This window comes from Nocardia sp. NPDC003183, assembly GCF_053590715.1.
In genome coordinates, this window is sequence record NZ_JBSFTG010000010.1 from 169,596 (window position 1) to 220,337 (window position 50,742).

The following is a 50,742-nucleotide window of genomic DNA, read 5'->3' on the forward strand; positions in this document are numbered from 1 at the left end:
ACCCTGCCGCAGCTGATCGCCCAGGCCGCCCGCGACACCGAGGCGACCGCCGTGGTGTTCGAGGGGACCGCTGTCTCCTACGGCGAACTCGATCGTCGCTCGAACCAGTTGGCGCGCTTGCTGATCCAGCAGGGTCTGGGCGCCGAGGACTTCGTCGCCGTCGCCGTGCCGCGTTCGCTGGAATCGGTGCTCGCCGTGTGGGCGGTCACCAAGACCGGTGCCGCGTTCGTGCCCGTCGACCCGAACTACCCGGCCGACCGCATCGCCCACATGATCACCGATGCCGGTGTGTCCGTCGGTATCACGGTCACCGGTGAAGCCGATGAACTCCCTGATTCGGTGGGCTGGGTGGTGGTCGACGACATCGACCTCACCGGTATCTCCGATGCCGCCCTCGCGCCGCGGGAACTGGTGCGTCAGACCGATCCCGCGCAGCCCGCGTACCTGATCTACACCTCCGGTTCCACCGGTGTGCCCAAGGGCGTCGTGGTCACCCACGCCTCCGTCGCCAACTTCTGCGCCGAGCAGATCGACCTCTACTCGCTCGACTCCACCACGCGCGCACTGCATTTCGCCTCGCCGTCGTTCGACGCCTCGGTGCTGGAAATGCTGCTCGCCATCGGTCGCGGCGGCACGCTCGTCGTCGTCCCGCCGGGTGTGTACGGCGGTGAGGAACTGCGCGACATCCTCATCACCGAACAGGTCACCCACGCGTTCGTGACCCCGGCCGCGCTGGCTACCTTCGACGCCCGCGGCCTCGATCACCTGCGGGTGCTCGCCGCGGGTGGTGAAGCGGTCCCGCCGGAACTGGTCGCCAAGTGGGCCGTGCGCCTGCCCGACGGTTCGCGCCGCATGCTGGGCAATGTCTACGGACCCACCGAGACCACCATCGCGTCCAACCTCAGCGAAGGGCTGATCCCGGGGGAGCGGGTCGTCATCGGCGGCCCCATCCGCGGCGTCCACACCCTGATCCTCGACGACCGCCTCCGCCCCGTGCCGGTCGGTGTCGCGGGTGAGCTCTACATCGGCGGCGTCGGCATGGCGCGTGGGTACCACGCGCGCGCCTCGCTCACCGCCGACCGTTTCGTCGCCAACCCCTACGCCCCCGGTGCGCGGATGTACCGCACCGGTGACGTGGTGCGCTGGACCGCCGACCGCAACGTGGAGTACGTCGGCCGCTCCGACTTCCAGGTGAAGGTCCGCGGTTTCCGTATCGAACTGGGCGAGATCGACTCCGCGCTCGCCTCGCACGAGACAGTCGACTTCGCGGTCAGCATCGGTCACAAGAACAAGGGCGGCAGCACCTCGCTGGTGTCCTATGTCGTGGCGGTGCCGGGCAGTTCGATCGATATCGCCGAACTGACCGACCATGTCGCACAGCGTCTGCCCGCGTACATGGTGCCCTCGTCGATCATGGTGCTCGCCGCGGTCCCGCTGACCGTCAACGGCAAGCTCGATCGTCGCGCGTTGCCCGCGCCGGTGTTCGAGGTGCGCGAGTTCCGCGCGCCCACCACCCCGATCGAGCAGATCGTCGCGCAGATCTTCGCCGACGTGCTCGAACTGGGCCGGGTCGGTGTCGAGGACGACTTCTTCGAACTGGGCGGCAACTCGCTGATCGCCACCCAGGTCGCGTCCCGCATCGGCATCGCCCTGGACACCCGGGTCCCGGTCCGCATGCTGTTCGAGGCCCCCACGGTGGCGGCGCTGGCCGCCCGCGTGGAGTCGCAGGCCGGCGACGGCGCGCGCAAGGCGCTGGTCGCCCGCGAACGCCCCGACCGGGTGCCGCTGTCGCTGGCGCAGCAGCGCATGTGGTTCCTCAACCGCTTCGACACCGCGTCGGCGGTCAACAACATCCCGGTCGCGATCCGGCTGTCCGGTGACCTGGACGTGGCCGCCCTGCAGGTCGCGGTCATCGACGTGATCGACCGCCACGAGTCGCTGCGCACCGTGTTCCCCGACTCCGGCACCGGCCCCGTGCAGGTGATCCTGGACGCCGCGCAGATCGTTCCCGACCTCACCCCGTACCGGGTGACCGAGGACAACCTCATCGATCACCTGATCGATCTGGCGTCGATGGCGTTCGACGTGACCAGCGAAGTGCCGCTGCACGCACGGCTTTTCGAGGTGTCGGAGTCCGAGTACGTGCTCGGCATGGTGGTGCACCACATCTCCGCCGACGGCTGGTCGATGGCGCCGCTCTCGCGCGATGTGATCATGGCGTACGCGGCCCGCACCTCGTGGGAGGCGCCGACCTGGGCCGAACTGCCGGTCCAGTACGCCGACTACTCGCTCTGGCAGCGTGAGGTCCTCGGCTCCGAGGACGATCCGCAGTCGTTGATCTCCTCCGAGATCGCTTACTGGGCAAAGGAACTCGCGGACCTACCCGACGAGCTGGTCCTCCCGGCCGATCACCCGCGCCCGCCTGCCGCGTCCTACCGTGGCGGCACGTACAGCTTCGTCATCGCGAGCGAAACCCAGCGTGCCCTGGTCGAATTGGGTCGCCGCTACAACGCCTCGCTGTTCATGGTCATGCACAGCGCCCTCGCGGTGCTGCTGGCCCGTGCCAGCGGCTCCAGCGATATCGCGATCGGTACCCCGGTGGCGGGCCGTGGCGATCAGGCGCTCGACGACCTGGTCGGCATGTTCGTCAACACCCTGGTGCTGCGCTCGCAGGTCGACGGCGCCACCCCGTTCGCCACGTTGCTCGCCCAGGCCCGCGAGACCGATCTGCAGGCCTTCGCCCACGCCGACGTGCCGTTCGAGCGCCTGGTCGAGGTGCTCAACCCGGCCCGTTCGCAGTCGCGCCACCCGCTGTTCCAGGTGATGCTGTCGTTCCAGAACAACAAGCAGGCCTCGCTGCAGCTGCCCGGTCTCGCGGTGAGCGGGATCGATTACGACCCGCAGCTGGCCAAGTTCGACCTGCAGCTCACGCTCACCGAGGTCCAGGACACCGACGGTGGCGTCGGCGGTATGGCGGCCGAATTCTCGTACGCGCTCGATCTTTTCGACGAATCGACGGTCGCCGCGTTCGCCCGCAGGCTCGACAACATCTTCGCCGCGGTGGTCGCCGATCCCGAGGTGTTCGTCGGCGACATCGATCTGCTCGCGCCCGAGGAGCACGCGCAGGTCCTCGTCGACTGGAACGACACCGCGCACGCCGTCCCGCACGCGACGCTGATGTCGCTGTTCGACGCGCAGGTGGAGCGGACCCCGGACGCCGTCGCCCTGGTCTTCGAGCAGCAAGAGCTGTCCTACCGCGAGCTGCAGGAGCGGGCCAACCGCATCGCGCGCCGCTTGATCGCCGACGGCGTGGGCCCCGGTGACAATGTGGCACTGGCGATCCGGCGTTCCACGGAGTTGGTCGTCGCCATGTACGCGGTGCTGCAGACCGGCGCCGCCTACGTGCCGCTCGACCCGGATCAGCCCGCCGACCGCATCGGCCACATCATCGAGACCGCGCAGCCGCGACTGGTGCTCACCAGCCGCCGCGACGCGTTCGAGTCCGACGGCGTCACCGTGCACGCGGTCGAGAACATCTTCTCGCCCGCCGACTTCAGCGGTGCGCCGATCACCGATGCCGAACGCGTGCAACCGATTCGGGCCACCAATACCGCCTACGTGATCTTCACGTCCGGCTCGACCGGCCGCCCCAAGGGCGTCGCGGTGGATCACGCGGCGATCGTCAACCGCCTGCTGTGGATGCAGCACGAGTACCCGATCGACGCCGCCGACGCCGTTCTGCAGAAGACCCCGGCCACCTTCGACGTGTCGGTGTGGGAGTTCTTCTGGCCCTTGCAGACCGGTGCCCGCCTGGTCGTCGCCAAGCCCGACGGCCACCGCGATCCGGTGTACCTGGCCCAGATCATCGCCGAACGCGGCATCACCACCGCGCACTTCGTGCCCTCGATGCTGTCGGTGTTCGTCTCGACCCTCGGCAGCAACGGCAACGGTGACGCGGTGCGCCTGCGACAGGTGTTCGCCTCCGGCGAGGCGCTGCCCGCGCCCACCGCGCAGCGCCTGCGCGAGCTCACCGGCGCCCGTCTGCACAACCTGTACGGTCCCACCGAGGCCGCGGTCGACGTCACCTATCACGAGGTCGTCGACGCCGATGTGGAGTCGGTGCCGATCGGGCGCCCGGTGTGGAACACCCGGGTGTTCGTGCTGGATTCGCGCCTGCACCCCGTGGCCCCCGGCGTTGCGGGAGAGCTCTATCTGGCGGGCGATCAGCTGGCCGTCGGCTATCTCAACCGGGCCGACCTGACCGCCGACCGCTTCGTCGCCAATCCGTACGGCGCGGCGGGCTCGCGCATGTACCGCACCGGTGACCTCGTCACCTGGACCGCGGTGTCGGGCGAGAACGGTCTCACCTACGGCGAACTGAACTACCTGGGCCGCACCGACTTCCAGGTGAAGCTGCGCGGTCTGCGCATCGAACTCGGTGAGATCGAGGCGACCCTGCTGGCGCAGCCGGGTGTCGCGCAGTCGGTCGTCGTCGTGCGCTCCGACGCGCACGCCGGTGACCAGCTCGTCGGTTACCTGGTGCCAGAGGTGGACTCGGCCCTCGACGTGGCCGCGGTGAAGGCGGGCATCACCACCGAACTGCCCGCCTACATGGTGCCGTCGGCCCTGGTCGTGCTGGATGCCTTCCCGCTCAACGCGTCCGGCAAGCTCGACCGTAAAGCGTTGCCGGCGCCCGTGTTCGAGGCGAAGGTGTTCCGTGCGCCGTCGACCCCGATCGAGGAGATCGTCGCCGAGATCTTCGCCGACCTGCTCGGCGCCGAACGCGTGGGCGTGGACGACGACTTCTTCGCCCTCGGCGGCAACTCGCTCGTGGCCACCCAGGTCGCGGCGCGCCTGAGTACGGCGCTCGACACCGAGGTCGGCGTGCGCACCCTGTTCGAGGCGCCCACCGTCGGCGCGTTGGCCGCCCGCGTGGAATCGCACGCGGGCACCGGTCTGCGCGCCGAGCTCACGGCCCGTCAGCGTCCCGAGTATCCGCCGCTGTCGCTCGCGCAGCAGCGCATGTGGTTCCTGAACCGCTTCGACGTCGCCGACACCGGCACCTACAACATCCCGGTCGCGGTCCGCCTGCAGGGCCTGCTCGACCTGCCCGCGCTGCGCGGCGCGGTCGCCGACGTGGTCGCCCGCCACGAAACCCTGCGCACGGTCTACCCGGTGTACGTCGCCCCCGAGTCGGGGCGCGCCGCCATGGCCGACGGCACCGCCTACCAGAAGGTGCTCGCCGCCGCGGGCTCGATTCCGGACGTCGAGCTGATCGAGGCCGACGAGACCGACATGGCGATCTCGCTCTACGAGTTCGCCCGTCGCGGTTTCGACGTCACCGCGAACGCGCCGGTGCGCCTTCGGGTCTACGAGCTCAGCGAGCGCGAACACGTGCTGGTGATGGTGGTCCACCACATCGCCGCCGACGGTTTCTCGCTGCGTCCGCTGGTGCGCGACCTGATGACCGCCTACGTGGCCCGCACCGCGAACACCGAACCCGGCTGGCCGCCCCTGAACATCCAGTACGTCGACTACGCGCTGTGGCAGCGCGAGATCCTCGGCGACGAAACCGATCCCACCTCGCTGATCTCCGAGCAGCTCGAGCACTGGCGCGGCGCGCTCGCCGATCTGCCCGACGAACTGCGTCTGGGCCACAAGTCGCGGCCCGCGCAGGCCAGCTACCAGGCGGGCACGCACCGCTTCGAAGTGCCGGGCGAGCTCGTCGAGGCATTGAACCGGGTCGCCCACGAGCACAGCACCACCCTGTTCATGGTGGTGCACAGCGCTTTCGCCGTCCTGCTGTCGCGGCTGTCGGGCACCCCCGACATCGCCATCGGCACCCCGGTCGCGGGCCGTGGTCAGCAGGCACTCGACGATCTGGTCGGCATGTTCGTCAACACCCTGGTGTTGCGCGCGCAGGTCGATCCGGGCGCCACCTTCGCCGAGTTGCTCGGTCAGGTCCGCGAGCACGATCTGGCGGCCTTCGCGCACGCCGACGTGCCGTTCGAGCGCCTGGTCGAGGTGCTCAACCCGGCGCGCTCGCAGTCGCGCCACCCGCTGTTCCAGGTGATGCTCTCGTTCCAGAACCTGGGTCGCACCACCCTGGAACTGCCCGGCCTCACGGTCTCCGAGCTGGGCATCGACCAGCACATGGCGAAGTTCGATCTGCAGCTCGCGCTCAGCGAGGTCCCCGCGGACGACGACAGCCACATGGATGCCGAACTCGTCTACGCGACAGACCTTTTCGACGCGGGCTTCGCCGCGACCTTCGGCGCCCGCCTGCTGCGCGTGCTCACCGCCGTCGTGGTCGACCCCTCGGCTCCCGTCGGTGACATCGAGCTTCTCGACTCCGCCGAGCGCACCCTGGTGCTCGATCGCTGGAACGACACCGAATTCGCCGTCGACGCCGCGCTGAGCACGCCGAGTGACGACGAACCGGCCACGCTGCACGCGCTGTTCGAGGCGCAGGTCGCCCGGACCCCCGACGCGGTCGCGCTCACGTTCGAGGGGACGAGTCTGTCCTATGCCGAGTTCGCGGGCCGCGTGCGTCAGCTGGCGCGCTGGCTCAAGGACGCCGGCGTCGGCCCGGAATCGTATGTGGCACTCGGTATGCGGCGCTCGATCGATCTGCTGGTCGGCATGTACGCCGTGTCCGCCGCCGGTGGCGCGTACGTACCGCTGGACCCCGATCACCCGGCCGAGCGCATCGAGCACATCCTCGAGACCGCGCAACCGGTCTGCGTGCTCACCTCCGGTGAGAGCCTGCCCGCGGCCGCCGGTCGCGAGGTCCGCATCGACCAGCTCGACCTGTCCGGCCACTCCACCGAGCCGGTCACCGACGCCGACCGGCACCGCCCGCTGCGCTCGGGCAACACCGCCTACGTCATCTTCACCTCCGGCTCGACCGGTCGCCCCAAGGGCGTCGCGGTCAGCCACGCGGCGATCGTCAACCGCCTGGTGTGGATGCACGCCGCCTACGGCCTCGCCGCCGCCGACGTGGTGCTGCAGAAGACCCCCGCCACCTTCGACGTGTCGGTGTGGGAGTTCTTCTGGCCCTTGCAGGTCGGCGCGCGCCTGGTGGTCGCCAAGCCGGACGGGCATCGCGACCCGGCCTACCTGGCCCGGCTGATCGTGGCCGAACAGGTCACCACGGTGCACTTCGTGCCGTCGATGATGGCCGTGTTCGTCACCGAACCGCTGGCCGCCGAGTGTGTTTCGCTGCGCAATGTGTTCGCCTCCGGCGAGGGGCTCCCCGCGCCGACCGCGCAGCGTCTGCGCGAATTGACCGGCGCCGCGCTGCACAACCTCTACGGCCCCACCGAGGCCGCGGTCGACGTGACCTATCACGAGGTCACCGATGCCGACATCGAAACGGTGCCGATCGGCGCCCCGGTGTTCAACACCCGTCTGTACGTGCTGGATTCGCGGCTGCGGCCGGTTCCGGTGGGTGTCGCGGGTGAGCTCTACCTCGCGGGCGTGCAGCTGGCCCACGGGTATGTGGGTCGTGCCGACCTGACGATGGATCGTTTCGTCGCCGACCCGTTCGCGCCCGGCGAGCGCATGTACCGCACCGGTGACCTCGTCACCTGGACGCCGGCCGGCGAGCTGGAGTACCTGGGCCGCACCGACTTCCAGGTGAAGCTGCGTGGTCTGCGCATCGAACTCGGCGAGATCGAGGCGGCGCTCACGGCGCTGCCGGAGATCGCCCAGTCGGTGGTCGTGGTCCGTGCCGACGAGCACACCGGCGATCAGCTGGTCGCCTACGTCGTCCCGCAGACCGGCGCCACCGTGGACACCGACGCGGTGAAGGACGCACTCGGCGCGGAGCTGCCCGTCTACATGGTGCCCGCCGCGTACGTGGTGCTGAACGCGTTCCCGCTCAATGCTTCCGGCAAGCTCGATCGCAAGGCGCTGCCGTCGCCGGTGTTCGCCGCGCGCACCTTCCAGGCGCCGGTCACCCCGGTGCAGCAGATCGTCGCCGCCACCTTCGCCGAGGTGCTCGGCGCCGGTCAGGTCGGCCTCGACGACGACTTCTTCGAACTCGGCGGCAACTCGTTGGTCGCCACCAGGGTCGCGGCTCGGCTGTCGGAGGCGCTCGATACCCAGGTGCCGCTGCGCGCGCTGTTCGAGGCGTCGACGGTGGCCGCGCTGGCTGCTCGGGTCGAAACACACACCGGTCGTGGTGGCCGCATCCCGTTGGCTCCCCGCCCGCGGCCCGAGCTGGTGCCGCTGTCGCAGGCGCAGCAGCGGATGTGGTTCCTCAACCGCTTCGACAACCGCACCGCCGTCAACAACATCCCCGTCGCGATCCGCCTCACCGGTGACCTCGATGTCGCCGCGCTCGAGGCGGCCATCGCCGACGTGGTCGCCCGGCACGAGTCCCTGCGCACCTTCTACCCCGCAGCCGATGTGGCCTCGGGTGCGGTCGAGGAAGGCGCGGGCTACCAGCAGATCCGGCCCGCCGACGAGGTCCGTTTCGCGCTGGCCGCCCAGCCGGTCGCCGCGAGCGACGTGGTGGCCAGGGTGATCGAACTGGCGAGCGTGCACTTCGACGTGACCCGCGAAGTCCCGTTCCGCGCGAGCCTGCTGCGCGTCGACGACCGGAACCACGTGGCCGTGCTGGTCATGCACCACATCAGCGGTGACGGTTTCTCGCTGCGTCCGCTGCTGCGCGATGTCGTGATCGCCTACACCGAGCGCACCCGCGGTGAGAACCCCGCCTGGACGCCGCTGGAAGTCCAGTACGCCGACTACACCCTGTGGCAGCGTGAGATCCTGGGTGCGGAGTCCGATCCCGAATCGGTCGCCGCGAGCCAGCTCGCCTACTGGACCGAGCAGCTGCGCGATCTGCCCGATCAGCTCGAGCTGCCCGCCGATCGGCCGCGCCCCGAGGTCGCCACCAACGCCGGTGACCTGCACCGCTTCTCGGTCGACGCGCACCTGCACCACGCGCTGACCGAGATCGCCCGCGCCCGCGGCGTCACCCTGTTCATGGTGATGCACGCGGCACTGGCCACCTGGGCCGCGCGCCTGTCCAACAGCACCGACATCGCCATCGGCACCCCCATCGCCGGTCGCGGCGAGCGCACGCTCGACGACCTGGTCGGCATGTTCGTCAACACCCTGGTGCTGCGCAGCGAGGTCGACTCGAGCGCGAGCTTCGGCGACCTCCTGGATCAGATCCGCAAGGTCGACCTGTCCGCCTTCGCCAACGCCGATGTGCCGTTCGAGCGCCTCGTCGATGTGCTCAGCCCCACCCGTTCACAGGCGCATCACCCGCTGTTCCAGGTGGCGCTCACCTTCGAGGCGGCCACCGCCGCCGACGCGGGCACCATCGCGCTGCCCGGCCTCGATCTCGAGGTCGTCGACTTCGATCCGGGCACGGCGAAGTTCGACGTGCAGCTCACCGTGGGCGAAGCCGCCGACGGCTCGCTCGCGCTGTCGTGGAACTACGCCACCGATCTGTTCGACGCCGAAACCGTCGCCGCCTTCGGCGACCGCCTGGTCCGCATCCTGCGCAGCGTCGCCGAGAACCCCGACGTGATCGTCGGCGACATCGACCTGCTCGGCGAGGCCGAACAGCGTGATGTCGCGCAGCGCTGGGTGTCCTCCGGTCCCGACGCCATCGGTCTGCCGGTCATCCACGACGCCAGCACCCCCGCCGGCTACCGGCGTGGCCTGTTCGGCAACAAGCACACGACCCTGGTCGATCTGTTCGACGCCGCGGCCGCCGCCTACCCCGACCGGATCGCCGCCAAGTTCGGCGTCGAGTCGCTGACCTACGCCGAGCTCGATCGCCGTGCGAATGTGCTGGCGCGCAGGTTGATCGACGACGGCGCAGGCCCGGAATCGCTGGTCGCGGTGATCCTGCCGCGTTCGCTCGATCTCGTGGTCGCGCTGCTCGCCGTCGTGAAGACCGGTGCGGGCTACGTGCCGGTCGATCCGACCTACCCGGCCGAGCGCATCGCCTACGTGCTCGAGGACTCGCGCCCCACCAGCGTCGTCCTCGATTCCACCGTCCAGGTGCGGGTGCCCGAGCACCTGCCCTCGGTGGTGCTCGACGGATTCGCCGTGGAAACCGGCAATATCGAAGACGCCGACGACGCCCCGATCACCGACGCCGACCGGCTCGCCCCGCTCTCGCCGGACAATGTCGCCTACGTCATCTACACCTCCGGCTCGACCGGCCGCCCCAAGGGCGTCGCGGTCGCGCACCGCAATGTGGTGCGCCTGTTCGCCAACACCGATCGCGACTTCGGCTTCGGCCCGCGCGATGTGTGGACGCTGTTCCACTCCTACGCCTTCGACTTCTCGGTGTGGGAGCTGTGGGGCCCGCTGCTGTTCGGCGGCTCGCTGATCGTCGTCGACTACTACACCTCGCGTTCGCCCGAACAGTTCCTGGAACTGCTGCGCGTGGAGCAGGTGACGGTCCTCAACCAGACGCCGTCGGCGTTCTACCAGCTGGCCGAGGCCGACCGCAACGCCGGACCGGGCCTGGAGCCGCTGGCCCTGCGCTATGTGGTGTTCGGTGGCGAGGCCCTCGAGCTGCGCCGCCTGTCGGATTGGGTCGCGCGCCACGGTGACAGCTCGCCGACGCTGGTCAACATGTACGGCATCACCGAGACCACGGTGCACGTGTCGTTCCGGGCGCTGGACGCGAAAACCATTGCCGCCGCCGCCGGTTCGGTGGTCGGCCGGGCGATCGCGGGTCTGGGTGTGTACGTCCTCGACAACCGGTTGCGGCCGGTGCCGGTGGGTGTCGCGGGCGAAATGTATGTCGCCGGACCGCAGTTGGCGCGCGGCTACCTCGGTCGCCCCGACCTGACCGCCACCCGCTTCGTCGCCAATCCCCTCGCGGGCCCGAACCAGGGTGGCTCGCGCCTGTACCGCTCGGGCGACCTCGCGCGCTGGAACCGCTTCGGCGAACTCGAATATCTCGGCCGCGCCGACGACCAGGTGAAGGTTCGCGGCTTCCGCATCGAGCTCGGTGAGATCGAAGCCGCCGTGCTCGCGCAGCCGGGCATCGCCCAGGCCGCGGTCATCGTGCGTGAGGATCAGCCGGGTGACCAGCGGATCGTCGCCTACGTGGTCGCCGAGGGCGACCTCGAACCCGACCTCGAGACCATCCGCAGCGGTGCGGCCGAACAGCTGCCCGCCTACATGGTTCCGGCGGCGCTCGTGCGCCTCGAGTGGATCCCGCTGACGGTCAACGGCAAGCTGGACCGTCGCGCGCTGCCCGCTCCCGCGGTGCAGGCGCGGGCCTTCCGCGCGCCGGTCACACCGGTGCAGGAAGCCGTGGCCGCGGTCTTCGCCGATGTGCTCGGCTTGGATCGCGTCGGTGTCGACGACGACTTCTTCGACCTCGGCGGCAACTCGCTCATCGCCACCCGCGTGGTCGCCCGCATCGGTGCGGCGCTCGGCGCGACGGTCCCGGTGCGCGCGCTGTTCGAAGCGTCCACCGTGGAAGCCCTCGCGGCACGGGTGGAATCGCACACCGGCGGCACCGCCCGCGCGGCGCTGGTCGCCCGTGAGCGGGCCGAAGGGGAACTGGTTCCGCTGTCGTTCGCGCAGCAGCGCATGTGGTTCCTCAACAAGTACGACACCACCTCGGCCGCCTACAACCTGCCCGTCGCGATCCGCCTCACCGGCGAACTCGACACCGAGGCACTGTCTTTGGCGCTGGCCGACCTGGTCCGCAGGCACGAGTCGCTGCGCACCCGCTACCCCGAACACGGCGGCACCCCGGTACAGCAGATCGTCGCCGCGGAGCGCATTTCGCTGGACCTGCGCCCGATCGCGATCGCTCAGGACGAGCTGTTCGAGACCGTCACCGAGTTCGTCTCCACCGGTTTCGATGTGGCCGAACAGGTTCCGATGCGCGCCCGCCTCTTCCGGGTCGCCGCCGCAGGCCACACGGGTCGCACCGCTGACACGGAGCAGGCCGCGGGTGCCGAGCACGTCGATGGTGGGGTCACCGAACACGTCTTGGTCGTGGTCGTGCACCACATCGCCGCCGACGGTTTCTCGATCGCGCCGCTGACCCGCGATGTGATGCGCGCGTACACCGCCCGGGCCCAGGGCGCTGCCCCCGGTTGGGCGCCGTTGCCCGTCCAGTACGCCGATTTCGCGATCTGGCAGCGCGCCGTACTCGGCACCGAGGACGACGCCGACTCGCTCATGTCGCGCCAGGTCGGTTACTGGCAGTCCCAGCTCGCCGGTGTCCCCGACGAACTGACCCTGCCGTTCGACCGCCCGCGTCCGGCCATCGCCTCGCTGCGCGGCGCCACCGTGCACCGCGAGCTCTCGCCCGAACTCGTCGCCGCGCTCGACGAGATCGCCCGCCGCCAGGGCGCGTCGCTGTTCATGGTCATGCACACCGCCCTCGCGGTGTTGCTGGCTCGCCTGTCCGGCTCCGACGACGTCGCCATCGGCACCCCCATCGCGGGTCGCGGTGAGCAGGCCCTCGACGACCTGGTCGGCATGTTCGTCAACACCCTGGTGCTGCGCACCGGCGTGCGCCCGGCCGAGACGTTCACCGACCTGCTCGAGCAGGCCCGCAAGACCGACCTCGACGCCTACGGCAACGCCGACGTGCCCTTCGAGCGCCTGGTCGAACTGCTCGCGCCCGAGCGCTCGCAGTCGCGCAACCCGCTGTTCCAGGTGATGCTGGCCTTCCAGAACCTGGACCGCACCACCCTCGAACTGCCCGGCCTGGCCGTCTCCGCGCTCGACCTCGACGAGAGCGTCGCCCGCTTCGACCTGCAGTTCACCCTCTCCGAGCTGGGCGAACCCGGCCACGGCGGGATGGCACTGGCACTGAACTACGCGACCGAACTGTTCGACGAGGACACCGTCGCCGGCATCGCCGTGCGCTGGCAGCGAGTCCTCGAGGCCGTCGCCGCCGATGCCGACATCACGGTCGGCGCGATCGACGTGCTCGACGCGGCCGAACGGTCCGACCTGGTGTTCCGGGTCGGCGAACCGCCGGTGCCCGCACGTACCCTGCGCAACCTCCTGGCCGACGCCGTCGCACAGAACCCGACCGGCACCGCCGTCGTGTTCCAGGGGACCAGTGTTTCCTACGCCGAGCTCGACGAACGCTCGAACCGTTTGGCGCGCTTGCTGATCGCCGAGGGCATCGGCGCCGAGGATCTCGTCGCGATCGGCGTTCCGCGATCGGCCGACTCGGTGCTGGCAGCGTGGGCCGTCGCCAAGACCGGCGCCGCTTTCGTCCCGGTCGACCCGACTTACCCCGCCGACCGCATCGCCCACATGGTCACCGACTCCGGTTCGCCGCTGGGTATCACTGTCGCCTCTGTGCTGGGCGGACTTCCGGACATCGCGCCGCGCGATGCCGCCGGTATCGAATCCACGCCGCACGCGACGGCGACACTCGACAGCTCGGCCGCGGATGCTGCTGCCGCTGGCTGGCTGGTACTCGACGAGCTCGACCTCGCTCGTTTCGACGGCGGGCCGATCGCCGACGACGAGCTCGTGCGGGCGACCACCCCCGAGCAGCCCGCCTACGTCATCTACACCTCCGGCTCGACCGGCGTGCCCAAGGGCGTCGTCGTCACCCACGCCGGTCTCGCGAACTTCGGTGAGGAGCAGGCCGAGCGCTACGCCCTCGATACCGGCACGCGCGCACTGCATTTCGCCTCGCCCTCGTTCGACGCCTCGATCCTCGAACTGCTGCTGGCCCTGGCCCGCGGTGGCGCGCTGGTCGTCGTCCCGCCGGGCGTCTACGGCGGCGACGAGCTGTCCGAGCTGATCCGCACCGAGCGGGTCACCCACGCCTTCATCACCCCCGCCGCCCTGGCGACCTTCGACCCCAGCGGCCTCGACTCGCTGCGCGTCCTGGTCGCCGGTGGCGAAGCGGTCCCCGCCGATCTGGTGTCGAAGTGGGCAGTTCCCTTGGCGGATGGCACAACTCGCGCTTTCCACAACGGTTACGGCCCCACCGAGACCACGATCATGACCAACATCAGCGCCGCGCTGACGCCGGGCGAGCTGGTCACCATCGGTGGGCCGACTCGTGGCATGCGGTCGCTGATCCTGGACGCCCAGCTCCAGCCCGTTCCGGTCGGTGTCGCGGGTGAGCTCTACCTGTCGGGCATCCAGCTGGCCCGTGGGTATCACGCCCGTGCCGGGCTCACCGCCGACCGGTTCGTCGCCGATCCGTTCATCCCGGGCGAGCGGATGTACCGCACCGGCGACGTGGTCCGCTGGACCGCCGAGCGCACCGTCGAGTACGTCGGTCGGTCCGACTTCCAGGTCAAGATCCGCGGCTTCCGGATCGAACTGGGCGAGATCGACTCCGCCCTCGCCTCGCACGAGACCGTCGACTTCGCCACCACAGTCGGCCACAAGAGCACCGCGGGCGCCGTCTCGCTGGTCGCGTATGTGGTTGCCGCGCCGGGTCATTCGATCGATGTGGCCGCGCTGACCGCGCACGTCGAGGATCGTCTGCCCGCGTACATGGTGCCGTCGTCGATCATGGTGATCGACCACGTGCCGCTCACCCCGGTCGGCAAGCTCGACCGAAAGGCCTTGCCGGAGCCGGTGTTCGCCACCGAGGTCACCTTCCGGGCCGCGCGTAACCCGATCGAGCAGACCATCGCCGAGGTCTTCGCCGAGGTGCTCGGGGTGGAACGCGTGGGCGTGGACGATTCGTTCTTCGCGCTCGGCGGCGATTCGATCGTCTCCATCCAGCTCGTCTCCCGGGCCAAGGCTCGCGGCGTGCTGTTCTCCCCGCGCAACGTCTTCGAGCAGCGCACCGTCGCCGGCCTGGCCTCGGTCGCCGAAACCGCCGATGTCGCGGCGGCTTCCGCGATCACGCTGGCAGAGCTGCCTGGCGGTGGCGTCGGCGAGATGCCGCTGACCCCGGTCGTGCGGTTCATGGCCGAGCGTCCCGGTTCGTTCGACCGGTTCAACCAGACCATGGCGCTGGAACTGCCGGTCGGCATCGACCGCGCGGGCATCGCCGCCACAGTCGGCGCGGTCATCGACCGCCACGACATGCTGCGCTCGCGCCTGCACCAGGTCGACGGCCGCTGGGTCGTCGACACCGCTCCCACCGGCACTGTCGACGCCACCGCGCTCATCGACCACACCTCGTTCGACCCCGCCGTCTCCGATGCCGAACTGGTCGAAATCGCCGCCGCCGCGCTGGATGCCGGCCTCGACCGCCTCGACCCGGCCAACGGCGTCGTCGTGCGCTTCGTCTGGCTGGAACCTGAGCTGAACGCAGGATCAGCCACCGCGGATGGGCTCACCGACGCCACCGCGGAGGGGTTGGCGGTCACGCAGACCAGCGATGCCGCCGCGACCGGTGGTGCCGACGGTTCCGCCAACGCCCGTCGGGCCGGTCGCCTGATCGTCGTCGCCCACCACCTCGTGGTCGACGGTGTCTCGTGGCGCATCCTCGTGCCCGACTTCGTGTCCGCGTGGGGCCAGCTCTCCGCCGGACAGCAGCCGGAACTCGTCGCACCCGCCACCTCCATGCGGGCATGGGCGCACGCCCTCGCGGACGAGGCGCGCACCACCGACCGTGCCGCAGAACTCGACTTCTGGCGTGAGGTCGTCGCGACCCCCGACCCGCTGCTCACCGAGCGGCCGATGGACCCGGCGGTCGACGTCTCCGGTGTCGTGGAGAAGCTGCCGGTCGAGGTGTCCGCCGAGGTCACCAAGGCCCTGCTCACCACCGTCCCCGCGCTGTTCCACGGTGGCGTCAACGACGGTCTGCTCACCGCGCTGGCGCTGGCCGCCGCCAAGTGGCGCTCCACCCGGACCGGTCCCGGCGCGCTCGGCAACGGCCACCGCGCCGACCCGAGCGGCGACGCGCTGCTGGTTCGTCTCGAAGGCCACGGTCGCGAGGAAGAGGTCGCGCCCGGCGCCGACCTGTCGCGCACCGTCGGCTGGTTCACCGCCATCTTCCCGGTCCGCCTCGACCTGGCCGGCATCGACATCGATGCCGCGCTCGCCGGTGGTCCGGCGCTGGGACAGGCCGTCAAGGCGGTCAAGGAACAGCTGCTCGCGGTGCCCGACAAGGGCATCGGTTACGGCCTGCTGCGGTACATGAACGCCGAGACCGCCGTCGAACTGCCCACGCAGCTCCCCGGCCAGATCAGCTTCAACTACCTCGGCCGCGTCGCCGACAGCGACGTCCCCGACGCGCTGCGCGGCTTCGGCTGGATCCCCGCGCCCGAGCTGGCCGCCCTCGGCGGCGCCTACGACGCCGACATGCCCGCGATGGCGCCCCTCGACGTCAACGCGATCGTCGTCGGCGACAAGCTCAGCGCCAATATCGGCTACCCGAGCACCCTGCTCGCCGAGGCCGAGGTCCGCGAATTCGCCGACCTGTGGATCACCGCGCTGGAAGCCGTTGCCCGGCACGCCAATTCGGCCGACGCGGGCGGCCACACGCCGTCCGACTTCGCCCTCGTGCGCTCCACCCAGCGCGATATCGACACCTGGGAGAAGCGCTACCCCGAGCTGACCCAGGTGTGGCCGCTGGCCGCACTGCAGGCAGGTCTGTTCTTCCACGCCCGGCTGGCCGCCACCTCGGTCGACGTCTACACCGCCCAGGCCGTCCTCACACTCACCGGTCGCGTCGACGCCACCCGTCTGCGTGCCGCCGCCCAGGCGCTGCTCGACCGCCACGAAACCCTGCGCACCGCGTTCGTCACCGACCACGACGGCAACGCCGTGCAGGTCGTCCTCGACACCACCCGCGTGGCCTGGACCGAACACGACCGCATCGAGACCGGCGAATTCGCCGACCTCGTCGAGGCCGACCGCACCGCCCGCTTCGACCTGGCCAACCCGCCGCTGATCCGCTTCACCCTGATCCAGATCGCCGAGCACGAATGGCGCTTCGTGGTGTCCAACCACCACATCCTGCTGGACGGCTGGTCGACGCCGCTGGTCATGCGCGACCTGCTCGCTCTCTACGCCCTGCACGGCGACGCGAGCGCGCTGCCCGCCGTCCGCTCCTACCGACACTTCCTGGAATGGGTCGGCCGTCAGGATCATTCGGTCTCGGTCGAAGCCTGGTCGCACGCGCTGCGCGGCGTCACCGAGCCGACCATGCTGGCCCGTCCCGACGCGAGCCGCGAGATCGCCGCCCTGTCCGACGAGTACCTGTTCGACCTCGACGAGCCCACCACGGCGCGGCTCGTGGCGCTGGCCGCCGACCTCGGCGTCACCCCGAACACCGTCCTGCAGGTGGCCTGGTCGATCGTGCTCGGCCGGATGACCGGCCGCGACGACGTGCTCTTCGGCACCACCGTCTCGGGTCGTCCCGCGCAGCTGTCCGGCGTGGAATCCATGGTCGGCCTGTTCATCAACACCGTCCCGGTGCGCGTGCGTTTCGACGCCGCCGAATCGGTGCGCGACGTGCTCACCCGCACCCAGGGCGAGCAGGCCGACCTGCTCGACCACCACTACATCGGCCTCGCCGAGATCCAGTCGGCGGCCGGCGTCGGTGGCCTGTTCGACTCGCTCGTCGTCTTCGAGTCCTACCCGGTCGACGCCGAGGGCATCAAAGCCCAGGCCGCCGATATCGACGGCATGGCCGTCACCGGTCTCGACGCCGCCGACGCCACCCACTACCCGCTGTCGCTGATCGCGCAGCTCGACACCCAGCTGCGCATCCGCGCCGGCTACCTCAGCGATCTGTTCGACACGGCCACCGTGCACCGCATCGCCGAGCGCCTGATCCGAGTGCTCACCGCGATCACCACGGAACCGGCTGTCGCCGTGGGCGATATCGAACTGCTCGATGCCGCCGAACGCGAACTCGTCGTGCGCGAGTGGAACGCCACCGCGCACGAGGTAGACCAGCGGGCCACCCTCGTCTCGATGTTCGAGGCCCAGGTTGCCCGCACGCCGCAGGCCACCGCCCTGTCCTTCGAGGGCACGAGTCTGTCCTACGCCGAGTTCGCCCAGCGGGTCTACCGTCTGTCGCGCTGGCTGATCGACCGCGGCGTCGGCCCGGAAACCTATGTGGCGCTGGGTATGCGCCGCTCGCTCGATCTGGTGATCGGCATGTACGCGGTGAGCGTGGCCGGTGGCGCCTACGTGCCGCTGGATCCCGACCACCCGGCCGAACGCACGGAATACATTCTGGCGACGGCGGATCCGGTGTGTGTGCTCACCTCGGGCACCGATCTGGAGATCGACACCGCACAGGTCCGCATCGATCTGCTCGACCTGGACGGCTACACCGATACCCGCGTCACCGATGCCCAGCGCACAGCCCCGCTGCGTCCGGCGAACACGGCGTACGTGATCTTCACGTCGGGTTCGACGGGTCGTCCGAAGGGTGTGGCGGTCAGCCACGGTGCGATCGTCAACCGTTTGGTGTGGATGCAGGAGGCGTACGGTCTGACCGAGGCCGATGTGGTCTTGCAGAAGACTCCGGCGACGTTCGACGTGTCGGTGTGGGAGTTCTTCTGGCCCTTGCAGATCGGCGCGCGGCTCGTTGTCGCGAAGCCCGATGGTCACCGCGATCCGGCCTACCTCGCCGAGATCATTCACACCGAGAGCGTCACCGTCACCCACTTCGTGCCGTCGATGCTCGCCGTGTTCGTCGCCGACGCCGCGGCCGCGCGCTGCGCGTCGCTGCGGATGGTGTTCGCCTCCGGTGAAGCGTTGCCGCCCAAGCCCGCTCACCGTTTGCGCGAGCTGACCGGCGCCGCTCTGCACAACCTGTACGGCCCCACCGAGGCCGCGGTCGACGTCACCTTCCACGAGGTCGTCGACACCGACGTGGACACGGTGCCGATCGGTGCCCCGGTCTTCAACACCCAGGTCTACGTCCTCGACGCGCGTCTGCGCCCCGTCCCGGTCGGTGTCGCGGGTGAGCTCTACCTCGCCGGTGTGCAGCTGGCGCGCGGCTACGTCGCCCGCCCGGACCTGACCGCCGATCGCTTCGTCGCCGACCCGTTCGGCGACGACGGCGAGCGCATGTACCGCACCGGCGACCTCGTCGCCTGGACCGAACAGGGCGAGCTGGAGTACCTGGGCCGCACCGACTTCCAGGTGAAGCTGCGTGGCCTGCGCATCGAGCTCGGCGAGATCGAGTCCGCGCTGACCGGCCTCGACGAGGTCGCTCAGTCGGTGGTCGTCGTCCGCGGTGATCAGCACACCGGCGACCAGTTGGTCGCCTATGTCATCCCCGCGACCGGCCGCACCGTCGACATCGAGGACGCACGTGAGGAACTGGGCGGCAACCTGCCCGCCTACATGGTGCCCTCGGTCATCGTCGTGCTCGACGAGTTCCCGCTCAACGCCTCCGGCAAGCTCGACCGCAAGGCGCTGCCCGCGCCGGTGTTCGAGGCCGCGGTGTTCCGCGCCCCGACCACCCCGGTCGAGGAAATCGTCGCCGCCACCTTCGCCGGTGTGCTCGGCGTGGATCGGGTCGGCCTGGACGACGACTTCTTCGCGCTCGGCGGTAACTCGCTGACCGCGACCCAGGTCGCCGCCCGCCTGTCGGCCGCGCTGGACACCGATATCGGCGTGCGCGAACTGTTCGAGTCCTCCACCGTCGCCGGGCTGGCCGCGCGGGCCGAGACGCACTCCGGTGCCGAACGCCGCGCGCCGCTGGTGCCGCAGCAGCGCCCCGAGCGGGTGCCGCTGTCGCTGGCCCAGCAGCGCATGTGGTTCCTCAACCGCTTCGACCCCGAGTCCGCGGTGGACAACATCCCCGCCGCCGTCCGGCTGTCGGGCCTGCTCGACCGCCAGGCGCTGCAGGTGGCCGTGGCCGACGTGCTCGCCCGCCACGAATCGCTGCGCAGCTACTACCCGGAGGTGTCCGGCGCCGGCTACCAGGTGATCGTGCCGACCGGCAAGGTCATCCCCGACCTCGCGCCGATCGAGACCACCGCCGCCGAACTGCCGCAACGGCTTTCGGAGCTGGTACGCACCGCGTTCGACGTCACCTCCGAGGTGCCGTTCCGCGCGGCCCTGTTCGAGGTGAGCCCCACCGAACACGTGCTCGCCCTTGTCGTGCACCACATCTCGGCCGACGGCTTCTCCATGGGCCCGCTGACCCGCGACGTGATGACCGCCTACAGCGCCCGCGTCGAAGGCGCCGAACCGGCCTGGCGTCCGCTGGAAGTCCAGTACGCCGACTTCGCGCTGTGGCAGCGCGCCGTGCTCGGTGACGAGGACGACGCGAAATCGGTGATCGCCCAGCAGATCTCGTACTGGCGTTCGACCCTGGACGGCCTGCCCGAGCAGCTCGACCTGCCCGCCGACCGGCCGCGCCCCGCGGTCGCCAGCGGCCGCGGCGCCACCCGCACCTTCGAGATCGACGCGAAAACCCATGCGGCCCTGACCGAGCTGGCCCGCACCCGCGGCGCGACGCTGTTCATGGTCTCGCACGCGGCGCTGGCGCTGCTGCTCTCGCGCCTGTCCGGCGAGCACGACATCGCCATCGGCACCCCCATCGCGGGCCGTGGTGAGCGCGCGCTCGACGACCTGATCGGCATGTTCGTCAACACCCTGGTGTTGCGCACCGAGATCGACAGCGACGCGAGCTTCGCCGACCTGCTCGGTGCGGTCCGCGCGAGCGACATCGCCGCCTTCGGCCACGCCGATCTGCCGTTCGAACGCCTCGTCGAGATCATCAACCCGGCCCGCTCGCAGGCCCGCCACCCGCTGTTCCAGGTCATGCTGGCCTTCCAGAACACCGGCCAGACCAGCCTGGAACTGCCCGGCCTCACCGTGAGCGGCGTCGATCTGCCGATCGACGTGGCCAAGTTCGACCTGCAGGTCGTGCTCACCGAGAAGCCGGGTGAGGCATCGGGCATCGTCGCCGAGCTGATCTACGCCACCGACCTGTTCGACGCGGCGACGATGGACCGCTTCGGTGCCCGCTTCGCCCGCCTGCTGGCCGGCATCGCGGCGGCGCCGAACCGCGCCGTCGGCGATCTCGCGCTGCTCGACTCGGCGGAAACCGCGCTGGCCGTGCACGGTTGGAACGACACCGCCCGCGAGCTGTCCGAGGCGGGCACGCTGGTGGACGAGTTCGCCCGCCAGGCCGCGGCCACGCCCGGCGCGGTCGCGATGGTCGACCCCGCCACCGGCGAAACCTTGACCTACGCCGAATTCGCTTCCCGGGTGCACCGTCTGGCGCATCGCCTGATCGAGGCCGGCGTCGGCCCGGAGTCCCTGGTCGCCCTCGGCCTGCGCCGCAGCATCGACCTGGTCGTCGCCGCCTACGCGGTGCAGGAAGCGGGCGGTGGCTACGTGCCGCTGGACCTGGACCAGCCCGCCGACCGCATCGCGTACGTGCTCGAGACCGCCGCACCGGTGGTGGTTCTCACGACGACTCGCGACGGCTTCGAGGATGCCGCACCGACACTGGTCATCGACGCGCTCGATCTCTCGGCGTACCCGGAGACTCCGGTCACCGATGCGGATCGGATCGCGCCGCTGCTCCCGCAGCACCCGGCCTACGTCATCTTCACCTCCGGCTCGACCGGCCGCCCCAAGGGTGTGGCCGTGCCGCACTCGGCGGTGGTGAACCAGATCCGCTGGATCACCGGCGAATACGGCATCGGCGCCGGCGATGTGGTGCTGTTCAAGACGCCCGCCACCTTCGACGTGTCGGTGTGGGAGCTGTTCGGCCCGCTGAGCACCGGCGGCCGGATCGTCGTGGCGAGCCCCGATGGTCACCGCGACCCGCAGTACCTCGCAGATGTCATTGCCGCGCAACGGGTCACGATGACCTCGTTCGTGCCGTCGATGCTCACCGTGTTCGCGGGCAGCATCGATCAGGCCGCGGTCGAGGGCGGAGCTCTGTCCTCGCTGCGCGCCCTGCTGATCGCCGGTGAGGCATTCACCGCCGACACGGTCGTCGCATTCCGCAAGGTGAGCGACGCGGCGCTGTTCAACCTGTACGGCCCCACCGAGTTCACCGTCCACGCGACGCACGGCCCGGTCGCCGACCAGGTCGACGGCGCTGTCCCGATCGGTGCGCCGGTCTGGAACTCGCAGGCCTACGTCCTGGATTCGCGCCTGCACCCCGTGGCCGCCGGTGTCGCCGGTGAGCTGTACCTGGCCGGTGCCCAGCTGGCCCGCGGCTACTTCGGCCGACCGGACCTCACCGCCGATCGCTTTGTCGCCGACCCGTTCGGAACCGGCGGCGAACGGATGTACCGCACCGGTGACCTCGTCCGCCGCGACGAGAACGGCGTCATCACCTATCTCGGCCGCACCGACTTCCAGGTGAAGCTGCGTGGTCTGCGGATCGAGCTCGGCGAGATCGAAGCCGCGCTCACCGCGCACAACACCGTGACGCAGGCCGTGGTGGTCGTGCGTTCGGACGCTCGCATCGGTGACCAGCTCGTCGGCTATGTCGTCCCCGCCGTGGGCGAGACCGCCGATATCGACGTTCTGCGCGCGCAGCTCGCGGCACAACTGCCGTCCTACATGGTGCCGGCCGCGTTCGTCGTGATCGACGAGATGCCGCTGAGCGCCAACGGCAAGCTCGACCGTCGTGCCCTGCCCGAGCCGGTGTTCGAGGCGCGCGAGTTCCGTGCGCCGCGCACGCCGATCGAGGAGATCGTCGCCGCCACCTTCGCCGAGGTGCTCGGCCTGTCCGGTGACCGCGCGGTCGGCCTCGACGACGACTTCTTCGACCTGGGCGGCAACTCGCTCATCGCCACCCAGGTGGTCGCCCGCCTCGGTGCCGCCCTCGACACGCGCGTCCCCGTGCGCGCCCTTTTCGAGGCGCCCTCGGTGGCCGCGCTGGCCACCAAGGTCGAGGTCCACGCGGGCAGCGGCAGTCGCCGCGAGCTCGTCGCCGGTGCGCGCCCGGACCAGATCCCGCTCTCGCTCGCCCAGCAGCGCATGTGGTTCCTCAACCGCTTCGACAGCGCGACCGGCGTCAACAACATCCCCCTCGCGGTCCGTCTGACCGGCGACCTCGACATCGACGCCCTGCGCCAGGCCGTCGCCGACGTGGTCGACCGGCACGAGGTGCTGCGCACCGTCTACCCGGAGACCGCCGACGGCCAGGGCGTGCAGGTCGTGCTGCCCGCCGGGCAGATGCCGATCTCGCTGCACCCGATCACCGTCGGCGAGGACGAGATCCGCGATCGCATCAGCGAACTCGTGCTCGCCGGATTCGATGTGACCGCCGAGGTCCCGGTGCGCGCCGAACTGCTGCGCATCGCGGGCTCGATGGACGGCTCGCACCCCGACACCCACGTGCTGGTCTTCGTCGTGCACCACATCTCCGGCGACGGCTGGTCCGTGCGCCCGCTGGCCCGCGACGTGATGATCGCCTACGCCGCCCGCTCGCGCGGTGAGGCGCCCGGCTGGACCCCGCTGCCCGTGCAGTACGCCGACTTCGCCCTGTGGCAGCGCGAAACCCTCGGCTCCGAAGCCGATTCGGCGTCGATGATCGCGCAGCAGGTGGCCTACTGGTCGCAGAACCTGGCCGGGCTGCCCGACCAGCTCGACCTGCCCGCCGACCGGGCCCGTCCCGCCGTCGCGTCCAACCGCGGTGGGGTGCACGAGTTCTCGATCGACCCCGCCCTGTCCGCCGGACTCAACGCGCTGGCCCGCGAACACGGCGCCAGCCTGTTCATGGTCGTGCACGCCGCGTTCGCCGCACTGCTGGCTCGCCTGTCCGGCAGCGACGACATCGCCATCGGTACCGCCGTCGCCGGTCGTGGTGAAGCGGTGCTCGACGATGCCATCGGCATGTTCGTCAACACCCTGGTCCTGCGCAGCGCGGTCGACCCGGCCCAGCCGTTCACCGAGCTGCTCGCGCAGACCAGGGAGAACGACCTCGCAGCCTTCGGCCACGCCGACCTGCCGTTCGAGCGGCTCGTGGAGATCCTCAACCCGGCCCGTTCGCAGGCACGTCACCCGCTGTTCCAGGTGATGCTGTCGTTCCAGAACACCGGTGAGGCGTCCTTCGAACTGCCCGGCCTCGAGGTCGCGGGCGTGCCCCTCGACGTGGTGACCGCCAAGTTCGATCTGCACCTGAACCTGGCCGATCGTCACCGTGCCGACGGTTCCGCCGACGGCATGACCGCCGAATTCGCCTACGCCACCGACATGTTCGACGCCGACACCATCGCGGTCCTCGCGCAGCGCCTGGTGCGGATGCTGACCGCGGTCGTGGCCAAGCCCGCCCGCGCGATCGGCGAGGTCGAGCTGCTGGCCCCGGCCGAATACCGTCAGGTGGTCACCGACTGGAACGCCACCGAGCATCCGGTCGACCAGGCCGCCACGCTGGTGTCGATGTTCGAGGCACAGGCCGCGGCCAGCCCGCGCGCGACCGCCGTGACGTTCGAGGGGACGAGTCTGTCCTACCGCGAGTTCACCGCGCAGGTGAACCGCCTGGCCCGCCACCTCATCGCCCAGGGCGTCGGCCCGGACACCATGGTCGCGCTCGGCATGCGCCGCTCGCTCGACCTGGTGATCGGCATGTACGCGGTGAGCGTGGCCGGTGGCGCCTACGTGCCGCTGGACCCGGATCACCCAGCCGAGCGCACCCACTACGTGCTCGAGACCGCGGCGCCGGTGTGCGTACTGACCACTGTCCGGGACGAATTCGACGCCGGCTCGACCACCGCGCTGAACATCGAAGGCCTGGATCTCTCGGGTTACTCGGATGCGCCGGTCACCGATGCCGAGCGGATCGCGCCGCTGCGTCCGGCGAACACGGCGTACGTGATCTTCACGTCGGGTTCGACGGGTCGTCCGAAGGGTGTGGCGGTCAGCCACGGTGCGATCGTCAACCGTTTGGTGTGGATGCAGGAGGCCTACGGTCTGACCGAGGCCGATGTGGTCTTGCAGAAGACTCCGGCGACGTTCGACGTGTCGGTGTGGGAGTTCTTCTGGCCCTTGCAGATCGGCGCGCGACTCGTTGTCGCGAAGCCCGATGGTCACCGCGATCCGGCCTACCTCGCCGAGATCATCGCCACCGAAGGCGTCACCACCGCGCACTTCGTGCCGTCGATGATGTCGGTCTTCGTCGCCGAACTGGCCGAATCCGCCGCCGTGGCGCTCGCCGACGGTGCCGAGGTCTCGAGCAGCCTGCGACTGGTGTTCGCCTCGGGTGAGGCGCTGCCCGCGCCGACCGCCCAGCGGATGCGCGCCCTCACCGGCGCGGCCCTGCACAACCTGTACGGCCCCACCGAAGCCGCCGTCGACGTGACCTTCCACCAGGTCACCGATGCCGACACCACCTCGGTGCCGATCGGTGCGCCGGTCTTCAACACCCAGGTGTACGTGCTGGATTCGCGTCTGCACCCCGCGCCCGTCGGCGTCCCCGGCGAGCTCTACCTGGCCGGTGTCCAGCTGGCGCGCGGTTACGTCAACCGTCCCGACCTCACCGCCGACCGCTTCGTCGCTGATCCGTTCGGCGAGGACGGCGCCCGCATGTACCGCACCGGCGACCTCGTCGCCTGGACCGCGGACGGCGAGCTGGAATACCTGGGCCGCACCGACTTCCAGGTGAAGCTGCGTGGTCTGCGCATCGAACTCGGCGAGATCGAGTCCGCGCTCACCGCGCTGCCCTCGATCGCCCAGTCCGTGGTCGTGGTCCGCTCCGACGAGCGCCTCGGCGACCAGCTGGTCGGCTACCTGATCCCGGCGGCCGGTGCCGGCATCGACCTCGACGCCGTGCGCACCGAACTCGGTGGCGCGCTGCCGGCGTACATGGTCCCCACCGCCTTCGTGATCCTGGATGCCTTCCCGCTCAACGCCTCCGGCAAGCTCGACCGCAAAGCACTGCCCGCGCCGGTGTTCGAGGCCAAGGTGTTCCGCGCGGCGTCCACCCCGATCGAAGAGATCGTGGCGGGCACCTTCGGCGACGTGCTCGGCGTGACCCGCGTCGGCGCCGACGACGACTTCTTCGAACTCGGCGGCAACTCGCTGTTGGCCACCCAGGTCACCGCCCGCATCGGCGCCGCCCTGGACACCCAGCTCTCGGTGCGCGACCTGTTCGAGGCTTCGACGGTCTCCGCGCTGGCCGCCCGCGCCGAGCACAACGCGGGCTCCGGCCGCACCCGTCCGCGCCTGACCGCGGGGGAGCGGCCCGCCGTCATCCCGCTCTCGCCCGCCCAGCAGCGCTACTGGTTCCTCAACCAGTTCGACACGTCCACCTCCGCGGTGGACAACATCCCCCTGGCCGTCCGCCTCACCGGTGAACTCGACGTGCCCGCGCTCGAGCAGGCCATCGGCGACGTGTTCGCCCGCCACGAAATGCTGCGCACCACCTACCCGGGCTCGCCGGACGGCCCGCACCAGGTGATCCTGCCCGTCTCGCAGAGCCGCGCCGTGGTGCACCACATCGCGGTCACCGAGGCCGAATTGCTCGGTAGCGTCATCGAATTCGCGATGACCACCTTCGACGTCACCCAGGAGGTGCCGCTCAAGGTCGCGCTGTTCGAACTGAACGCCACCGACCACGTGCTCGCGTTCACCGTGCACCACGTCTCCGCCGACGGTTCCTCGATGGGCCCGCTGGCGCGCGACATCATGGCCGCTTACGTGGCCCGCGTGCAGGGTGAGGCGCCGCAGTGGGCGCCGCTGCCCGTGCAGTACGCCGACTACGCGCTGTGGCAGCGCGAAGTCCTCGGCGACGAGACCGATCCCGAATCCCTCGCGGCCAAGCAGGTCGCCTACTGGAGCGAAGCGCTCGCCGGGCTGCCCGACCAGCTCGAACTGCCCGCCGACCGGCCGCGCCCGCCCGCGCAGTCGTTCCAGGGCCAGGCCATCCGCTTCGAGATCGACCCGGAGCGGCACGCGGCCCTGCACGAACTGGCACGGGCGAACAACGCCTCGCTGTTCATGGTCGTGCACGCCGCCCTCGCGGTGCTGCTGGCCCGCCTGTCCGGCACCGACGACATCGCCGTCGGCACCCCGATCGCGGGCCGTGGCGAGCGTGAGCTCGACGACCTGATCGGCATGTTCGTCAACACCCTGGTGTTCCGCACCGCCGTCGACCCCGGCGCCTCCTTCGCCGAACTGCTCGCCGACGTGCGCAACCGCGACCTGGAAGCCTTCGCCAACGCCGACGTGCCGTTCGAGCGTCTCGTCGAGGTGCTCAACCCGGTCCGCTCCACCGCCCGCAACCCGCTGTTCCAGGTGGGCCTGTCGTTCCAGAACCTGGCCGACACCACCTTCGAACTGCCCGGCCTGACCGTCAGCGCCGTCGACTACGACTCGCAGCTGGCCAAGACCGACCTGCACGTCACCCTCTACGACCGCTACACCGACGACGGCGCACCGGCCCAGCTGGTCACCGAATTCGGTTACGCCATCGACCTGTTCGACGAGTCGACGGTCCAGAGCTTCGCCGACCGCTTCCTGCTGGTGCTCGACGCGGTCGCCGCCGACGCCACCATCCCGGTCGGCGACATCGACCTGCTCACCACGCCGGAATCCGAGCGGATCGTCACCGCGTGGAACGACACCGCGCACGCTGTCGACACCGACGCCACCCTGGTATCGCTGCTCGATGCGACAGTGGCGGCCACTCCCGAGGCCATCGCGCTGGTCGTGGACGAGCCGGAATCCGAAGCGGTGGCCGCCGGCGCCGAATCCGGTAGTGGCACCGCCGCAGTCGGTCGGATCGTCGCAGGACGCCGCGAGCTGACCTACGCCGAGCTGGGCGCCGAGGTCAACCGTCTCGCGCGGCACCTGATCTCGCGCGGCATCGGCACCGAAGACCGGGTGGCTCTTGCCATCCGCCGTTCCGCCGAGCTGATCATCGCGATGTACGCGGTGGCCCGCACGGGCGCGGCGTATGTGCCGATCGACCCGGATCAGCCTGCCGAGCGCACCGACTACATCCTGGAGACGGCCGCACCGGCTGTCGTGCTGACGACGGCGAACGCCGAATTCAGCACGGCGGCAGCCGAAGTCGTGGTCCTCGATGACCTCGACCTGAGCGATGTCAGCGATGCCGCGATCACCGGGCGCACCCTGGTCCCCGCGAACACCGCGTACGTCATCTTCACCTCCGGCTCGACCGGCAAGCCCAAGGGTGTGGCGGTCTCGCACGGCGCGATCGTCAACCAGTTGCTGTGGGAGACGGCCGAATTCGGCATCGGCGCCGACGACGCGGTGCTGCTCAAGACGGCCGCCACCTTCGACCTCTCGGTCTGGGAGTTCTGGACCGCCGCTGTCGCGGGTGCCCGTCTGGTGGTCGCCACCGCTGACGGCCACCGCGACCCGGCCTACCTCAACGACCTGATGCGGGGCACCGGCGTCACCACGCTGCATGTGGTGCCGTCGATGCTCGACGCGCTGCTCACCGAATCCGGTGCCGCACTGCCGCGAACGTTGCGCCGCGTCCTCGCCATCGGTGAGGCGCTGCCCGCCGCGACCGCCCAGCGTTTCCGCACGGCCAACACCGCCGCGCTGTTCAACCTGTACGGCCCGACCGAGGCCGCGGTCTCGATCACCAGCCACGCGGTGACCGACGCGGACACGGTCTCGGTGTCGATCGGCGCGCCGGAGTGGAACAGCCGTGTGTACGTGCTGGATTCGCGCCTGCGTCCCGTTCCGGTCGGTGTCTCCGGTGAGTTGTACCTGGCCGGCGCCCAGCTGGCCCGCGGCTACTACGGTCGCGCCGATCTGACCGCCGACCGATTCGTCGCGGACCCGTTCGCGGTGACCGGCGAGCGCATGTACCGCACCGGTGACCTGGTGGCCTGGAATGCCAACGGCGAGTTGGACTACCGGGGCCGCACCGACTTCCAGGTGAAGATCCGCGGCTTCCGCATCGAACTCGGCGAGATCGAGGCCGCGCTGCTGCGTCAGCCCGGCATCACCTCCGCGGCGGTTCTCGCGCACACGGATCCCGTCGTAGGCGATCGCCTGGTCGCCTACGTCGTCGCCGGAACCGCCGCCGACAAGGCCGCGGCAACCAGCGCTGTGAACTCGGCGACCGCTGACGCCGCGACCGAGAGCGTCCCGGCTCGCTCGGCTGACCGCGCTGAGCTCGACAAGCTGGCCCTCCGTGCCGCGCTGGCCGCCGAACTGCCGTCGTACATGGTTCCGACCGTGTTCCTGCAGCTCGACGCGCTGCCGCTGAACGCCAACGGCAAGCTCGACCGCAAGGCTCTGCCGGAGCCCGAGGTCGAGAAGGCCGTATTCCGCGCGCCGGTGAGCCCGAGTGAACAGCTCGTCGCGGCTACCTTCGCCGAGGTCCTTCGTCTCGACGCCGACAAGCGGTTCGGTCTCGATGACGACTTCTTCGCCTGGGGCGGTAACTCGCTGCTGGCGACGCAGGTCGCCGCCCGCCTCGGCGCGGCACTCGATACCCGCATTCCCGTGCGCCTGCTGTTCGAGGCGTCGACGGTGGCCGCGCTGGCCCAGCGGGTCGAGCAGCACGCCGAGACCGGCGATCGCAAGGCGCTGACCGCGGGTCCGCGCCCCGAGCACATCCCGCTCTCGCTCGCGCAGCAGCGGATGTGGTTCCTCAACCGGTTCGACACCCAGTCGGCCGCGTACAACGTGCCCGTCGCGGTCCGCCTCACCGGCGACCTCGACGTGAACGCGCTGCGTGCGGCGGTCACCGACCTGGTGACCCGCCACGAGATCCTGCGCACGATCTACCCACAGACCGAAGCCGGTGCGGCACAGGTGATCCTGTCGCCCGCGCAGGCCGCGCCGGAACTGATCGAACGCACCGTGGCCGCCGACCAGGTGGAATCGGCTGTGGCGGAACTGATGTCGACGATGTTCGACGTCACCGTCGAGGTCCCGCTCAAGGTGGCGCTGTTCCGCGTCGAGAACACCGACGACTTCGTGCTCGCCCTGGTCGTGCACCACATCTCCGGCGACGGGTCCTCGGTCGCCCCACTGACCCGCGACCTGATGACCGCCTACGCGGCCCGCTCCATGGGTTCCGAGCCCGGCTGGGCACCGCTGGCAGTGCAGTACGCGGACTACAGCATCTGGCAGCGTGATCTCCTCGGCAGCGAGGACGACGCCGACTCGATGGCGTCCAAGCAGGTCGCGCACTGGAAGCAGGCCCTCGCGGACCTCCCCGATCAGCTCGACCTGCCCGCCGACCGTCCGCGCCCCGCGGTGCAGACCTTCGCCGGCAGCAAGGTCGACGTCCAGATCGACGCCGACACCCACCGCGCGCTGGTCGAGCTGGCTCGTGCCGAGGGCGCGACGCTGTTCATGGTCGTGCACACCGCCCTCGCGGTGCTGCTCGCCCGCCTGTCCGGCACCGACGACATCGCCATCGGTACCCCGATGGCCGGCCGTGGCGAAGCCGCGCTCGACGACATGATCGGCATGTTCGTCAACACCCTGGTGTTCCGCACCAAGGTCGACGGCGGCGAGGCGTTCACCGAACTGCTCGCCCGCCAGCGTGAAGACGACATCGCGGCGTTCGCCAACGCCGACGTGCCGTTCGAGCGCCTGGTCGAGGTGCTCAACCCGGTGCGCTCCACCGCGCGTCATCCGCTGTTCCAGGTGGGTCTGTCGTTCCAGAACCTCAGCCGCGCCATCCTGGAACTGCCGGGCCTGACGGTCTCGGGCCTCGACATCGCCACCGAGCTGTCGCAGTTCGATCTGCACCTGATCGCCACCGACCGCTACGGCGATGCCGGTGAGCCCGAGGGCATCTCGGGTCTGTTCACCTACGCCACCGACCTGTTCGACCACGCCACGGTCGAAGGTTTCGTGGAGCGTTTCGTCCGGCTGCTCGGCGCGATCGTCGCCACCCCGCGTACCGCGGTCGGCGATATCGAGCTGCTGGCCCCGGCCGAACGCACCCAGATCCTCGATGCCCGCAACGCCACCGCCTACTCGGTCGACACCGAGGCCACCCTGGTCTCGCTGCTCGACGCTTCCGTGGCCGCCGACCCGAAGTCGACCGCCCTGGTCACCGACGACGGTGCCCAGCTCACCTACGCCGAACTCGACGCGAAGGTGAACCGCCTCGCGCGGCACCTGATCTCGCTCGGCGTGGGCCCGGAGTCCCGTGTCGCGCTGGCGATGCGCCGCTCGGTGGACCTGGTTGTCGCGATGTACGCGGTGGCCAAGTCCGGTGGCGCGTACGTGCCGGTCGACCCCGATCAGGCGGCCGAGCGCACCGGCTACATCCTCGAGACGGCGGCACCGGTCTGCGTGCTGACCAACGCCGAGTTCGCCACTGATGTCGCACCGGTCGTGCGGATCGACGAGCTCGACCTGGAATCGATCGGCGCCGCACCGATTTCCGATGCCGAGCGCACCGAGCCGTTGCGTCCGGAGAACACCGCGTACGTGATCTTCACGTCCGGTTCCACCGGCCGCCCGAAGGGTGTCGCCGTTCCTCACCGATCCATCGCCAACCAGCTGCAGTGGAAGCTGATCGAGTTCGGCATGGACGCCGCCGACGCGGTGCTGCTCAAGACCGCCGCCACCTTCGACCTCTCGGTCTGGGAGTTCTGGTCGGCCGCGGTCTGCGGTGGCCGCCTGGTGATCGCCTCGGCCGACGGCCATCGCGACCCGGCTTACCTCAACGAGCTGATGTCGCGCGAATGGGTCACCACCCTGCACGTGGTGCCGTCGATGCTCGACGCGCTCATCACCGCGGGAATGCCCGATTCGCTGTGGCGGGTCCTGGCCATCGGTGAGGCGCTGCCGGGTTCGCTGGCCCAGCGCTTCCGCGCCGAGTTCAGCCGTACCGAGCTGTTCAACCTGTACGGCCCGACCGAGGCCGCCGTCTCGATCACCTCGCACCGGGTGAACGCCGCCGACCAGGTGTCGGTCTCCATCGGTTCGCCCGAGTGGAACAGTCAGGTCTACGTGCTCGACGAGCGTCTGCGCCCGGTGCCCGACGGGGTCGCCGGTGAGCTGTACCTGGCGGGCGCGCAGTTGGCTCGCGGCTACTACGGTCGCGCCGATCTGACCGCCGATCGCTTCGTGGCCAACCCGTTCACCCCGGGCACTCGCATGTACCGCACCGGTGACCTGGTGGCCTGGCACAACCGCGAACTCGACTACCGCGGCCGCACCGACTTCCAGGTGAAGATCCGCGGCTTCCGGATCGAGCTCGGCGAGATCGAGGCCGCGCTGCTCGCGCTGCCCGAGATCGCCCAGACCGCGGTGATCGCCAAGTCCGATCCGCGCACCGGTGACCGTCTGGTCGCCTACCTGGTCGGCTCGGATATCGAGGTGGCACAGGTCAAGTCGACGCTGGCCGCCGGGCTGCCGTCGTACATGGTGCCCGCCGCGTTCGTGGTGCTGGACGCGCTGCCGCTGAATGTCAACGGCAAGCTCGACCGCAAGGCGCTGCCGGAGCCGGAGTTCGAGGCGCAGACCTTCCGCGCGCCGTCGACCCCGATCGAGGAGATCGTGGCCGGCGTGTTCGCCGATGTTCTCGGCGCCGAACGCGTCGGTGCCGACGACGACTTCTTCGCCCTCGGCGGCAACTCGCTGCTGGCCACCCAGGTCGCGGCCCGCCTCGGCGCCGCCCTGGACAGCCGGGTGCCCGTGCGCCTGCTGTTCGAGGCGTCGACGGTGGCCGGGCTCGCGGTGAAGGTCGAGCAGGGTGCGGGTGCCGGTGGGCGTCGCGCGCTGGTCGCCGGTCCGCGCCCGGATCAGGTGCCGCTGTCGCTCGCGCAGCAGCGCATGTGGTTCCTGAACCAGTTCGACACTGCCTCTTCGGTGAACAACATCCCCGTCGCCGTTCGCCTGTCGGGCGCGCTGGACGTGGCGGCGCTGCAATTGGCCGTCGCCGATGTGCTCGCACGGCACGAGACCCTGCGCACGGTGTACCCGTCGACCGACGGCACGCCGCACCAGGTGATCCTGCCGGTAGAAGGCAACGTCCCGGATCTGACGCCGGAAACCGTTGCTCCCGAACAGGTTCGCGACAAGATCGCCGAGCTGATCACCACCGGTTTCGACGTGATCGACGAAGTTCCGTTGCGTGCGAAGCTCATGCAGGTCGCCGACGAGGAATTCGTCCTCGTCTTCGTGGCCCACCACATCAGCGCCGACGGTTGGTCCATGGGCCCGCTGACCCGCGACGTGATGATCGCCTACGCCGCCCGTGCCACGGGTGAAGCACCGGGCTGGGCGCCGATGCCGGTGCAGTACGCCGACTTCAGCGTCTGGCAGCGCGAGGTGCTCGGCGCCGAGACCGACGAGACCAGCCTCATCGCCCAGCAGGCCGGCTACTGGAAGCGCGCGCTCGCCGGTGTTCCCGACGAGCTGAACCTGCCCCTGGATCGCCCGCGTCCGAGCACGCAGTCCTTCGCCGGTGGCCGGGTGCTGTTCCCGATCGGCGGCGACATCCACGCCGGACTGTCCGCCATCGCTCGCGAGCAGAACGCGACGCTGTTCATGGTCGTGCACACCGCGCTGGCGGTATTCCTGGCACGCATGTCGGGCACCGAGGACATCGTCATCGGCACCCCGATCGCCGGCCGCGGCGAAGCCGAACTCGACGACGTGATCGGCATGTTCGTCAACACCCTCGCCCTGCGCACGCAGGTCGGCGGACAGCTCACCTTCGCGGAGCTGCTGACCCAGGCCAAGGAAGCCGACCTGGCCGCCTTCGCCCACGCCGACATCCCGTTCGAACGCCTGGTGGAACTGCTCAACCCCGAGCGCTCCACCGCGCGGCACCCGCTGTTCCAGGTGGCGCTGTCGTTCGAGAACCTGCCCGACGCCGGCTTCGAGCTGCCCGGCCTGTCGGTCTCGGCCGTCGACTTCGACGTCGACACCGCCAAGTTCGACCTGCTGCTCACCGTGCGGGAAGCCGCAGCTGGTGATGACGCGGGCGCCTACGCCGAGTTCTCCTACGCCAGTGCGCTGTTCGACCAGTCGACCGTGGAGAAGTTCGCGCAGCGGTTCCAGCGACTGCTCGCCGAGGTCGTCGCCGACACCACCACCCCGGTCGGTGACCTCGAACTCCTCGACAGCGCGGAGCGCACCGAACTGCTCACCCGCACAGGCGGTCCCGCCGCCGCGGTGAGCACCCTGCCGGAGCTGCTGGCCCAGGCCGTGGCGACCAACCCGACCGGTCAGGCCATCGTGGCGCCGGGCGAGTCGGCCTCGCTGACCTACGCCGAGCTCGACGCGGCGTCTTCGCGCCTGGCGCGGGTGCTCATCGAGCGCGGTGCGGCACCGGAGACCGTCGTCGCCATCGCCATGCAGCGTTCGCTCGACACGACCCTGGCCATCTGGGCCGTCAGCAAGACCGGCGCGGCGTTCCTCCCGGTCGACCCGAAGTACCCGGCCGAGCGCATCGCGCACATGATGTCGGACTCCGGTGCGGCACTGGGCATCACGGTGTCCGCCGAGGCCGACCACCTGCCGACGCCCGTGCTGGGCGACTGGCTGACCCTCGACGACGCGGCCACCGAGGCCGAGGTCGCCGCACAGTCCGACGCCCCGATCACCGAGGCCGATCGCCGTGGTGAAGTCCGCCCCGGCAACACGGCTTACATGATCTACACCTCGGGTTCGACGGGTCTGCCCAAGGGCGTCGTCGTCACCCATGCCGGTGTGCCCAACTTCGCCGCCGCCCAGGTCGCGCAGTTCGGTCTCGACAAGAACGCGCGGACCCTGGCGTTCGCGTCACCGTCGTTCGACGCGTCGATCCTCGAGTTCCTCCTGGCCGTCGGCTCGGCGGGCACCCTCGTGATCACACCGGTCGGTGTGGTCGGCGGCGAGGAGCTGGCCGACATCATCGCCGGCGAGCAGCTGACCCATGTGTTCCTCACCCCGCTGGTCGCGGCGTCGATGGAACCCGCGGCACTGGCCGGGCTCGAAGCGCTGATCGTCGGTGGCGACAAGGCTCCCGTCGACCTGGTCGCGAACTGGCACAGCGCGGGTACCGACCCGGCGCTGCACCGGTTCTACAACGCCTACGGTCCCACCGAGGCGACCATCGCCACCAACCTGTCCGATCCGCTGCTGCCGGCCGACACCATGAACATCGGTGGCCCGATCGCGGGCGCGACCGTGTACGTGCTCGACAGCCGCCTGCGCCCGGTCCCCGAGGGCGTGGCCGGTGAGCTGTACCTCGGCGGTGTCCCGCTGGCGCGCGGCTACCACGCGCGCCACGGCCTCACCGCCGAACGTTTCGTGGCCAGCCCGTACGTGGCAGGCGAGCGCCTCTACCGCACCGGTGACGTCGTCGCCTGGCGCACGGTGCACGGCAAGCCGGTCGTGGAATACGTGGGCCGCAACGACTTCCAGGTGAAGATTCGCGGTTTCCGCATCGAACTGGGCGAGATCGACGCGGTCCTCACCGCGCACGACGACGTCGAGTTCGCCGCCACCATCGGCCGCAAGACCGACGCGGGCGCCACCATCCTGGTGTCCTACGTCCGCGGCAACGTGGATCCGGCCGCCCTGGTCGAGTACGCGGCGCAGCACCTGCCCGCGCACATGGTGCCCGCCGCCGTGATGGTCCTCGACGAGATCCCGCTGACCCCCGCGGGCAAACTCGACCGGCGCGCACTGCCGGAGCCGGTCCTCGCTCCGCGCGAGTTCCGCTCGCCGACCAGCGAAATCGAGGCGATCATCGCCACCGTCTTCGCCGAAGTGCTCGGCGTGGACGCCGTGGGCCTGGACGATTCGTTCTTCGCCCTCGGCGGCGACTCGATCCTGTCCATCCAGCTGGTCTCGCGGGCCAAGGATCGCGGCGTGCTGTTCAAGCCGCGTGATGTGTTCGACAAGCGCAGCGTGGCAGGGCTTGCCGAGATCGCCGTGCTCGCGGGCGACGCCGAACAGATCGTGCTCGAGGAACTGCCGGGCGGCGGTGTCGGCGATATCCCGATGCTGCCGATCATGCGCCAGATTCTGGCGAGCGGTTCCACCTACGACCGGTTCTCCCAGTCGATGGTGCTGCGTCTGCCCGACAACATCACCGCCGATGTCCTGCACGCCACGATCGGCGCGGTCTTCGACCACCACGATGTGCTGCGCTCGCGAGTGGCGAAGGACGCCGCGAACGGGTGGATCTTCGAGGCTCTGGCACCGGGCGAGGTCGACGTGACCACGCTCGTGCGCCGGGTCGAGGTCGCCGGTGACATCGCCGACGATCAGCTGTCCAAGCTGGCCAGCGTCGAATACGACGAGGCCATGGGCCGTCTCGACCCCGCGAGCGCCGCCATGGTGCAGTTTGTCTGGTTCGCCTTCGGTGAGCCCGCCGAAGGTCCGCGCCGGCGCGACGCCCTGCTCATCGTCGGCCACCACTTCGTGATCGACGGCGTCTCCTGGCGCATCCTGATCCCGGATCTCGGCATGGCCTGGGGACAGATCGCGGCGGGCCAGCAGGTGACGCTGCCGGTCAACGGCACCTCGATGCGTCGCTGGGCGCACAGCCTGGTCGAGCAGTCGACCGATCGTCGCGCGGAACTGCCGTTCTGGCGCGAGGTGTCGGCCACCGTCGATCCGCAGCTCGGCGCGCGGGCCTTCGACCCACAGGTCGACACCTTCGCCACCGTCGACCGGGTACAGGTCACGCTCTCGCCCGAGGTCACCGACGCGGTCCTCACCGCGATCCCGGGCCTCTACCACGGCGGCGTCAACGACGGTCTGCTCACCGCACTCGCGCTGGCCGTATCCCGTTGGCGTGGAGACGAATCCGGCACCGCGGCGCTGATCAAGCTGGAAGGCCACGGCCGCCAGGAAGAGATCGTGGCCGGTGCGGATCTGTCGCGCACCGTCGGCTGGTTCACCACCGCGTTCCCGGTCCGGCTGGACCTGGGCGGTGCCGACCTCGACGACGCGTTCGCCGGTGGCGCCGCGCTCGGTGACGTCATCAAGTCGGTCAAGGAGCAGATGCTCGCGGTGCCGGACAAGGGCATCGGCTTCGGCATGCTGAAGTACCTCGACGGTGCCGACCTGCCGAGCGTGGGCCAGATCAGCTTCAACTACCTCGGTCGCGCGACCGCCGGTGAGATCCCGGCCGAACTCGCCGAACTCGGCTGGGTGCCGGTGGCGGATCTGGGCCAACTCGACGCCGAGATGGACCTCGACATGCCCGCCAACGCGACCCTCGATATCAACGCCATCGTCAACGACGGCGACGAGGGCCCGCAGCTCGGCGCGAACATCGCCTTCCCGAAGGGTCTGCTCACCGCCGACCAGGCACAGGAGTTCGCTGATCTGTTCGTGGCCGCGCTCACCGCGCTCGCCACGCACGCCCAGCGGGTCGACGCGGGTGGCTTCACCCCGTCCGACATGTCCCTGGTCCGGGTCGGCCAGTCCGATCTCGAGCTGTGGGAGCGCGACTACCCGGCGCTGTCGGAGGTGTGGCCGCTCTCGCCGCTGCAGGCGGGCCTGATGTTCCACGCCATGCTCAGCTCGGCGACCGTCGACGTCTACACCGTGCAGGCCGTCCTCGACCTGACCGGCACCCTCGACACCGAGCGACTGCGCGGCGCGGCCCAGGCCGTGCTCGACCGGTACCCGAACCTGCGGACCGCGTTCGTCACCGATTCGGCCGGTCAGCCGGTGCAGGTGGTGCTCTCCGAGCTCGAGGTGCCGTGGCGTGAGGTCGACCTCACCGACCTGCCCGAAGACGAGCGGATGCCGCGCATGCGCCAACTGCTGCAAGCCGACCAGGCGAACCAGTTCGACATGGCCACCGCGCCGCTGATCCGCTTCGGTCTCTACAAGATCGACGAGGAGCACTCGCACCTGGCGATCACCGTGCACCACATCCTGGTCGACGGCTGGTCCATGCCGTTGCTCATGCGCGACCTGCTCGTGCTCTACGCGGTGCACGGTGACCTCACCGCGCTCCCGCGCGTGGCGTCCTACCGCAACTTCCTGTCCTGGCTCTCGGGCTGGGATCGCGAAGTGTCGCTGCAGGTGTGGGCCGACGCGCTGGCCGGGGTCGAAGGTCCCACCCAGCTCGCGCCCGCGCCGCGCACCGAGGAACGCTACGAGCTCGGCAAGGTCATCGTCGAGATCGACAACGACCGCACCAGGGCGCTCGGCAAGTTCGCCGGCGAGCTCGGGGTCACCGTGAACACGATGCTGCAGACCGCGTGGGGCATCGTCGTCGGTCGCCTCACCGGCCGCGACGACGTGGTGTTCGGCGCGACCGTCTCGGGTCGCCCGGCGGAACTGCCCGGCGTCGAGTCGATGGTCGGCCTGTTCATCAACACCCTGCCCGTGCGCATCCAGATCGACGACCGGATGACCGCGGAGAAGCTGACCCAGCGAGTGCAGTCCGAGCAAGCCGAGCTGCTCAGCCACCACTTCGTCGGTCTGTCCGACATCCAGCGGGTGGCGGGCATGGGCTCGCAGTTCGACACGCTGGTGGTGTTCGAGTCCTACCCGATGGACAAGGACGCCGTCACCGCGGCGAGCTCGATCGACGGCATGCAGGTCACCGGTGTGGGCCTCGACGACGCGACCCACTACCCGCTCACCCTGGTGGTGATGGCCGAGTCGACCATCGAGATCACGATGAAGTACCTGACCAGTACCTTCACCGCCGACGAGGTCCGCACGCTGTCGCAGCGCCTGCTGCGGGTGCTCGACGAGCTGCTCGACAACCCGTCCGGTCTGGTCGGCGACATCGACATCCTCGATGCGAGCGAACGCGCTCAGCTGCTCGCCGATTCCGGTGTGACAGCCGCTGTTTCGGCTCCGGTTGTTTCCGGTGTCGGCGCGCAGACGGTGGCCAAGATCCTCGCCGAGGTCGTCGAAGCCGATCCGCAGGCTCCGGCGTTGCTGCGCGGTGACAGCGAAATCGCCTACAGCGCACTGGATCGCAAGTCCTCCCAGCTGGCCCGGGTGCTCATCGCGCGCGGTGCGGGTCCCGGCGACGTGGTCGCGATCTCGCTGCCGCGCAGCGTGGATTCGGTTCTGGCCGCCTGGGCGGTCCAGAAGGCGGGTGCCGCGGTGCTGTTCGCGGGCGAACTCTCCGGCGTCGAGATCGCCGCCGCGGGAGCTCTTTTCGGGATCAGCGCGTCGCCGGTCGCCGGGGTGGCGGGTCAGTGGCTGATCCTGGCCGACGTCGAGGACGAGATCGCCGCGGCCGCGGCCCATCCCGTCTCCTACGCCGACCGCGTCCGCCCCCTGGCCGAGGACCACCCGGCCTTCGTGCTGGTCTCGGGCGAGAACACCACGGCCCTGGCCCAGTCCGACGCGGTGGCCCTCGCCGAGCGCCTGCGCGATGAACACGCCATCGACTACGAAGGCACCACCTACACCACCCACGCCTCCGGCCCGGCCGCGGTCCAGGAATTCCTGGCCTCGTCCACCGCGGGCGCCCTGTCGGTCCTGCCCGACGCCTCGGTCGAAGACGACCTGGCCGAGGGCGAGGTCACCCACTGGTTCGTCGTGGCAGGCGATCCGACCGATGCGGCCGAGGGTGAAGTGACGGTGATCGTCGCCGAATAGTCCGCCGCTACTCGCCTACCGGAGCGCTCGGTAGGCGAGTAGTTGTGGCGCAGGTGCCCTCGTCGGCCCTATCCTGGGTGCAGGAACAAGGGGAGGGCCTATGACCGATCAGCACGACGACCAGACCGATCCACGAGCGCAGTGGCGACAGCTTCCGCCCGCTCCCGCGGAGTGGATCGAGGAAACCCCGGCCAACACCCAAGCCACCGATCTCGGACTCCCGGCGATCGACCTCACCGAGGAATTCGTCCGCAAGTACGGCCTGTGATGTAGTTCCCCCCGATGTGACGTGGGGTCCTTCTTTCCGAAATGTGCTCGAAGCAGAACCGGGATAAGGTCCGGGTTCGCTTCGGGAAAAAGGAAGGGAGCGGTTGCCATAACGCTTCGGATTTGGCTGAGCAGTGCGGGTGCGGCCAGCGTTCAGGTCATGCGGTTGCTACGGGAGAACCCTGATGGGGTCGAGGTCACTGTTTTCGCCAGCAATGTGGATCCGAGTGCGGCAGCTCTCTCGGCGTGTGATGTGTCGGCGATCGAACCTCGGTATGTCAGCAACGAGGAGTATGCGCAGTTCGCGCTCGATTTCTGTCGGACGCATCGCATCGACGTGCTCATTCCGCCGCGACGGCTCGACGCACTGGCGGGCCGCGCGGCGGACTTCGCCGCGGTCGGTACCAGTCTGATGTGTTCGCCGCTGTCCGCGGTGACGGCGCTGACCAGCAAGGTTCTCACCTACGAGATAGCCGGTGCCGCGGGGATTCCCGTACCGCCGTGGCGCGAGGCGGCCGACGTCGATGAGTTCTACGCGGCTGTCGACGAGCTTTCGCTCACCGGGGAGACGCTGTGTATCAAGCCCAGCGGTGAGTACTCGGCGTTCGGCTTCCGCATCCTCGACGACCGCCCGCTGACCATGGCGAACCTGCGGGTCGCGCCCCGGCCGGTGGCCTCGGTCGAGGCGGTCGCGGGGGCGATGCGGCGGGCGGCGGAAGAGGGCGAAGCGGTGCCGCCGCTGCTCGTGATGCCGTTCCTCGAAGGACCGGAGATCAGCATCGACTGCCTCTCCGCGTCGGGAGGCGAACTGCTGATGGGTATTCCGCGGGCCAAGCAGGGGCGTTTCCGCATCCTGCTCGACGATCCCGCGCTGGTCGACATCGCGCGCCGGCTCGTACGGCATTTCGAATTGGCCTATCTGACGAATGTTCAATTGCGTTATCGCGGTGGCGAACCGGTGCTGCTCGAGGCGAATCCACGCCCCTCGGCGGGCCTGTTCCACACCTCGTTCGCTGATGTGAACCTGCCATGGGCCGCGGTTCGGCTCCTGCTGCAAGGGGATTCGGGATTGCGCCGACTGCCGCGGCTCGGTGCCTGCCTCGCCGTGGCGGAAGCGGTGATGGAGGTCGCGCCGCAATCGGACGGTCAGTTCCCCGGTGCCGTGCGCAGGAGCGCGGACCTGGTACCCGGTTGATCGGCTGCCGGAGTCGGTCACTCGCCGGTGGTGAACAGGCCCTGCTTCATCGCGACGATGACCGCGTGGGTGCGGTCGTTGACGTCGAGTTTGGCGAAGACGCGCAGGAGATGGGTTTTGACGGTGGCTTCGGCGATGACGAGGCGCCGGCCGATCTCGGGGTTGGACAGGCCGTCGGCGACCGCGCGCAGGACGTCGATTTCTCGCGGTGTCAGGGTGACCGGCTCGGGGCGGCGGATGCGGGCGACCAGGCGTTCGGCGACCCGGGGCGCCAGGACGGTCTGGCCGCGGGCGGCGGCGTGGATGGCGTCGACGAGTTGATCGCGGGTGGTGTCCTTGAGGAGGTAGCCGATGGCGCCCGCTTCGATGGCGCGTTCGATCTCGGCATCGGTGTCGTAGGTGGTGAGGATCAGGACGCGGGTTCCGGTGCGGCGCACGATGTCGCGGGTCGCGGCGACGCCGTCCAGAACCGGCATTCGTAGATCGAGCAGCGCAACATCGGGGCACAGCCGTTCGGCGAGATCGATGGCTTCCGCGCCGTCGGCCGCCTCGCCGACGATCCGGATGGACGGTTCGGCCTGTAACAGCGCGACGAGACCCGCCCGCATCACGAGGTGATCGTCGGCGAGGATCAGGCGCAGGGGCTCGGTCACGTCGGTCCGGTCGCGGGGAGAAGGGCGAAGATCCTGGTGCCCTCGCCGGGCGAGCTGGTGACGGCGAATTCGCCACCGAGTTCGGCCAGCCGGTTACGCATCCCGTTCAGGCCGAATCCGCGAGCCTCGTGCGGTGCGAAACCGATTCCGTCATCGGTGATCTCGAGTTCCGGTCCGGCATCGGTGTGGGAGAGAACCACGCTCACAGTGCTCGCCTTCGCGTGCTTGCTCACGTTGGCCAGTGACTCCTGCGTGCAGCGCAGCAGGCCGATTCTGGTGGGTTGGTCGCAGACGATGTCCGCCAGTTCGGCGTGCACGGTCAGCCCGGTGTCTTCGACGAAGCTATCGAGGACCCGGCGCAGCGTCTGGGCGATCCCGGTGCTGTCCGCGGGAGTTCCGCCGACCAGCACCCTTGCCTCGGTGAGATTCTCGCGGGCGGTGCGCTCGATCGACAACAGCTGTTTGGCGGTGGCCGCCGGATCGGTGCCGATGCCGTCGCGGGCCGCCTCGGCCAGCACGACGATGGAAGCGAAGCCCTGGGCGAGCGTGTCGTGGATTTCGCGGGCGATCCGTTCGCGTTCCTCGGCCGCGCCCTGCCGCTGGTGGGCGGCGGCCAGATCCGATTGGGTGCGTTCCAGCTCGGCGCCGAGGGCGCGAGTACGTTCCGCGCCCTGCCTGATCACCTGGTCCATCCACAGCCCGAGCAGGACGCCGCCCGCGTATCCGAGCAGGGTGAAGGTGGCATTGCCGGGGGAGAAGATCGGTCCGGTGAGATTCCCGATGAGGGTGGCTACCGCCGCCGCGCTGAGGTAACCGACCGCGCGGCGCGGTGTCGGAGTGTAGATCCAGAACAGCGGAATGGAGACGATGAAGAAGGCCGCACCGCCCTCGAGCAAGATCGCTGTCATGCCGAGGACGGCGACCAGCAGGCACAGAAAGCCGGTGGTGCCGACGACGCGGTGACGCGGAAAGGTCGTCAGCGCCAGATAACTCGCGGCCAGCGCCGTGATCAGGATCCACGTCGAGTACTTCGTCATATCGGTGCGATCGTGCACGGCGATCACGGGCGGGCCGAGGCCGAACAGCACCCAGCATCCGGCGTACCACCGGCGCAGAATCCGCATCCGGGTCGGCCTCTCCTCCATTTCGCTCAGCCTACTTTCACCGGCTCGGCGGTGCGGGCGGGGCGGGCGGGCCACCAGGTGCGATCACCCAGCAGCAGCAACATCGCGGGCAGGATCACGATCCGGATCACGAACGCGTCGAGCAGGACCGCGGCCGCGAGGGCGAAGCCCATCTGCTTCATCTCCATGATGTGCAGCGGAACGAAGCTCGCGAACACTGTGACCATGACGAACGCGGCGCTGGTCACCGCGCTCGCCGAACCGCCGACGCCGTCGAGTACGGCCCGGCGGGTCGGCACCCCGGCGCGTGCGAGCTCGCTGATGCGGCTGAGCACGAAAATCTGGTAGTCCATCGACAGTCCGAACAGGATCACCAACAGCAGCAGGGGGACTCGGGAGCCGATCGAGCCGGTCGAATGGAAGTCGAGCAGGCCCTCGGCCCAGGTGTTCTGGAAGACCGCGGTCAACAGGCCCAGCGATGCGCCCGCCGAGAGCAGATTCAGCACGACACCGATCGATCCGAGGACCACGGAGCGGAACGTCACGACGGTCAGGACGAACGTCACCAGCAGCAACGTCGCGATGATCAGGGGCAGCTTCTGCTCCTGGTGGCGCGGGTAGTCGGCATAGCGAGCGACATCACCGGTCACCGCGTAGTCCACGCCGGAGAGGGTGCCGACGGTTGCCGGTAGGTAGTCCGTGCGCAGGCGTTCGAGGGACTGTTGGGCCGCATCGTCGCTGACGTGGTGCTGGACCGGCAGTTCCAGCAGGCTGACCCGGCCGTCGGGGGAGGTGCGCAGTTCGGCTTCGCCCGCGAGGGCGGGATCGGACTCGGCTCGTCGGGCCAGTGCGCGCAGCGCGTCGGTGACCTCGTCGGCTCGCTGCGGCTCGGCCGCCACCACGACCTGGTGCATCGACTTCAGCTGGGGGAACGCGGTAGTGAGCCGATCGAACGTTTGCATGGCGGGGATGGAGCGGGGGTGGGTCTCGCGGCCCATGTCGGTGAGGTCGAGGCCGAGCAGTGGCACGGTGAGCGTGAGCATGGCCAGCACCGCGACGGTCAGTGCGGCTACCGGGCGTGCGGCGGTCAGTCGCAGCAGGGAACCGGTGAGTCGGCCGGTGCTCTCTCGCTCCGGTGCCGAGGGCTTACGGGCCGCACGCCGCTCGGCTCGATCGGCTAGCACTGTCAGCAGGGCGGGCAGTGCGGTGAGCGAGCTGGCCACCGCGACCAGGGTGACCAGAATCGCGGCGGTCGCGATCGAGGAGAAGACCACGTCGTCGGCCAGATACATCGTCGCGCTGGAGACCGCGACGGCGATCCCGGAAACCACCACCGCGCGCCCGGAGGTCGCCGCGGCCAGTTCCACCAGCGCCCGTGAACTGAGCGCGCCGCCCGCGCGGGCCCGCTCCTCGCGCGCCCGCTTCAGATAGAACAGGGTGTAGTCGACGCCGACCGCCATCCCGATCAGCAGGATGATGTTCGTGCCGACACCGTTGTCGGGGAACAGGTGGGAGGCGGGCAGCGACAGCCCGATCGCCGCGACGATCGACGATGTCGCCAGCAACAACGGCACCAAAGCCATTGCCGCCGAACGGAACACGACGAGCAGGGTGAGCAGGGTGATCGGCAGCGCGATCATCTCGGTTCTCGCCAGATCGCGCCCGCGCAAGACTTCGACGCCGCTGCTGATGGAGGGACCGCCGGTCTGCTCGACCTGTAGGTCCGGGTATGCCCGCTGTACCTGATCGGTTTGCGCACGCAGCGCGGCCACGTGCTTCTTGGCATCGAGTTCGGCGCCCGCCATGGTCACGTCGACGCGCAGCACCGTCCCATCCGGTGAATACACCGCAGCATCAACGGATCTGACCTCGGGCAGTGTCAGCATTCGGTCGATGACATCCTGAGCGGCGTTGTGCGCGGCAGTTCCGCCGCCGGTGATCAGCACCCGTTCCATCGGCGCCTGCTGCAATCCGCCCGAGGTCGCGAGCGCCTCACCGCGGCCCGCCTCGCCGATCCAGAAGTCCTCGGTGGCTGCGGGTTTCCCGCCGATGCCGACCCCGATTCCGACGCACAACGCCACGAAGACGAACCAGCCCACAATGGCCCGCCACGGATGGCGCGCGCTGGCAACGGCGATCAATACCAAGCGATTTCGCATGTCGTCGATGCTGCTCGGGTGGCCGGTGCCGTAGACAGCATCGACCGGTCGAACTTCGTGTCCACCGATCGGTGGACAACCTCTGGCCACATTCCGGAACGGTGTATTCGGTGGCACGAAGGTCACGGGTCGGTAACATTCGTTTTCGCGGTATCACGCCGGGAAAACCGCCGGCTTCCGCGGCAGGGGACGTTTCGCGGGCGAACCGTCGAGGCCCGGAAGTGACAGTTCCGCGATGCCACTGCGTCTGACGTAATGCTTTCTTGCCTGGAGTTTGCCCTCGTCACAGCGAAGACTGAGGGAGCGCGCAGCTAGGAACCAACCAACCGAGTTCACCCGAGAGAAAGGACTCCCCATGTCCGCGAAGATCAGCAAGGCGGCCGCCGCTGCCGCCATCGTTCTGGCTCTTGGCGCTGTCGCCGCTCCCGCGGCCTCGGCTGCCGTGCCCGCGCCTCCCACAGCATCGGAAGTCGGATCGGTGGCATTGTGCTTCCCGTTGGGCAGCGTGGAGATCTGTATCTGATCACCACGCCGTTGTCAGCGGGGGAGCAGACCGGCCAACCCCTCGAGAAGTAGCTCGAGGCCGAAGGTGAAATCAGCCGCGCCGGAGTGGGTTCCGGCGATGACGCGCGCGGCCAGCGCGTGCATGTGGGGATGGGTTTCGGCGGGAACGAGCGGAAGGAATTGTTGTGCCGCCGAAGCGTATTCGGAGGGGTCGAGAGGGAAGTTGATGGCCTGGACGGTGAAGCCGTAGATGTGGCTGTCCAGGGCATTCCAGGCCCGGTCGGCCTGTTCGTAGGTGAAGCCCGCGGTGATCAGGCAGCCGAGGGTGGCGTCGACGTAGCGCAGCATGGCGGGGCCGACGTTGATGCGGGAGCCGATCAGGCCGGTGGCCCAGCGGTGGCTCAGCAGGACCTCGTGGGCAGAGGCGGCGCGGCGGCGGAGTTCGGCCTGCCAGTCGCCGCCCGCACGGGGGACGTAGATCTCCGCGACCACCAGGTCGATGATGCCGTCGTAGAGGTCGTCCTTGTTGGCGACGTGGTTGTACAGCGACATCGCCTCCACGCCGACGGTCTTGGCGAGGTTGCGCATCGACAGGGCGGCCAGGCCCTGCTGGTCGGCGAGGTCGATGGCGGCGCGTAGGACGCGTTCCCTGGTGAGTGGGGTGCGCGTCGGCATGGGTGTCCTCTCCTTGACCTACTTACGGCGTAAGCGTACCGTTTCGTCTCAGAGACTTACGCTGTAAGTGCGAGATGAGGGACAGTTCTCATGACCGATGTCGATACCGCCTCGATGACCGCCTGGATCGCGCCCCGATACGGCGGGGGTGAAGTGTTGCGGACCGAGATCGTGCCGAGGCCGACGCCGGGGGACCGGGAAGTGGTGGTCCGGGTGCGGGCGGCGTCGCTGTGCAGCGGGGACCTGCATCTGCTCACCGGGACGCCGTACCTGCTGCGGCTCGGGTTCGGGTTGCGCAGGCCCAAGCGTCGGATGATCGGGCAGAACTCGGCGGGCGAGGTCGTCGCGGTGGGTGCCTCGGTCGCTGAATTCCGGGTGGGCGATCAGGTTTTCGGTGCGGTCCCCAGCGGCGGGTTCGCCCAGTACGTGTGCGCGGACGCGGGTTCGTTCGCCGCTGTCCCCGCTGGGTTGAGCCTGGAAGACGCCGCGGCGATACCGGATTCGGGAATGACGGCCTTGCAGGGGCTGCGCGACATCGGCAAGGTCGGGCCGGGGCATCGGGTGCTCGTGAACGGTGCGTCCGGTGGGGTGGGCAGTTTCGCGGTGCAGATCGCGAAGGTGCTCGGCGCGCATGTGACGGCGGTGTGTAGCACCCGGCATGTCGACATGGTGCGCGATATCGGTGCCGATGTCGTAATCGATTACACCACAGACGATTTCACTGTGACAGACGTGCCTTATGACGTGATCTTCGACCTTGCGGGCAACCGTGAACTGCGCGAAATCCGTCGCGTGCTGACCGTGGACGGTGTGTTCATCTCCTCCGCCGCCGCGCCGGGCAACAATTGGTTCGGCCCGATCCGATGGCTCGGTCAGGTGGCACTCACCGACCTGTTCGCGCGACAGACCCTGAAGGCACTGCTCATGCGACCCGCCACCGCCGACCTGCGATACCTGGCCGAATTGGCCGTCTCCGGAAAGTTGCGGCCGGTGATCGAGCGGCGGTTCCCCTTGTCCGACACGGCCCTTGCCATGGCCGCGTTCGAGCAAGGGCACGCGTCGGGGAAAACTGTTCTCATTGCCTGACGTCGCTCAGTCGGTGAGTTCTCCCGCGGTGCGCCAGGATTGGCGTTCCTCGGCGAAGGCTCCCGCCTGCAGGGTGCGGAAGTCGGTGATGGAGTCGGCGTTGTCCGCCAGGAACGTGCGATAGTCGGCCAGGCGGAAGTCGCCGTTCTCGGTGGTGATGTCCACCTTGCCCGCCGCGAAATCCGCGCGAAGGTCGAGTAGCTCGTCCGCCTCGACCGGGTGCCAGCGGATGCGGTCGAAATAACGCAGAAGCCAGGGGGTTTCGGGGTCGGTGGAAAAGCGGTCGACGCCGGGGCCCGCAGTGCCGGTCGGACGTGCCCGGTGGTTCCAGACCTGGGTGGTGCGCCCCACGAATTGGTAGCCGCCCGGGCCTTCCATGCCGTAGATGCACAGGTAGGCGCCGCCGATGCCGACCGCGTTCTCCGGGGTCCAGGTGCGGGCCGGGTTGTATTTGGTGGTGACGAGGCGGTGGCGGGGGTCGGTCGGGGTGGCCACGGGGGCGCCGAGGTAGACATCGCCCAAGCCGAGGACCAGGTATTCGGCATCGAAGACCGTCTTGTAGACATCCTCGACGGAAGGCAGGCCGTTCATGCGTCGGATGAACTCGATGTTCCACGGGCACCAGGGGGCGTCGGCGCGCACGCCGTGCATGTAGCGGGTGATCGCTTCCCTGGTGGAGGGGTCGTCCCAGGACAGCGGGAGATGGACCGTGCGACTCGGGACGACCAGCTGATCGGAATTCGGCAGCTGCGCCTCGGCTTCGGCGAGGAGGTCTAGCAGGCGGGGGATCGGCAGGACAGCGGGGTCGACCCTGATCTGGAGTGAGCGAATCCCCGGGGTGAGCTCGATGACGCCACGCAACCCGATCGCGATGAGGTGCTGGTGCAGGGCGTGGACGCGGGCCCGAAGTCCGAGATCCAGGGTGAGCGTGCCGTATTCGACGAGCACGCCGTCGTCGCCTTGGCGGCGGTAGGTCACGCCGGTCTCGTCGTCGACTTCGGTGCGGCGCAGGATGCCGTCGTCGCCGTCGCGACCTGCCGAAAGGACGGTGCCGAAGCAAGCGCGTCGACGAGCGCCGAGTTCCGCCGCGGGGGCGGCGTGTTCGGAACGGATGGGGACGAAACGGACCCTGTCGCCCGGCGTGAGTTGGCCGAGTTTCCAGCGATCGGCGGCGACGACGGTGACCGGGCAGACGAATCCACCCAGGCTGGGGCCGTCCGGGCCGAGCAGGATCGGAGTATCGCCGGTGAAGTCGAGGGCGCCGACGGTGTACGCGTTGTCGTGGATGTTCGACGGATGCAAACCCGCTTCGCCGCCGTCGGTGCGGGCCCACTCGGGCTTCGGGCCGATGAGGCGGACGCCGGTGCGATCGGAGTTGAAGTGGACTTCGTAGTCGGTTCCGATGATGGTGTCGAAGTCGTAGCGGGTGAAGAACTCCGGTGCGCCGTGGGGGCCCTCGGTGACGGCGAGTTCCCAACGATGCGCGAAGGCGGGCTGGTCGGCCATCGGGACGGCGGGGGCGCGGCGGGTCGACGGCGCGCCGAGCGTGAGCGAATCGTCGGCGCGCAACGCGGCACCCGTTCCGCCACCGAACTTGCCGAGAGTGAATGTCGCGGCACTGCCGAGGAACTCGTCGACATCGATACCGCCCGCGATCAGGATGTAGGTGCGCATGCCGGGGCCCCGGATCGCGCCGACATCGAGCACGCCGCCCGCCGGGACCTCGACGGTCCGCCACTGCTCGACCGGGACGCCGTCCACCCGGACATCGGCGACCGCGCCGGTCACGCACACCCACGTCGGCTCGGCGAACCGCAACGCCGGTCCGCCCAGCGTGCACTCCAGCCCGGCCGCGCCCTCGAGGTTGCCGAGCACGCGATTGCCCAGGCGGAACGACAGGTCATCCATCGGCCCCGACGGCGGAACTCCGATGTGCCAGTACCCGATTCGTCCCGGCCAGTCCTGCACGGTGGTCTGCATTCCGGGACGGACGACATCGAGGCGCCGCCGACTGGGCGCCGGCGCCGCCGGGGTGTCCGAAGTCGGCTCGGTCGCACTGGTGCCTGTCGGGTCGACCGTGCTCGCGGCGCGCGACTCGGCCGGGCCGACCGCCTGCTTCGTGGTCGAGTCGATGACACCACTGGGCGCGGGGAGCTTCGTCGGGGCCAGGTCGGCAGCGGGATCGATGGGGGTGTCGGTGAGGCTCATCGGGTCACCACCATGCGGACCGGGGTGGGGTCGAAACCGTTGCAGGGGTTGTTGATCTGGGGGCAGTTGGAAACCAGGACCAGAGTGTCGATCTCGGCCCGGAGGGTGAGCTTCTTGCCGGGGGCGGACAGGCCGTCGACGATGCCGAGCGTGCCGTCGGGTTCGACGGGGACGTTCATGAACCAGTTGATGTTGGAGACCAGGTCGCGTTTGCCGAGGCCCCATTCGAGAGCGGCGGTCAGGAAGTTCTCCACGCACGCGTGCTGGTGGCGGGTGTGGTGACCGTAGCGCAGCGTGTTGGATTCCTGGGAGCAGGCGCCGGCGATGGTGTCGTGATTGCCGACCTCGTCGGCGACCACCGTCATCAGCGGGGTGCCGCCTTCGGTCCGCAGGACGCTGCCGGTGGTGAGGAAGATGTTGCGCTGGGCGGCGATGGTGGCCTGGGCGCTGTAGCGGTCGGTGCGATCGGCGGCGGAGTAGAGCAGGCAGTCGACGGCCTGATTGCCGTGCAGGTCGATGATGTCGAGGTGGTCGCCCGCGCGGACGACGGCCGACCACGGCGCCCGGGCGGGGACGGTCTCGTCGAGGACGACGGTGCGGGTGGCGGTCATGCCGGAACCTCCGTGTTCAGTGCGGCCGTCCATGCGGCTTCGGTGTTCTCCACGGCCCGGCGGTATTCGGGGTCGTCGTTGCGGGTGTCCAGATCCGCGGGGGAGGACCAGGCGAGAAGGTCGAGGTCGCCGGTGGGGCGGTCGTCGAGGGGGTGCGGGGCGTTGGCGACCAGGAGGGTCAGGGGGAGGTGGACGATGAGGTCGAGGGTGGCGCCCGCCGGGCCGTTGCCGGTGGGCTCGATCGCGCCGTCCACCGCGACCACGGCTCCGCGGAACACGGCGATCGAGGGGCCGATATCGCGCGGCTCCAGGCCTTGTTTGGCACCTGCCAGGTGGAGTTGGTGGCGGCCCTCGGTAGTGGGGCCACAGAGGGTGTCGTGGTGGCCGTCGGAGTCGGCGAGGACGGTGGCCAGGACCCGGCCTTGGTCGGAGAGCAGCGGATGGCCTGCGCTGAGGTAGGCCTGCCACGGGACTTTCACGGTGTCGGCGACATTCAGCCGCTCCCAGGGGGATTCGGTCCGTAGTAGGAACAGGTGGGCGCAGGTGGTGCCGGTGGGGTCGCTGAGGCGCACTCGGGTGCCTCTGCCGAGCACGATATTCGCGTAGCCGCCTGGGGGGATGCGTTGTGCGGCCACGATTTTTGTGGGATCTATGTCGGGGGGTGTGTCGGGGGTGGTGATGGTCGCTGCTGCGGCTTGGGCGCGTGCGTGGGCGCGGGCGCCGTTGGTGGAGTGGGTGTTTGTCATCGTTGACCTCCTGGGATGACCTGGGTTCGGTAGTCCCAGGACGGTTTGACGCTGTGTTTTTGGCGCGCTGGCGCGCGCGTGTCCGCGGCCCTGAGGGGCCGCCGGTCAGGCACCGGGGCTTGCTCCTTCGTCGCCTACGCCCCGGCGCCTGACC

Annotated in this window: 12 protein-coding genes (1 of these 12 cut by a window edge); 5 read left to right on the top strand and 7 right to left on the bottom strand. The window is 69.6% G+C overall.

All coding sequences use genetic code 11. The annotated features are described in order from the left end of the window. The 3 genes from ACWDXS_RS25650 to ACWDXS_RS25660 all read left to right on the top strand — a co-directional run. On the top strand, positions 1-39,360 hold the 3' portion of the coding sequence (locus tag ACWDXS_RS25650; protein WP_449969359.1) for a non-ribosomal peptide synthase/polyketide synthase. The gene continues 4,641 nt to the left of window position 1, outside the view; the window shows 39,360 of its 44,001 coding nt (coding positions 4,642-44,001); its start codon lies off the left edge, out of view; the stop codon is at positions 39,358-39,360. Positions 39,361-39,460: 100 nt separating this feature from the next. After that, entirely contained in the window at positions 39,461-39,628 is a 168-nt protein-coding gene (locus ACWDXS_RS25655; protein WP_378990843.1) for a hypothetical protein, read from the top strand. Positions 39,629-39,649: 21 nt separating this feature from the next. After that, a complete protein-coding gene (locus ACWDXS_RS25660) occupies positions 39,650-40,822 on the top strand; it encodes an ATP-grasp domain-containing protein (RefSeq protein ID WP_379313128.1) in 1,173 nt (390 codons plus the stop codon). Between the two features lie 17 nt (positions 40,823-40,839). Here ACWDXS_RS25660 and ACWDXS_RS25665 read toward each other — a convergent pair whose 3' ends face one another. Genes ACWDXS_RS25665 through ACWDXS_RS25675 form a run of 3 tightly spaced genes read right to left on the bottom strand, consistent with a single transcriptional unit; the run spans position 40,840 to position 44,758 of the window. Next, positions 40,840-41,475 carry a response regulator gene (locus tag ACWDXS_RS25665; RefSeq protein ID WP_449969364.1) on the bottom strand — a complete coding sequence of 212 codons (636 nt, stop codon included), beginning with the start codon at positions 41,473-41,475 and terminating at the stop codon, positions 40,840-40,842. Then, positions 41,472-42,620, bottom strand: coding sequence for a sensor histidine kinase (locus ACWDXS_RS25670; protein ID WP_449969367.1), 1,149 nt, complete (start codon positions 42,618-42,620; stop codon positions 41,472-41,474). Before ACWDXS_RS25670 ends, ACWDXS_RS25665 begins: the two co-directional genes overlap by 4 nt. A gap of 5 nt (positions 42,621-42,625) precedes the next feature. Next, positions 42,626-44,758: an MMPL family transporter gene (locus tag ACWDXS_RS25675; protein ID WP_449969370.1), complete on the bottom strand. Its 2,133-nt coding sequence runs from the start codon at positions 44,756-44,758 to the stop codon at positions 42,626-42,628. 355 nt (positions 44,759-45,113) lie between these two features. Here ACWDXS_RS25675 and ACWDXS_RS25680 point away from each other — a divergent pair, with 355 nt between their 5' ends. Next, positions 45,114-45,281, top strand: a complete 168-nt coding sequence (locus ACWDXS_RS25680) for a hypothetical protein (protein WP_378990835.1) — start codon at positions 45,114-45,116, stop codon at positions 45,279-45,281. 14 nt (positions 45,282-45,295) lie between these two features. Here ACWDXS_RS25680 and ACWDXS_RS25685 read toward each other — a convergent pair whose 3' ends face one another. Continuing rightward, positions 45,296-45,937 (bottom strand): TetR/AcrR family transcriptional regulator C-terminal domain-containing protein, encoded by a 642-nt coding sequence (locus ACWDXS_RS25685; RefSeq protein WP_449969374.1) that lies wholly within the window; start codon positions 45,935-45,937, stop codon positions 45,296-45,298. A 90-nt stretch (positions 45,938-46,027) separates the two neighbouring features. Between ACWDXS_RS25685 and ACWDXS_RS25690 the strand changes: the two genes are divergently transcribed. Continuing rightward, positions 46,028-47,023 (top strand): NAD(P)-dependent alcohol dehydrogenase, encoded by a 996-nt coding sequence (locus ACWDXS_RS25690; RefSeq protein WP_449969377.1) that lies wholly within the window; start codon positions 46,028-46,030, stop codon positions 47,021-47,023. A gap of 6 nt (positions 47,024-47,029) precedes the next feature. Here ACWDXS_RS25690 and ACWDXS_RS25695 read toward each other — a convergent pair whose 3' ends face one another. Genes ACWDXS_RS25695 through ACWDXS_RS25705 form a run of 3 tightly spaced genes read right to left on the bottom strand, consistent with a single transcriptional unit; the run spans position 47,030 to position 50,588 of the window. Next, a complete protein-coding gene (locus tag ACWDXS_RS25695) occupies positions 47,030-49,231 on the bottom strand; it encodes a 5-oxoprolinase/urea amidolyase family protein (protein WP_449969380.1) in 2,202 nt (733 codons plus the stop codon). Then, a complete protein-coding gene (locus ACWDXS_RS25700; RefSeq protein WP_379318434.1) occupies positions 49,228-49,842 on the bottom strand; it encodes an urea amidolyase associated protein UAAP2 in 615 nt (204 codons plus the stop codon). The genes ACWDXS_RS25695 and ACWDXS_RS25700 overlap by 4 nt, the downstream gene beginning before the upstream one ends. Beyond that, complete coding sequence (locus tag ACWDXS_RS25705; protein ID WP_449969383.1) at positions 49,839-50,588, bottom strand: DUF1989 domain-containing protein; 750 nt, start codon at positions 50,586-50,588, stop codon at positions 49,839-49,841. The genes ACWDXS_RS25700 and ACWDXS_RS25705 overlap by 4 nt, the downstream gene beginning before the upstream one ends. Between the last annotated feature and the right edge of the window lie 154 nt (positions 50,589-50,742).

Bases quoted from the DNA above. Each gene is read 5' to 3' on its own strand.
- ACWDXS_RS25675 (WP_449969370.1), bottom strand. From the start codon at position 44,758: ATGCGAAATCGCTTGGTATTGATCGCCGTTGCCAGCGCGCGCCATCCG.
- ACWDXS_RS25655 (WP_378990843.1), top strand. From the start codon at position 39,461: ATGACCGATCAGCACGACGACCAGACCGATCCACGAGCGCAGTGGCGA.
- ACWDXS_RS25685 (WP_449969374.1), bottom strand. From the start codon at position 45,937: ATGCCGACGCGCACCCCACTCACCAGGGAACGCGTCCTACGCGCCGCC.
- ACWDXS_RS25695 (WP_449969380.1), bottom strand. From the start codon at position 49,231: ATGAGCCTCACCGACACCCCCATCGATCCCGCTGCCGACCTGGCCCCG.
- ACWDXS_RS25680 (WP_378990835.1), top strand. From the start codon at position 45,114: ATGTCCGCGAAGATCAGCAAGGCGGCCGCCGCTGCCGCCATCGTTCTG.
- ACWDXS_RS25705 (WP_449969383.1), bottom strand. From the start codon at position 50,588: ATGACAAACACCCACTCCACCAACGGCGCCCGCGCCCACGCACGCGCC.
- ACWDXS_RS25670 (WP_449969367.1), bottom strand. From the start codon at position 42,620: ATGGAGGAGAGGCCGACCCGGATGCGGATTCTGCGCCGGTGGTACGCC.
- ACWDXS_RS25700 (WP_379318434.1), bottom strand. From the start codon at position 49,842: ATGACCGCCACCCGCACCGTCGTCCTCGACGAGACCGTCCCCGCCCGG.
- ACWDXS_RS25690 (WP_449969377.1), top strand. From the start codon at position 46,028: ATGACCGATGTCGATACCGCCTCGATGACCGCCTGGATCGCGCCCCGA.